Genomic DNA, 57,671 nt, shown 5'->3' with positions numbered 1-57,671 from the left:
CAGGCGCGGGCACTCGATGAAGAGCAGCGGCAGCATGTGCTCCTGCGGGAAGCCGGACACGCGGAACACGCCGCCATAAGCAAGCTCGGCATTGAAGATCGTCTTGTCGCCTTCGGTCGCCACTGCGCTCAGCGTCAGGATCACGTCAAATTCCGTTTCGGAGAGCGGATTGGCATTGACGTTGACATTGATGTTGATCGAAGGCGCCTTGTCGCGCGCCTGCAGGGAACGCGGCGCGCCGGGATTCTCAAACGAGAAATCCTTGACATACTGGGCCAGGATGTTCAGCGAGGGGGACTGTGCCGTCCCGTTGCCATTCGTTTCGCTCATCGAGATCTCTTCCCTTTTGGGTCTTCGGACTGGCCTCGTGGTCTTCGGGCCATGATGATTTGGGTCATCGCGCTCTAGCATCTCGCCCGGACGCTTACAACCCGGCCGCCCGTCCGTCGGCCGCGCCTTTCGGCAAGGCCGATTTGCTGCAGGAAGCCAGATCAGGGAAGACGGCGGGGATCGCTTTCGTTTCCCTCTGCGCCATCGTCGTGGCTGCGGTCGGTCGAAAACTCATCCGCGTCGAGATCGATCACCTGGGCCCCCTGACGGGGTTGTCTGCGCGCGCCCGGACCACGGGGTCTGCGCGTCGTCACCACGACGATGCGCTGGGCGACAAGCCGCCAGGCAAGCTCGCGCACTGGCGGAAGAAACAGGAGAAGGCCGAGGAGGTCGGTCAGGAAGCCCGGCACGATCAGAAGCAGCCCGGCAATGACGATCATTGCGGCATGCACGAGCTCGCGGCCGGCATCTTCCCCGTTTCGCGCGGCCACCGAGATCCGGCGCAACGCGTCGAGACCTTGTCTGCGCAGCAGCAGGGCGCCCAGAACGGCAGAGCCGAGCACGAGTAGCAATGTCGCGCCGACACCGATGTGGCGACCCACCAAAATAAAGGTGGCGATCTCCAGAAGCGGCAGGGCCAAGAGCGCGAGCGGCAGGAGGAGCAATCGCATGAAAGGGCCTTTCATCAGAGCCTGAGGACAGAATCGATGCCTTTTCGCGTCAATCAGCTCGCTTGAAGGCATCAAGAGCGGGCAGAACATTTGAATGATACCGCCAGCCGGACTATATGGTTCTCAACCTCCTTGGCAAACAGCGGCATCGGATTGAAATGGGCTCTATCGACTTCGTCACTTTGTTCTTCATGGTGGCCGCCGTCATCATTTTCATCCAGCTGCGCTCCGTGCTCGGCCGGCGAACGGGGAATGAGAAGCCTCCGGTCGATCCCTTTTCGCCTGCCGATACCGAGCGCCAGCCGCAGGCGACGGGCAAGGTGGTGCAGCTTCCGCGCCGGGACGGCATGCCAAACCCGACGGAGGAGCGCTACAAGGCCGTCAACGCTTTCGCCCCTGCCGACAGCGAGATCAATGCCCAGCTGCGCCGGATCGTCGATGCCGATGCGGAGTTCGATCCCAAGGAATTCGTCGCTGGCGCGCGCATGGCCTATGAAATGATCGTGGCCGCTTTTGCCGAGGGCGACCGGAAGACGTTGAAGTCGCTTCTGTCGCGTGAGGTCTACGAGGGCTTCGACGCCGCGATCAGCGAACGGGAAAAGCGCGGCGAAACGGTGAAGTCCACCCTCGTCGGCGTCGACAAGGCCGATATCGCCCAGGCCGAGATGCGCGGCAGCGAAGCCCATCTGACGCTGCGCATCGTCAGCCATTTGATTTCGGCCACCTATGACAAGGCCGGCGCCGTGATCGATGGCGATGCCGAGGCTGTTTCCGAGGTCAAGGATATCTGGACCTTTGCGCGGGACACCCGCTCGCGCGATCCGAACTGGAAGCTGATCGCCACCGAGTCGGAAGGCTGATCCCGTGGCGGGCGCCGCTGAGACATCGGGTTTCGCGCTGGAGCCTCTGTCCTTTACCGACCTGCCGGGCTGGCAAGCGGATGACCCAAGGCCCGTGTTCGCGGCGATCCGGCGCTGTCGCCGCCATATCGAAACCGTCAAGCCGCATCGCACCGGATCTTTTGGCCTGTCGAGCGCCGATCTTCTGCCAGCCTTCCGGGCGCTGGAGGCAGAGGAAGCAGGCACGGCCGAGGCCGCCCGTGCGCTGATCGAAGCGAATTTCCAACCCTTTCGCATCACGCCTGATGGCGCTGGTGAAGGCTTCGTCACCGCCTTCTACGAGCCGGTCGTGGCTGTCAGCCATCGAAAGGATGAGGTCTGGCGTTACCCCTTCTATCGCCGACCGGACGATCTGGTCGATCTTTCCGACGAAAACCGTCCCGAAGGCTTCGATCCGAGTTTCGCTTTCGCCAAAGCCACAGCGCAGGGCCTTGTCGTCCATGAGGATCGCGGCGCGATCGAGCGGGGTGCGCTGGATGGGCGCGGGCTCGAAATTGCCTATGCCCGCTCCAAGGTCGATGTGTTCTTCGCCCATGTGCAGGGCGCGGCGCGGCTTCTCTTCCCTGACAGCTCGATGCGGCGCATCACCTATGCCGCCAAGACTGGCCATCCTTTCTCGCCCATCGGCAAGCGGCTGATCGAGCGCGGTGCGATCAAGCCTGCCGATATCTCCATGCAGACGATCCGCGCCTGGCTGGAGCAGCACCCGGACCAAGCCGATGCGCTGATGTGGGAGAACCGCTCCTTCATCTTCTTTCGCGAGGCGGAGGTCGACGATCCCGATCTGGGGCCGATCGCCGCAGCCAAGGTGCCGCTGGAGCCCGGTCGATCGCTCGCGGTGGACCGGCTGATCCATACGTTCGGCACGCCGTTTTATATCGCCAGCGAGAGCCTGACACGTCTCGATCAGGGTCGACCTTTTCAAAGGCTGATGTTGGCGCTCGATACGGGCTCGGCCATCATCGGCCCGGCGCGGGGCGATATCTTTACCGGTTCCGGCGATGCGGCGGGCGATCTTGCGGGCGCTGTGCGCCATCCCGCCAGTTTCTTCGTGCTGATCCCTTCGGCCGTCGCGGCACGCTATGGCGGCGGCCATGGCTAAGGACAAGACGCTTTCGGCCGAAGACCGCATCCTCTGGGGCAAGGTGGCGCGCACCACGCGGGCGTTGCCGGGCAGGATGGAGCGCCTGGCCCTGGAGGACGAAGCGGCCGAGCCTCAGGCAGTGTCCAGGGAGGACGCTAAGGTCGGCAAGGCGGCGCAGGCGGCGCCGCCCGCGGGGGACAAGGTTGCTCTCCGCACGGCGCAGAAGATACCCCAGCCGCTCGAAAAGCCCGTTCACCGCAAGCTTTCACGCGGCCGGCTGCCGATCGAGGCGCGTCTCGATCTGCACGGCATGTTCCAAGGGGAAGCCTATGATCTTCTGCTCGGCTTTCTCACCCGAGCCCACCAGCGCGGCCTGCGTCATGTACTCGTGATCACCGGCAAGGGCACCTCCATGGGCAGCGAAGGCGCGCTGAAGCGGATGGTGCCGATGTGGTTCGCCCTGTCGGATTTTCGCCCGCTGATCTCCTCCTATGACAATGCCGCGCGGGGGCATGGCGGCGAGGGCGCGCTCTATGTGCGTCTGGCGCGCAATCCCGGCCTGTCGCATCATGACGACGACCCCTTTCGGTGAGGCGATGAAGCGTCTGCGCCGTGAGCGTGGCGTGACGCAGAAGCAGATGGCGGCAGCGATCGGCGTCTCGGGCGCCTATCTCTCCGCGCTGGAACGCGGCCAGCGCGGCGCACCGAGCTTCGACTTGATCCAGAAGATATCAGGCTATCTCCACGTCATCTGGGACGAGCAGGACGCGCTCTTCGACGTCGCCTCGATCTCCCATCCCAAGGCCACGCTCGACACCTCAGGCCTGCCGGGCGAATACACGGCCTTCGCCAATCGTCTGGCACAGGCAATCCGCTCGCTGCCGCCCGATACGATCGCGCAGATGGATGAGCTTTTGGAGAAAGCGCGCATTGCTGCTAAACAGCGTTAGGCCTGCGGCGCGTGCCTGCGCTCAGGCGGCGATTTTAACGGAAAACCACCCTTAAAAGTGCCAAAATGCCTGCTTTTCTGGGGACTTTCCCGCCTCTTCATTTGGTGAAAAGACGCAGAGTTCCTATATTGACACCTATGACATCAGGTGATTCGGCAGTGGCTCCGCACTGACGCGATTGCCCGAAAAGCGGTTCGCATCGGCCGTTGCGCGCCAAGACCGCTTATCGACATTGACCCTTCCGCCGCATGCCGTTTTCGGCCTCGAAAGCGCGCCTGATGCAGAAGCCTTGGAAAGATCTGACACCCCAATGACCAATTCCTCGTCCGCCGCCGCCAGCGCCGAATATGGCGCCGATTCCATCAAGGTTCTCAAAGGCCTTGACGCCGTGCGCAAGCGGCCCGGCATGTATATCGGCGATACCGATGACGGATCCGGCCTGCATCACATGGTCTACGAGGTGGTCGACAATGCCATCGACGAAGCGCTGGCGGGTCATGCCGACTTGGTGACCGTGACGCTGAACCCGGATGGCTCGGTAACGGTGACCGATAATGGGCGCGGCATTCCGACCGATATTCACACGGGCGAGGGCGTCTCGGCGGCCGAGGTCATCATGACCCAGCTGCATGCCGGCGGTAAGTTCGACCAGAATTCCTACAAGGTATCAGGCGGTCTGCATGGCGTCGGCGTGTCCGTCGTCAATGCTTTGTCGGTCTGGCTGAAGCTGCGCATCCGCCGCAATGGCAAGATCCATGAGATCGCCTTTACCCACGGCGTGGCCGATGCGCCGCTCGCCGTCATCGGTGAGTATGAGGGGCGTTCGGGCACGGAGGTCACCTTCCTCGCCAGCTCCGAAACCTTCACGATGACCGAATATGATTTCGGCACGCTCGAACATCGCTTGCGCGAACTGGCCTTCCTGAATTCTGGCGTGCGCATCCGGCTGACGGATCGGCGCAAGCCAGACGTCAAGGAAGAGGAGATGCTTTATGACGGAGGCCTTGAAGCCTTCGTCCGCTATCTGGACCGGGCCAAGAAGCCGCTGGTCGACAAGCCGGTCGCCATCAAGGGCGAGCGCGATGGCATCACCGTCGAAGTGGCCATGTGGTGGAACGACAGCTACCATGAAAACGTGCTCTGCTTCACGAACAACATCCCCCAGCGTGATGGCGGCACGCATATGCAGGGCTTCCGCAGCGCGCTGACGCGCCAGATCGTCTCCTATGCCGACAGCTCCGGGATCATGAAGAAGGAGAAGGTGACCTTGACGGGGGACGACTGCCGCGAAGGTCTGTCGGCCGTTCTGTCGGTCAAGGTGCCGGATCCGAAATTCTCCTCGCAGACCAAGGACAAGCTGGTCTCCTCCGAAGTCCGCCCCGTGGTTGAAAATCTCGTCAGCGAGGCGCTGTCGACCTGGCTGGAGGAACATCCTGCCGAGGCCAAGACGCTGGTCGGCAAGGTGGTGGAGGCGGCAGCCGCACGCGAGGCGGCCCGCAAGGCGCGCGAGCTGACGCGGCGCAAGGGCGCGCTCGATATTTCCTCGCTGCCCGGCAAGCTCGCCGATTGCTCGGAGCGCGATCCGGCCAAGTCCGAATTGTTCCTGGTCGAGGGTGACTCGGCCGGCGGCTCGGCCAAGCAGGGCCGCTCGCGCGAGAACCAGGCCATCCTGCCACTGCGCGGCAAGATCCTGAACGTCGAGCGGGCGCGCTTCGACAAGATGCTCTCCAGCCAGGAAATCGGGACGCTGATCACCGCGCTCGGCACGTCGATCGGCAAGGATGAGTTCAACCCCGGCAAGCTGCGCTACCACAAGATCATCATCATGACGGATGCCGACGTCGACGGCGCCCACATCCGCACCCTGCTGCTGACCTTCTTCTTCCGGCAGATGCCGGAGCTGATCGAGCGCGGCCACCTCTATATCGCCCAGCCGCCGCTCTATAAGGTGACGCGCGGCAAGTCCTCGCAATATCTAAAGGACGAAAAGGCCTTCGAGGATTATCTGATCACCGTCGGGCTCGAAGATGCGGTTCTGGAGCTTGGCAATGGCGAAGCCCGCGCCGCGCTCGATCTGCGCGAGATCATCAATGACGCCCTGCGCATGCGCGCGCTGATCGAGGGCCTGCATTCGCGCTATAACAGAGCGGTGGTCGAGCAGGCGGCGATTGCCGGCGCGCTCAATCCGGAGGTTCTGAGCGACGCCACCCGTTCCGCCGCGACTGCCGCCGATGTTGCAGCCCGTCTCGACCGGATCGCGGAGGAAACCGAACGCGGCTGGACCGGCACGGTTGCCGAGGATGGCGGATTGCGCTTCGAGCGCATGGTGCGCGGCGTCAAGGATGTCGCGACGCTTGACATGGCACTGATCGGCTCTCAGGACGCCCGCTATATCGACCAGACGAGCGCCCGGCTGAAAGAGATCTATACGCAGGTGCCTGTGCTCAAGCGCCGCGATACGACCATGGAGATTACCGGCCCGCGTGCGCTTCTTGACGCCATCTTCGCCGTTGGCCGCAAGGGCCTGTCGATGCAGCGTTACAAGGGCCTGGGCGAGATGAATGCCGAACAGCTCTGGGAAACCACACTGGATCCGACGGTGCGCTCGCTGCTTCAGGTCCGGGTGAACGACGCCACGGACGCCGATGGCCTGTTTTCCCGCCTGATGGGCGACGAGGTGGAGCCGCGCCGCGACTTCATTCAGGAAAATGCGCTGAGCGTGTCCAACCTGGACATTTGATCCGGTCACACCCTCCGAGAGGCGCTTTAAAAAAGGCCGGCTGCAGGTGAAACCCGCAGCCGGCCTTTTCGATTCAATCAGGCTCGGTCACCGAGATCGGGGGGCGGGGATCAATCGCCGATAAAGGTGCCTTCGAATGCAAGCTCGGACAGAGGCTGGCGCGGGCTTGGCGTTTCGCGGGCCTGCAAGCCTTCCGGCAGGATCGACGCGTCGCCCTTGCGGCCGATGGCAGCAGCGGCCTCGAGCCGGTAATCGTCCGAAATCTTCAAGACCTCCTTGGCTTGGTCGAAGTGAATGCCGGTCATGCCATGAGCCTGAAAGCCGAGCTTTTCGGCCTGATGCGCAATGGCCGACCAGGCCGCGCCCGTATCGAAGCTATGGCTGTAGGATGGCTTCTTTTCGCCGGACGGCGAAACGGACACCGTCTTGGATACGAAAAAGATCAGCGCAGATGCGGTCTTGGCCCAGCTCTGGTTGAACTCGTTGAGCAGCGGAAACAGCGTTTCCCAGGCCGGGGTGTCGCGACGGGCATAGACGAAGCGCCAGGGCTGCGCATTGAAGGCGGAAGGCGCCCAGCGGCCGGCTTCGAGAATGGTCAGAAGATCTTCGGCACTGATCTGCGAGGAATCGAAGGCGCGCGGCGACCAGCGGTTCAGGAATCCCGGATCGACAGGGTAGTCGGCCTGGCGGAAGTTGCTTGACGTGCTCATGGGGTCTGATCCTCAAATGACTGGAAATCGTCAGGCCATGCGGCAGCTTGGGAGGTGCTCGGCCGCGCGGCAAGGACGTTATGCGCGTGATCAATGGCCTGCGGCAAGGCCGATCGCAATCCCGGCAATGCGAGACTCTGCGTCAATGGCGTTGAAACGATTGTGTGAGATCCTCCGCATGAAACCAAGGTCCGGCCGAGTGCGGCATGGTCCGCCTGGATGGTGACGCAGCGTCGTCGCTATTGAGCGGCAGGGCGCGGTTGGCTGTGAAAGAGCGCGGGAGGATCGCCAGCGCCGACAGGCGGATGGCGTCAGGGCTTGGCAGCAGCGGAACCGGAGGCGCTTCGGTCTCGTTGCCATGGGCCGGCTTCGTGCTAATCTGCCCGTCCGTGCGTCCGCCAGGGCGCGAGAGGAGCACTCTTTGGAAGCCTGGCGAGAGGAGCCTGCATGTTCTACCAATGGTATGAAATGAATCATGCGGTCATGGCGCCTTGGCGCGCCGCCGCAGAGGCAATGCGCCTGGCCTATGCCAATCCGCTCAACCCCTTTGCCGAGACCTATGCCGGGCGCACGGCAAGCGCCAGCCTCGAAGTGTTCGAACGGGCGACCCGGCGCTATGGCAAGCCGGACTTCGGCCTTTATGAGACGCCGGTCGATGGTAAGGCGGTGCCGGTGTGCGAGAAGATCGTCTGGCGCAAGCCCTTCTGCAACCTCATCCATTTCGAACGGACCCTGCCCAAGCGTCGCGAGCGCGATCCGCGCTTGTTGATCGTTGCGCCCATGTCGGGCCATTATGCCACGCTGCTGCGCGGCACGGTCGAATCCCTTCTCCCCCATGCGGATATCTACATTACCGATTGGATCGACGCCCGCATGGTGCCCTTGGCCGAGGGCACGTTCGATCTCGACGACTATATCGATTACGTCATTGAGATGCTGCACCATCTCGGGCCCGACACCCATATGATGGCCGTCTGTCAGCCGGCCGTTCCGGTTCTGGCTGCGGTGGCGTTGATGGAAGCGGCCGAGGATCCGCTGTCGCCGGCCTCGATGACCCTGATGGGTGGCCCGATCGACACGCGCATCAACCCGACCGCCGTCAACAAACTGGCCAAGGACAAGCCGATCGAGTGGTTTCGCGACAATGTCGTTATGCCTGTGCCGTTCCCGCATCCCGGCTTCATGCGGCCGGTCTATCCCGGCTTTCTCCAGCTCTCGGGCTTCATGTCGATGAACCTCGATCGCCATATCCTGGCGCAGCGCGACTTCTTCGAGCATCTGGTCAAGAACGACGGCGATGCGGCCGAGAAGCATCGCGATTTCTACGACGAATATCTGGCTGTGATGGATCTGACGGCGGAATTCTATCTCCAGACGGTGGAGACGGTTTTCATGCGTCATGCCCTGCCCAAGGGCGAGATGATGCATCGGGAAAACCGGGTGGATCTCACCGCCATTCGCAAAGTCGCGCTTCTGACGGTCGAGGGCGAGAATGACGACATCTCCGGCCTCGGCCAAACCCAGGCGGCGCAGACGCTCTGCGTCAACATTCCCGAGACGATGCGCCAGCATTATATGCAGCCCGATGTCGGCCATTACGGCGTCTTCAACGGCTCACGCTTCCGCCGCGAGATCGTGCCGCGGATTGCTGCTTTCCAGCGGGCGCATGCGCGCGGTGGCCAGCCGGTGCGCCAGGTGATCGTTGGAGGCAAGACGGCCTGATCAATCGAAGGCGGGGCGTCACTCAGCTGGCGCTCCGCCACAATCATGCCGGAAAGAAGAAGGGCCGCGAACTGTCTTTCTGCGAAATTGTCAAGTCGGCAAAGCCACTTGTTCGATTTTAGTCCTTGCTTTCTTGTGGAGGAACGGTTGCGCCCCCACATCGAATTGCGCGTAAGGGCCCGGATCGGCAGCCCTTCTTCAACAAAGGACGCCTGAACATGAACCAATCTGCATTGATCCGTCCGGACTGGACGCCTGCGACCATTGCATTGATGGTCCTGGGCTTCATCGTCTTCTGGCCGCTGGGCCTTGCCATGCTCGCCTATATTCTGTTCGGCGAGCGGCTTGGCGCCTTCAAGCGTAATGCCAATGAGACGGTGGACCGGACCTTCAGCAACTTCCGCGGCTTTCCGGGCTTTTCCGGCCGCGCCCGCGCCGGCTTCGACACCGGCAATGTCGCCTTCGACGAATGGCGCGAAACCGAACTGACGCGTCTTGACGAAGAGCGCCGCCGCCTCAACGCGATGCGCGAGGAATTCGAGACCTATGTTCGCGAACTGCGCCGCGCCAAGGACCAGGAAGAGTTCGACCGCTTCATGCGCGAACGCAAGTTCGGCCAAGGCGGCACGGTGGAAGGCTATACCGGCTGATCGTCCGTCCTGTGGGTGAAACCGGATAAACATCGGCAAATCAGACAGGGCCGGCGCCTCGACATGGCGCCGGCCTTTCGCTGTCACTGACACCTGTCTGCTGGCAGAAGGGAGAAAGGCCGGCATCGGGAAACGGGACTGGGCGGCCAGAGCGAAACCCGCTAGACGTAACGCATGCTTCCAGCCTTTCTGAAACCGCCTGTTACCAAGGCGTCCGCACTCGAACGTGTCGTGGAGGTCGATGGCCGCAGCCTGCCATTGACCATCAACCCGTCGCTGCGGGCGACACGGTTGACGCTGCGTATCGAACCGGGCGGGCGCGCCCTGAAGCTGACGGTCCCCAAGGGGCTACCGCAGCGCGAGGTCGATGCCTTTATCGAGCGTCATCGCGGCTGGCTCACCTCCAAGCTTGCCCGCTTTTCCGGTGAGAGTGAGCTGATGGAGGGCGGTACCATTGCGCTTCGCGGCGTCGTGCATCGCATCGAATTGTCGGGCCGGCTGCGCGGCCTGCCGGAGATCGTCGTGACCGATGATGAGCCGGTCCTGCGCCTGTCCGGCGATCCTGAACATCTGCGCCGGCGCCTTGCCGAGTTCCTGAAGAAGGAGGCGCGCACGGATCTCGAACGGCTCGTCGCCATTCATGCGGGGCGTATGGGCGGCAAGGTCAAGTCGGTGACCTTGAAAGATACCCGCAGCCGCTGGGGCTCCTGCACGTCGGAAGGGGCCTTGAGCTTCTCCTGGCGCATTGTCATGGCGCCGCCGCATGTGATCGATTATCTCGCCGCCCATGAGGTCGCGCATCTGCGTGAAATGAACCATGGGCCGCAATTCTGGGCTCTGTGCGAGATGCTCTGCCCGCGCACGGCCGAAGCCCGCCATTGGCTGAAGCGCAACGGCTCAATGCTGCACGCTCTCGATTTCAGCTGATCGGAGCATTAAAAACAGCCCGACAGGCAGCGTGAATGCCGCATTTGCGTGCTTTTGTCTCGACATAGCCACGCTTTCATGCGAACTCGCGACATTATGAGCGCTGATCCGTTCGACATCAAGATTTGTGGTTTGAAGACGCGCGAGGCGGCCGAGCATGCGGTCGGGCGCGGAGCGACGCATATCGGCTTCATCTTCTTTCCCAAAAGCCCGCGCAACGTGACGCCGATGGAAGCCCGCGCGGTTGCCGACGCCGTTCGTGGCCGGGCGAAAATCGTCGCGGTCACGGTGGACGCAAGCGAGGCCCAACTGGACGCGATCATGGAAGGGCTTCGCCCTGACATGATCCAGCTGCACGGCGGCGAGAGCCCTGCCCATGTGCAGGCCGTCAAGGCGCGTTATGGCCTGCCTGTGATCAAGGCGCTGTCGATCCGCGATGCGGCCGATCTGGAGGCCGCTCTTGCCTATCAACGCATAGCCGACCGGCTGCTGTTCGACGCCAAGCCGCCCAAGGGCTCGGAGCTTCCAGGCGGCAATGGCGTTTCCTTCGACTGGCGACTTCTTGACGCGCTTGACGACGGTGTCGATTACATGCTTTCCGGAGGGCTTGATGCCGCCAATGTGGGCAGGGCAATTTCCGCCACCCATGTGCGGGCGATCGATGCCTCTTCGGGATTGGAAATTGCGCCCGGTGTCAAGGATGCCGGCCGCATCGATGCATTCTTCGACGCTGTCGCGTCGGCGCTCAAGGCCCGAGCCGTCGCACCTCATCCGCGGCAGATCTTGAATCAGGGAGCATGACGTGAACGAGACCCCCAAGCTGAATTCCTTCCGGTCCGGTCCGGACGAGGATGGCCGCTTCGGCATTTTCGGTGGCCGTTTCGTGGCCGAAACGCTGATGCCGCTGATCCTCGATCTGCAGGCCGAATGGGAAAAGGCCAAGACCGATCCGACCTTCAAGGCCGAGATGGAGACGCTCGGCAAGCATTATGTCGGCCGGCCGAGCCCGCTCTATTTTGCCGAACGGCTGACCGAGCATCTTGGCGGCGCCAAGATCTACTTCAAGCGTGAGGAGCTGAACCACACCGGCTCGCACAAGATCAACAATTGCATCGGCCAGATTCTGCTGGCCAAGCGTATGGGCAAGACCCGCATTATCGCCGAAACCGGTGCCGGCCAGCATGGCGTGGCGACCGCGACGGTCTGCGCCCGTTTTGGCCTGCCTTGCGTCGTCTACATGGGCGCGACCGATGTCGCCCGCCAGTCGCCCAACGTCTTCCGCATGAAACTGCTCGGCGCCGAGGTCAAGCCGGTGACGGCCGGCAACGGCACGCTGAAGGATGCGATGAACGAGGCGATGCGTGACTGGGTCACCAATGTCGACTCGACCTATTACCTGATCGGCACCGCCGCCGGTATGCATCCCTATCCGGAAATGGTGCGCGACTTCCAGTCGGTCATCGGCATCGAAGCGCGCGCGCAGATGCTCGAAGCCGAGGGACGGCTGCCGGATCTGGTGGTCGCTGCCGTCGGTGGCGGCTCGAACGCCATTGGCATCTTCCATCCCTTCCTGGATGATGCGAGCGTGAAGATCCTCGGCGTCGAAGCCGGCGGCAAGGGGCTGGAGGGCGACGAGCATTGCGCCTCGATCACCGCCGGCTCGCCCGGGGTCCTTCACGGCAACCGCACCTATCTGCTTCAGGATGGCGACGGCCAGATCAAGGAAGGCCACTCGATCTCGGCCGGCCTCGACTATCCCGGCATCGGGCCGGAACATGCCTGGCTCGCAGATATCGGCCGCGTCGATTACGTGCCGATCAAGGATGACGAGGCGCTGGAGGCGTTCCAGCTGCTGACGCGGCTTGAAGGCATCATTCCCGCGCTGGAGCCGAGCCATGCCCTGGCCGAGGTCATCAAGCGGGCGCCCGCCATGGGCAAGGACCAGATCATTTTGATGAATCTCTCCGGCCGTGGCGACAAGGACATTTTCACCGTGGGCAAGATTCTCGGCATGGAGCAGGCAGGCGCATGACCGCACGCATGGACAAGACATTCGCCGCTCTCCAGGCAGAAGGCCGGCCGGCGCTGGTCACCTATATCATGGGCGGCGACCCGGATTTCGAAACCTCGCTCGCCATCATGAAGGCGCTGCCTCTGGCCGGCTCCGACATCATCGAGCTCGGCATGCCCTTTTCCGATCCGATGGCCGATGGACCGGCCATTCAAATGGCTGGCCAGCGCGCGCTGAAGGGCGGCCAGACGCTTGCCACGACGCTGGAGCTCGCCCGCCGCTTTCGCGAGGACAATCCAGACACGCCGATCGTGCTGATGGGCTATTACAATCCCATCTATATCTACGGTGTCGATCGTTTCCTGAAGGATGCGGTGGAGGTCGGGCTCGATGGGCTGATCGTCGTCGACCTGCCGCCGGAGATGGATGACGAGCTTTGCCTGCCTGCGCTCGCCGCCGGCATCAGCTTCATTCGCCTGGCGACGCCGACCACGGACGACCGCCGCCTGCCGAAGGTGCTCGAAAACACTTCGGGTTTCGTTTATTATGTGTCGATGAATGGCATTACCGGTTCGGCCCTGCCGGATCCCTCGCGGATCGGTGAGGCGGTGAGGCGGATCAAGAGCCATACCAGCCTTCCGGTCTGCGTCGGCTTCGGCGTGAAGACCGAGGAACATGCAAGAGCGATCGGCGCTGCCGCCGACGGCGTGGTGGTCGGCACCGCCATCGTCAACCAGATTGCCTCCAGCCTGACGGCTGAGGGCCAAGCCACAGAGGCCACCGTGCCCGGCGTCGCGGCTTTGGTGCGCGGGCTTTCGGCCGGCACCAGAGCAGCGCGTCTTGCGGCGGCCGAATAAAAGTCCGATTTATCCTGTTGAGAGCAGCCCCTGCGGCAGGTTCTGTTTGCCTGCCGCATCGTCTTATGGAGTGCGCGCCCCATGAACTGGATCACCAACTACGTCCGCCCGAAGATCAATTCGATGCTCGGCCGGCGCGAGGTACCGGAAAATCTCTGGATCAAGTGCCCTGAAACGGGCGAGATGGTGTTCCATCGCGATCTTGAGGAAAACAAGTGGGTCATCCCCGCCTCCGGCTATCATATGAAGATGCCTGCCAAGGCGCGGCTGCGCGATCTCTTCGATGGCGGCCTTTATGAAAGCCTACCGCAGCCGAAGGTGGCGCAGGATCCGCTGCGCTTCCGCGACTCCAAGAAATATTCCGACCGGCTGAAGGATGGCCGCACCAAGACCGAGCTGGAAGACACGATCGTCGCCGGCCTCGGCACGGTCAAAGGCGTCAAGCTCGTCGCCGTCGTCCATGAATTCAACTTCATGGCGGGATCGTTGGGAATCGCCGCTGGCGAGGCGATCATCAAGGCGTTTGAACGGGCGATTGCTGAAAAATGCCCGCTGGTGATGTTCCCGGCCTCCGGCGGTGCCCGCATGCAGGAAGGCATTCTCTCGCTGATGCAGCTGCCGCGCACCACCGTGGCGGTGGAAATGCTGAAAGAGGCCGGGCTGCCCTATATCGTCGTCCTCACCAATCCAACGACCGGCGGCGTGACCGCTTCCTACGCCATGCTGGGCGATGTGCATCTGGCCGAGCCCGGCGCGCAGATCGGCTTTGCGGGCCAGCGCGTGATCGAGCAGACGATCCGCGAGAAGCTGCCGGAGGGCTTCCAGACATCCGAATATCTCTATGAGCACGGCATGGTCGATATGGTGGTCAAACGCCACGAGATTGCCGAGACGCTCGCCCGCCTCTTGAAGATCCTGATGAAGACGCCGGCCGTCTCCGAGACCGAGCAGGCTCTGGAGCTGCATGAGGACCTCTCAGCCGCGGCGGAATAAGCCGCCTGATCTTCCGGCGCTCCGGCTCACAGACAAAGGACGTTCGCCCATGACGACTGCCGGGACGCTGACGCAGGCGGCCGCTGAGATCGACCGGCTGATGACCCTGCATCCCAAGGGCTTCGACCTGTCGCTGGAGCGGATCACCCGGCTGCTTGCTCGTCTCGGCAATCCGCAGGACCGGCTGCCGCCGGTGCTTCATGTCGCTGGCACCAATGGCAAGGGCTCCTTCACCGCCTTTTCCCGCGCGCTTCTGGAAGCCGAAGGCCTCGCGGTCCATGTCCACACCTCGCCGCATTTGGTGAACTGGCATGAGCGCTACCGTCTCGGCGTCAAGGGCGGGCGCGGGCAGCTCGCCGAAGACGCGGTGCTGGCCGATGCAATCCGCCGCGTTGCCGAAGCCAATGCTGGTGAGACCATAACCGTCTTCGAAATCCTCACCGCCGTGGCCTTCCTGCTCTTTGCCGAGCATCCTGCCGATGCCGTGGTGATGGAAGTGGGGCTTGGCGGCCGCTTCGATGCGACCAATGTTATCCGCCATCCGGCGGTGACCGCGATCATGCCGATCTCGCTCGACCATCAAGCCTATCTGGGGGATCGCGTGGAGCTGATCGCCGCTGAAAAAGCCGGCATCATGAAGCGTGGTCGCCCTGCGGTGATCGGCTATCAGGAGTTCGACGGGGCCCGAGATGTGCTGGCCGATACCGCCGAGCGCCTCGGCTGCCCCACCGCTCTCTATAGCCAGGACTTCCTGGCGCATGAGGAATTCGGCCGGATGATCTATCAGGACGAAGACGGGCTGATAGATCTACCGCTGCCCCGTCTGCCCGGCCGTCACCAGCTCGCCAATGCCGCTGCCGCCATCCGCGCGGTCAAGGCTGCGGGCTTTACGCTGAGCGAACAGGGGATCGAAAAGGCGCTGCAGACGGTCGAATGGGCGGGCCGTCTCCAACGCATGCCCAAGGGGCCGCTTCTGGATCTCGCGCCTGAGGGCGCCGAAGTCTGGCTCGATGGCGGTCACAATCCCGGCGCTGGCCAAGTAATCGCCGAGACCATGGTCAGCTTCGAGGAGCGCGATCCGCGCCCGCTCGTGCTGATTATCGGCATGATCAACACCAAGGAGCCGATCGGCTATTTCCGGGCCTTCGCCGGTCTGGCGGAAAAGGTGTTCACCGTGCCGATCCCCGCCTCGGACGCCGGGCTTGATCCGGTGGCGCTCGCGGGTGACGCCGCCGACGCCGGCTGCCCGGCCGAAGCCTGCGGCTCGGTCGCCGAGGCGTTGGCCAGGGTTGCCGCCCTGTTTAAGACCGCTCCAAAGGCGCCTCGAATCCTGATCGGGGGCTCGCTCTATCTGGTCGGCTCCGTGCTTGGAGAAAACGGCACGCCGCCGCGATAGGCGTGGTTTTACCTTCCAATAGAAAAGGCGCCCCACGTGGACCGTGGAGCGCCTTTTTCCATGCAATCGCTTGAGGCAAACGATCAGGCGGTTGCCGAGCTGATCCAGGAGCTCAGCGCATTCTTCGGAGCGGCGCCGACCTTGATGTCGGCGACTTCGCCCGACTTGAACAGGGCCAGCGTCGGGATCGAGCGGACGCCATACTGTGCGGCAAGCTCCGGGTTTTCGTCGATGTTGAGCTTGGCGACCTTGACCTTGCCGGCAAGTTCCTTGGAGATCTCTTCGAGCGACGGCGCGATCATCTTGCAAGGGCCGCACCATTCGGCCCAGAAATCGACAACGACGGGCTCGGCGGAATTGAGCACTTCGGCTTGGAAGTTGGCGGTATTGACGTGAACGGTAGCCATCGGGCTCTCCTTGCGTTTGTCTTCATCGATTAAAGTGAGGCGGCGGGCTCCGCTTTTCAAGACGCTGGTCGCGCGCTTGTGCATTGTCGATCCGTCCCGCTCCACGCATCAAGCGAATTGGAGCTTGAGCAACTGTTTACGCCTCTGCGGAAAGCGCGTCGAGAGCCTCCTCGAGTACGGCATCGTCAAGTGTGAAGACGGCGGGACCTTCCGTATAAACAAGCAGGCAGCGAAAGGCATGTGCCGGATAAAGCGGCCTCAGCACTGCGCGGTAAAGCGCAAGTTGAGCGCGGTGCACAGAGTCGATATAGGCGGCTTCGCTCGGCACCATGCGGTTGGTCTTGAAGTCGGCCAGCGTGACCACGCCGTCCTCCACCGCAATGCGGTCGATCCGGCCGGAGACGGCGACGGAGCGGCTGCCAAGTGCCAGGGTGCCCATGACGGAAACTTCCGCACGGCCCTTCGGGGAAAACAGCAGCGCCAACTCCGGCAAGCGCGTCAGGCCGAGCACATCCGCGATCAGGGCCTTTTGGCGCTGCTCCGGCCAATGCGGCACGGCGCGAGCGAGGTAGCGCAGGCCCGCCGCCTCCCGCTCGTCCTCCGGCATGCCGGGCAGCACCTGCAGGAAGCGATGGAGCAGCGCGCCGCGCAGAAGCGACGGGACGGGCGCCTTGCGCGAGAAGATCGAATTGGCAAGCAGGCCCGAGCGGTCCTGATCCTCGATTACCGCGCCGGTGCCCGATGGGCTCAAGGGGCGCGGCAGGCGGGGGAAGGGCGGCAGGGGTTTCGTCAGGGCGTCCGGCAGGGGCTTGAAGACCTGTTGTTCCGCCTTCGCGGCCGGGGGCGCGGCAAGGGTCTCGCCCGGTGCTGCCGCATGCCAGCGCAGGCCCTGCCATTCCATACCGCCGGCGGCAAAAGAGGCCGGTACGGCACGGCCTGCCGGATCGGCCGAAAGGCCGGAACTAACCATGGCATGCCAGCTCTCCGGATTGGCGCGTTTGCCCTGATAGCCGCAGATCACCAGCCGGTCGGCCGCGCGCGTCATGCCGACATAGAGCAGCCGGCGATATTCCTCTTCCGCCGCCTGTTTCAGCCGCGCCATATCCGCCTCAACCAAGCTATTGGACGGGCTTCTTGGCGCGCGCCAGACCGGCAGCGCGGCCGCCTCGCCGGTGCGGGCGGCGGGGTCGCGCATCAGCCGGAAGGACGGCACATGCTGGCTGGAAAAGGCCTGCCCGCCGCCATCGACCAGGAAGACGACAGGTGCTTCCAGCCCCTTGGCGGCATGGACGGTCATGATGCGGACCTCGTCGCGCTCCTTGTCCTGCTCGCGCTTGACGGTGGGCGCCTCGGCTTCCAGGCTGGCGATGAAGGCCTGAAGGCCGGGCAGGCTGTTCTTTTCGTGGTCCAGGGCGAAGGTCAGGAATTCATCGAGCACATCGCCGACCTCGCTGCCGAGCCGGGCGAGGAACGCGGCGCGGCCGCCATCATGGGCAAGCACACGGGCGTAGAAATCATGAACGCAGAGCCGGCCAAGCATCGCCTGCCAGTTCTCCAACCGCTGCCGCGCGGCCAGCAGCTGTTTCGGCGCATCCTCCTCCAGCGCTCGCAGCGCCTCCCAGAGGCAGACGCCGACGGGGCGACGGGGCGCGAGGTCGAGCAGGTCGTCTTCGCTCAGATTGAGAAGCGGGCTTTTCAGCACGGCCGCGAGCGACAGATCATCCTCGGGAAACAGGAGGAAGCGGCCGAGCGCCACCAGATCCTGAATGGCGATGTGGCGGGTCAGTACCAGCCGGTCGGCACCGGCGACGGGAATATCGCGCCGGCCCTTCAGCGCCCGGGTCAGCGCGCCGACAAAGGCGTCGCGCTTGCGCACGAGCACGATGACGTCGCCCGGCCGCATCGGCCGCGCCACGCCCTTTTCCATCACCGTCGCCTTGCCGATTTCGGCCTCCAGTACGGCGGCGATCCGACGCGCCAGCACATTGGCAGGCGCGTCTTCCGGGGTGGCGTCGAAGGCCGCGGTCCAGTCGTCCAGCTCCGGCTCCGGCGCGGGCAGGATCGGCTCCCAAACCTCCACCAGCCCGACCTGGCCGGACCGGTTGGAGGCGTGGATGACGGGCTCGTCACGGGCGCTCAGTCCCCGGGCATGGCTCGGCTGGGCGAAGACGGCATCCACAGCCGAGAGCACATCCTCGGTCGAGCGGAAGGAGAGCTGCAGCCGGATGGCGCTGAAGGGCCGGCCACCGCCCTGCACCCGCCGCGCCGCCGCCTCGCTTTCGCCGGCGAATTGTTCCGGCCGGGCGCCCTGGAAGGAATAGATCGACTGCTTCTCGTCGCCGACGGCGAAGAGCGTGCGGTTCAGCGTGCGCGCCGAAGCGCCGGAGAAGAAGTCGCCGGTCAGCGCGCGAATGATCGTCCATTGCACCGGGCTGGTATCCTGCGCCTCATCCACCAGCACATGGTCGATGCCGCGATCGAGCTTGTAATGCACCCAAGCGGAGACGCGGTCACGGGTCAAAAGATTGGCGGCGCGCCGGATCAGATCGTCGAAATCGAGCTGGCTGCGGCTCTTCTTCAAGGCGTCATAGTCGCGGTTCAGCCGGTCGGCCAGCGTCAGCGCCGCCTCGCTCGCTTCCACCATATGCAGCCGGTTCAGCCGGTCGAGAATGGCCAGCAGATGATCGCGGGCCAGGAGAACGGCGGATTCCAGCTCCGGTGCCGCCTTGCTCATCTTGGCGGTAAAGAAGGTGCTGTCGGCCAGCGGCTTGCCGGTGGAGGCGCTGAGAAACAGGGGCTTCAGCGCCTGCAGCCGGCCCAGCGGATCCTCGATCCGGGCGGCAGCGGCCAGGCCATCGGCAAAGGCGCCGGCCTTGGCGCCGCCGGCCGATCGGGCCAGCGCGATATAGGCATCCAAACTTGCGCCGGAAAGCGTCGGAAAGGGCCAGAGATCGTTAAGGATCGTCTCGGCCGTCTCCTCGGGCCCGAGCGCGAAGCTGCGCCGCAGCGCAAGCCCCGGCCCACCTTCGGCGCGGGTGCGGGCGAGAAAGGCCTGCACCTCGGCGCGCGCGGCCACCAGTTCGGACAGCAGCTTTTCAAGGCCCGTGTCATCGGCCAGTTCCAGGACGGTGGCGAAGGCATCGGCGAGCGCCGGATCGTAGCGGCTGGCTGCGGCGTTCAGCAGCAGCCTCCGGGCATCCGCCATCAGCACCGCCGCGGCCCGGTCATCGAGAACGGAGAAGTGGCCGGCGACATTGGCCTCTAGCGGAAACTGATGCAGCAGCGCCTCGCAAAAGGCGTGGATGGTCTGGATCTTCAGCCCGCCTGGCGTTTCCAAGGCACGGGCAAACAGCCGCCGCGCCTCATCCAGCTGCTGGCGGCTGGGTGCGCCGCCCTCCAGGCTGGCGATCTCAGCGGCAAGCGTTGCCTCGTCCAGAGTCACCCAGCGCGCCAAGCGCTCGAAGACGCGGTTCGACATCTCGGCTGCCGCCGCCTTTGTATAGGTCAGGCAGAGAATGGCCGAGGGGCGGGCGCCGGAAAGCAGCAGGCGGATCACCCGCTGCGTCAGCACATGGGTCTTGCCAGAGCCGGCATTGGCCATGACCCAGGCCGAACGCGTGGGGTCGGAGGCTTCCTTCTGCTTTTCCGTCGTCCAGCTGCGCCAGCCCTCGCTCGACTGGTCGCGCGGCCCATGATCGTCATCGAGGATGCGCATCTCATCCATCGTCGCTCTCCCCGGCCTCGGCCGTCGCCCATTCGGCCACCCGGGCGAGATGGTCATATTCGCCGCCGTAATCGCGCTCTTTCTGTACGATCACGCGCGAGGCAAAGCCGCGCTTGCCCGAGAGAAGCGCCGAGAGCAGGCCGGTGAGCTGTAATACGGCCTCATCGGCCAGCTCGGCGGCGCTCTTGCGCTCTTCCGACCCGCGCGCGCTGCCCTTGTCGTTATTGACGGTGTTGACCTCGAAGCGGTCGCCCGGCTTCAGCCTGACATAGAGCAGGTCGGCCGTCTCGCGCCGGTCGACGCCCTTAAAGGCGCTGCGCTTCAACGCAGCGGCCTCCAGCGGCAATTGCGGATCCAAGAGCGCACGCGCCTCCTTAGGCGAGGGATTGGAGCCGGTCTTGTAATCGACGATGACGGCAGTGCCGTCCTTGAGAATGTCGATGCGGTCGGCAATCCCTGTCAGGCGGAGCTGGCCAACGCCGAGCGGCAGGCTGGCCGGCACTTCCAGATGCGAGCGGAGGATATCGCCATGGCGGGAAATCTCCCATTGCAGGAAGGCTTGCGCCACGCCCTGGAAGCGCGGCCGCCAGATGACGTCGATATGGGCGGGCAGGCGGGCCTGGTCGAAGGCCTCCTCCACGATCGCCGCAATGCGCCTTTGCGCCTGCGGGCTTCCCGGCTCCAGATCCTCGCGCACGAAGCGCTCGACAATGGCGTGATAAAGCGTGCCGCGCATGGCCGCACCCGGATCGGCATTGAAATCATCGAGCGGCAGTAGGCGCAGGATGCGTTTGGCATAGATGGCATAGGGGTCGCGTCTCAGCCGCGTCACCTCGCTGAAGGAATAGCGCGTCGGCTGCAAGGCCGGGTCGGGCCTTGGCTGCGGGCGCGGGGCAAGCGGCTGGGGCGGCCGCTCGTCCAGCTGGTAGCCGAAATGGATGTGATCGCGCCCACGGGCGCGCATGGCCTCGGTGCGTTCCTTGCCGATGACGGCGGAGAGACGCTGCAGCCAGCGCGAGGCGACCGTCGGCGCGCTGCCCTTGCGCAAGGAGCGGCTGAGCACCAGCCGCCGCGTGCCGAAGGCCATATGAAAATCATGCGCGAGCTGGCCGATCCGCCGTTCCGGCGGCTCCAGGCCGATGCCGGTCTTCATGGCGCGGGACAGAAAGGGATCATTGGCTGTCTGCCCTGGCCAGATGCCCTCATTCATGCCGCCAAGCACGATCAGATCGACGCTTTGCAGCCGGGCCTCCAGTGCCCCGAAGATAAAGACGCGGGGATGGCGCATGGCGCGCGGCTTGATCGCCTCCCCGGCCATCAGTGCGTCCATGACATCGCACCATTGCGCGCCTGTCGCCTCGATCTGCCCATCGGTCTCGATCACGGCGGTGAGCAGGCGTGACAGGGTTTCGCCAGCTTCGCTATCCCAGAGCTCAGCGAGGTTTCCAGCCTCATCGGCGGCCGCCGCTTCCAGCGCCTCGCCCGTCGCCCGCGCCCAGTCGGCCAGCGACGGCTCTTCATCTTCCGTCTCGGCCAGGGCCAGCAAGGGCGTTGCGGCCGCGGCGATTGCGTCGGCAAGGGCCCGGGCGTCCTCCACCGCTTCGGGAGCAAGCACCTGGCGCCATTCAGGCAGGTGGCGCTCGTCGACGACTTCGGAAAGCCTGAGGTCGAGCAAAGCGGAGAGGCTGGCCAGCCGGGTCGCCTGCGTGCCGCCGCGCAGGGCTAGTCGTTCGATCAGCCGCCCGGCGGAGAGGACATGCTCGGAGGCATGGCCGAACAGCGCGAGCGGATGCTTGATCAGCGCGGCAATCGCCACGGGATCGCCGGGTTTCAAAGCGGCATTGAGCAGAAGCCGGGTCAGTGTGCCGGCCGGTGTGGCGGAGAGTGGCGTGCCGGCCGTATCGTCCGCCTCGATGCCGAAGCGCATCAACTCAGCCGAGACACGGGCCGCCAGATCGCGATCCGGCGTGATCAGCGCCGCCTGGCACGTATCGCTCGCCTCCAGAGAAAGCCGCATGGCCACGGCGATGGCCGTCGCTTCCTCGCGCTCATTGGCGGCTTCGATCAGGGCGACATCGGCAAAGGCGGCGTCGAGCGGCGCTTTGTCTTCTTCGGCCGTGCTCTCGCCCCAAGCACTGGTCTTTTCCACCGGCAGCAGCGCGCGTGACAGCGTGCTGGCGCGGACAGCCAGATCCGGCTCGACCATGCCGAGGATCGCCACGTCCTCACGCGTGCGGTTGAGACGGGCGAGGAGACGGAAGAGGCCATATTGCGGGTGGCTGCGCGTGGCGGGATCCGAGAGCGGGCCGCTTAGCGTTCCTTCCGGCGCAACGGCCGCCCATTCCTCAGCGCTCATCACCGTATCGAGCCCCGGCAGGACGATGGCGCCCTGCGGCAGATCCTGAACGGCGGCGATCAGGCGGGCGGTGGATGGAATCGAGCCGGTGGAGCCGGCAACGATGACGGGGCCGGTGATCTTGCCGGCACGCATGCGCTCCGTTTCGAAATCGATGACGGCATTGCGATGCCGGGCCGGGGAGGAGGCGCCCAGCTCCTGCAGCCGCGCCGGCCAGAAATGCCGGGCGATATCGAGAAATTCCAGCGTCAGCCGCCACCATTCCGCAAAGCTTTCGGCATCCAGCGTCCTCAGCGCCTCCCAGTCCAGCTCTTCGGTCTCGACGGAATCGATGATCGCCGAGAGGTCACGCGCCAGCCAGATGGCGTCGGCAGGGCTCGCAGGGGCGATAAGCGGGCTGTCGCCATGAATGTCGCGCACCACCTGCGGCAGGCGGTTGCGCCAGGCAAGAATGAGCCGGGCAAGCTCGATCAGCCGGCCGGCGGAAACGATCGGCGGCGAGAGATCGAGCGTGGCAGGGCTTTCCTCATCGAAATAGCCGCTATCGTCCTCAGATTCACCGAGCGGGCGCACCACCGGCAGGATCGCGGACTGTCCACCCAGCCGATCGACGAACTCCGAGCGCAGCACGCGCGCCGCGCGGCGCGTCGGCACGAAGATGGTGACATCGGCCAGAGAGAGGGGATCGGTAGGGTCGTAGCGAAACTCCGGAACCAGGGCACCGGCACAGAGCGACTCCACCAGCGTGCCGAGGAACGGCGCGCCGGGCGGGATGGTGAAGATATTTTGCCGGGTAACAGACACCCGATTCAGGCCCTTTCCTTGCGGCTTTGAAGACATGCTCCAAAGCAGCCTCTGTTCCTGAATAGCATCTGGCGCTGCATTTGTGAGCCCGCTTCAGGCCCTTTTCCCAAGACCGGCGCAGCGGGCGATGGTGTCTTCGGCCGCGCCAATGGCGTCGGGCGTGCCCACGGTGATCCACTCGCCGTCCATCACCATGCCGAACAGGCCGCCGCTTTCGATCACCCGGTCGAAATAGAGATTGAGGTTGAAGGCCTCATCAGGCGCATCGTCAAACAGTGCCCGGCGCAAGACGAAAGCGCCGGCATAGACCACGCCCTCGCCAAGATCCTCCCGATAGCGCACCAGCCGTCCGTCATCGAGCCGCGAGAAATCATGCCGGCCATTATGCCCGGTCGTCCGCTCCAAGGGCACGACGAGCATGGCCATATCCATTCGCGTTTCATCGAAGAAGGCGGCCAGGCGGGTCAGGTTCGATGGCGCCTCGGGATCCTCGCCGACCCAGAAGAGATCGGCATTCATCACCAGAACGATCTCGTCCGTGATCAGCTTCAGCCCCTTGGCAAGGCCTCCGCCTGAGTTCATCAACCCATCGCGTTCGTCGGAAATGACGATCCTCGGCCGTGCGCGCGCCGACAGATGCGCCTCCATCCGGTCGGCGAAGTGATGGACATTGACCACAGCAGTCGTCACGCCGGCCTCGTCCAGGAGGTCGAGCACATGGTCGATCATTGGCTTGCCCGATATCGGCACCAGAGGTTTGGGCATGGTGTCGGTGAGCGGCCTCAGCCGGGTGCCCAGCCCGGCGGCGAGCACCATGGCGGAGCGGATGGCAGGCCTGGCAGCTTTTCCCGCGTCAGGATGGACCGGATCGGAAGGGGAGGGCGAAGACATCGGCCGTCTCATGCCTTTTCATCTGCAAGCGGAAGACTGGCCTTCCGGCACCAGGCGGCGAGCGGCGCAAGCGCCGGGTGGGCCAGCGCCTCGGCGAGATAGGCCATGGTGCGGGGCATATGCTGCATATAACCCGGCTTGCCGTCGCGCTCCTTCAGCCGCACCCAGATGCCCAGCAGCTTGCAATTGCGCTGGGCCGCCATGATGTGGAAGTCACGCAGGAAGCGCTCGGCATTAAATCCGACATCCGCTTGGCGGGCGGCCAGATAGGTGTCGATCATGTGCGCGCGCAGATCAGGCGCGATGGTGACCCGCGCATCCTGGGCGAGCGCCGCCAGATCATAGGCCGTTGGGCCGATCATCGCATCCTGGAAGTCGATCAGGCCGATGCGCTCGGCCTCCGCCCTGTCTTCGCGCCAGAGAATATTGGGCGAATGATAATCGCGCAGCAGCAGATGCCGTTCGCCGTCAGCGATCAGGTCGAACAGGTCGCTCCAGATCGTCTCATAGGCCGCACGCTCTTCGGCCGTTGCCGGCGCGCCGCGCAACTGCGGCAGATACCAGTCGATCAGCAGGCTGGTCTCGATCGTCAGCGCCGTCAGGTCGAAATCGGGGATCTCATGCGTGATGCCGGGCGCGACAGGCAGGACACGTGGCATCGCCGTCTGATGCAGCCGTGCGAGAAGCGCGGCGCAGGCGACGTAGCGCTCCGCAATCGGCTGGCCTTCTGAATCGCGCACGCCGTCACTGCCGAGATCTTCCAGCAGCAGAAGCCCTTGGTCGAGATCCTCGGCAATAATTTCGGGCGCCGTAAAGCCCTCATTGCGCAGCCAGCGATCCAGCGCGACAAAAGGCGCCACGTCTTCTGCCAGATGTGCAAGCTCTGGATAGGTTTTGCCGTCCCTGACAACGGGACCTTGGGGCCGGCGCGGCGCATCCATCAGGATGAGATCCGCGGCCTCTGTACGCTTGATGCGCTCATAAGCGCGAACCGACGCATCGCCTGTGAGATAGAGACGTGTGGATCCGGCAAAGCCATTTCTCTCCAAGAACGCCCTAATCGCCAGGCTGCGGGAAATCCGCGCCAGCCGATCCGCAGGGCCGGCGAAGCGCGCAAGGCGGCCCTCGCCGTCGTGGCTCAGCGTCAGGGTGATCCGGTTGGCCGGCAGTTCGGCCTCGGCCCGCTCGGGCCATTCGACCAGACAAATGCCATCGGCCAGCGCCTCCTCCAGCCCCAACTCTTCCAGCTCGCTGCCATCGCCCAGCCGGTAGAGATCGACATGGGCGACGGGGATGCGGGTGGCATAGGCCTGCACGAGGGTGAAGGTCGGGCTCGGCACCTCCAGCTCCGGCTCTTCCGCCAGCGCCCGGATCAACGCCCGCGCAAGCGTCGTCTTGCCGGCACCGAGGTCGCCCGACAGCGCCAGGCAATCGCCCGGCTTCAGCGTGCGGGCCAGATCCTCGCCCAGCTTTTCGCTGGCCCTGGCATCGCCAAGGCGGAGCTCGATCCTATCCATCATTCCGCTGCCACGATCTGGCGCATTTCGCCTGAAGGGAGGCGGCAGGTGACTTCGGTGCCTTCGGTTTCGCTGGAGCGGATGGCGACGCTGCCGCGATGCAGCGTCACGAAGCTTTCGACGATCGACAGGCCGAGCCCTGCGCCGCCATGGGCGCCATGGCTTTCGAAGCGGTTGAAGACGCTGGAGATGACCTCCTGCGGAATGCCGGGGCCATTGTCCTTGACGGCGAAGACGAAATCCATGCCCTCGCGGCGGCAGGTGAGCCGGATGGTGCTGCCTTCGGGTGCGACATTGGCGGCATTGGCGATCAGCTTGATGAAGATCTGCTTCAGCCGCTGATGATCGGCCGTGAACCGGCCAAGCTTGTCCGGCGCTTCGATGGAGAGCGTCACGCCGCTTTCCTGCAGCCTGTCGGCCATGTGCAAGGCCACCTCATCGAGGAATTCGGCCAGATCGATCTCGCTGAGGTCGAGCTCGACAATACCGGCATCGACGGTCGCGAGGTCGAGAATGTCGTTGACGATGGTCAAAAGCAGCGAGGAGGAGGTGGCGATATGATCGACATATTCGGCCTGGCGCGGGGTCAGCGTACCGAAGGCCGGGGTCTTCAGAAGATCGGCAAATCCGATGATATTGGTCAGCGGCGAGCGCAGCTCGTAGGAGACATGCTGGACGAAGTCGTTCTTCAGCGCGTCTGCCATCTGCAGCGCCTCGTTCTTCTCCTTCAGCGCCCGTTCCACCCGCACGCTGTCCGTCATGTCGACAAAGGTCAGCATGGTCTGCGCATTGGGCAGGGGAATGACGTTGAAATCGAGGATCAGCCCCGTGCGCAGCTCCAGAATGCCGCGCAGCGAAGGACGCTCGTCATCGAAGCTGGTGATCAGCTGGGCGAAGCGCTTCCAGCCATCGGCGGAATCGTAGGAGGCCGCGCAGGCCTGCTCGATCACCTTGATATGCGTGCCGGGCTTTACCTCGGCCTCGGTCACGCCCCAGAGCGCGCGAAAGGCCGGGTTGGACAGGCGGATGCGGCCATCCGGTCCGAAAACGGAAACGCCTTCGCTCAGATGATCGATGGTTTCGCCCTGAACATGGACCAGCGTGTTGTAGCGGGTTTCAAGATCGACGCGCTCGGTGAGGTTTTCGAACACCCAGGTGGCGCCGCCCTGAGGCCGGGCGGTGGCGACCACGCGCAGCGTCTGGCCGTTCGGCAGATGCCAGAGATCGGTCTGGGTGTCGATCGCCTGATAGACGGAAAGCGCCTGTTCGCGCCACTGCCGCCAGTTCAGCTGTTCCGGCAGCTTGCCGCGCTCGCGTAGGCGGTCGAGGATCTCGCCATTGTCAGGCTTGCGCATCAAGGTGGCGGTATCGAGATCCCAGAGCCGTTGGAAGGCCTGATTGTAGAATTCGAGCCGCTGGTTGCCATCGAAGATCGCCACCGGCGTGGTCAGCTGGTCGAGCGTTTCGGCATGGCTCTTCAAGGTCCGGGCGAGTTCCTCGCGCACGCCCTCGACAGCGGACACGTCGACCGCGAGGCCGGCCGAGCCTTGCGTCGTCTTGGCGTCGATCACCTCGAAGACGCGTCGATTGCCATGGACGACGGCCGAGAGCGTATCGCGGAAGGGCACGTCATAGGTGGCGCCGGCGCGGATCTTCTCGCGCGTGATGGTCGGCAGGAATTCGCGCCCCTCGGCAATGGCTTCGGCCACGGTGCGGGCTTCGACCGCATTGCGATAGGCTTCGTTGACCCAGATCAGCTTGCCATCCGTGCCGCGCTGCCAGACCGGAAGCTCCGTCGCATCGAGCAGGGCATGCAGGCCGACCAGCGCGGTGCGCAGCCGGTCGCGCTCCAGCCGCGCTTCGGCAAGCTCGGCGCGCAGATTGGACAAGGCGACGAAACGCACGAAGGCGCGCCCGCCTGACACACGGCCCTGCACTTCAACGATTTCGCCCCGCAGCGTATCGACGATCAGATCGAAGCTTTCGGCGCGCGAGCGGAGCCGGTCGATCGCCTGGTCGAGCGCAGCAGCAGAATGCGCCTTGATCCAGCGGCCAAAGGCGAGAAAGTCGCGATCTTCGACCGGCGCACCCGTCTCGGTCGGCAGAGAGCCGATGAATTCCGGCCGCTCATGCGGGCCTTCCCACACGACGATGCGCCGGTCCTTTTCCGTCAGAAGCGCCTGGAGACGGGCGACGCGCTGGTTGGCGTCGGCAATCATCGCCGTCAGATCGCGATTTTCAACCTCGGCGCGGCCGCGCTGGCGGCTGAGCCAGACGGCCGATATCGTGGCCGCGGCGCCTGCGCCGGCGAGAACGGCCAGTGTGATCACCTCGCTCGACTGCAGCAGCGCGCCACTGAAGCCGTCAGCCGCAAAAGCCTCGCCGCCACTCGTCACAAGGCAGACGCCAGCCCAAAGCCGCGCAGCCAAGGCCGTCATGCGGCTTGGTCTCCGGGTGATCTTGTCTCGTGTCATTCTTTGCCTGTCCCCGCTGCCGGACAATGCACGGGCAGGCCCGTCCATCGTCCGCATGGTGCTCAACGACGTTTCACGGTGTCCCTCCGCCAAGAGTGCCGTGAAACGTCCCGTCAAAAGAAATGAAAGCCTGGCATGCGCCCCTCTGGATGCGAACATGCGGCTTCGATTGCAAAGATTGCCGGCGTCGGATCTGCAGCCATCATGGCGCAAAATGTCCTGGCACCCGTTCGTTCCTCCTCTGCCTGTGGGCCAGAGCGCCAGCCTCCAGGCTTCACGTTCTTTGTGCCGATCGCGTGGCGGAACGAAGCTTTGCGTCGGTCTTCTTACGGCTCGGGGCTTGCGCCGAACCTGCCGAACGGATGGCGAGGCCTGACATTTGCAGCCTCCTCCGCCTCACCGTGCCGTCGTAAGGCTGCTCAAGTGTCTGACTTCGATCAGGTATTTCTCAGGTGTCCTTGACTTCGGGGCCTTGGAGAGCAGGCAAAAGAAAGGGACGCGCAGCTGGTGGCCGCGCGTCCCTCTGATCTTCGAATGTTCGGAGGCCTTGCGGCGTCCGGCCCTGGATCATGATGATGTAAGACCCGTTCGGTCTGAAATCTGAATCATGATCTACGTTAAAAAGTCAGAGCGGGATTTCAGGCGAAAACCGCTCACACTTTTCGCCGTCCCGCTTTAGTAGCGGTAATGCTCGGCCTTGAACGGGCCCTGTGCGGGCACGCCGATATAATCGGCCTGTTCCGGGCGCAGCTCGGTCAGCTTGGCGCCGAGTTTGGCCAGATGCAGGCGAGCGACCTTCTCGTCCAGGTGCTTCGGCAGAACATAGACGTCGTTCTTGTATTCGCCGGGCTTGGTGAACAGCTCGATCTGGCCGAGGACCTGGTTGGTGAAGGAGGCCGACATGACGAAGGACGGATGGCCCGTCGCATTGCCGAGGTTCAGCAGGCGGCCCTGGGAGAGCAGGATCATCCGGTTGCCGCCGGGGAATTCGACCATGTCGACCTGCGGCTTGATGTTGGTCCACTTGAGATTGCGCAGCGACGAGACCTGAATCTCATTGTCGAAATGGCCGATATTGCCGACGATCGCCATGTCCTTCATCGCCCGCATATGCTCCAGGCGGATGACGTCGCGATTGCCTGTCGTGGTGATGAAGATATCGGCCGAGGAGACGACGTCTTCCAGCTGGACGACTTCAAAGCCGTCCATGGCAGCCTGCAGCGCGCAGATCGGGTCGATTTCCGTCACCTTGACGCGGGCGCCGGCGCCCTGCAGCGAGGCGGCCGAGCCCTTGCCGACATCGCCATAGCCGCAGACGACGGCGACCTTGCCAGCCATCATCACGTCGGTGCCGCGGCGGATGCCGTCGACAAGCGATTCCTTGCAGCCATATTTGTTGTCGAACTTGGACTTGGTGACGCTGTCATTGACGTTGATCGCCGGGAAGGGCAGCAGGCCCTTCTTGGCCAGTTCATACAGGCGGTGAACGCCCGTCGTGGTTTCCTCGGTCACGCCCTTGATCGCGTCACGCTGCTTGGTGAACCAGCCCGGCGAAGCCTGAAGCCGCTTCTTGATCTGTGCGAACAGGATCTCTTCCTCTTCCGAACCGGGGTTCGACAGCACGTCTTCGCCGGCTTCGGCACGGGCGCCGAGCAGGATGTACATGGTGGCGTCGCCGCCATCATCGAGAATCATGTTGGACAGGCCGTCATCGGCCCACTGGAAGATCTTGTCCGTGTAGGTCCAATATTCTTCCAGCGTCTCGCCCTTGACGGCATAGACCGGAATGCCCGAGGCGGCGATCGCGGCCGCGGCATGGTCCTGGGTGGAGTAGATGTTGCACGAGGCCCAGCGTACCTCCGCGCCGAGCGCCACCAGCGTCTCGATCAGAACGGCCGTCTGGATCGTCATGTGCAGCGAGCCGGAGATGCGTGCGCCCTTGAGCGGCTTGGAGGCGCCGAATTCCTCGCGGCAGGCCATCAGGCCGGGCATTTCGGTTTCGGCGATGTCGAGTTCCTTGCGGCCAAACTCCGCCAAGCCGATATCGGCAACCAGATAATCGTGGGTCGTGCTCATGTCAGGGCGTCTCCAGCTGAAGCCACTGTCAGGTCGAGGCGCCGGATGGGCCTGCCCGAAAGCGGCATGAATGGCTTTGGGCGCGCGGTGCGCGCCATGGACCAGGCCGGCGGGCCTGGAAGGGCGGGATGGCAGCACGGCGCCACTCTCCCGCGCATGGCACGAGATCTAACAGGAAAAAGGTGAATGAGCAATGGACATATAAAGACGTCTTTATGTCTTTATATGGTTCATATTTCCTCGCCGAAGCGGTCGGCAACCAGGGCCTCGAGCGCGTCGAGCGCGGCTTCGGCATCCTCGCCGGTGGCGCTGACCTGAATGGTCGAGCCGGTGCTGGCGGCCAGCATCATCAGGCCCATGATCGACAGCCCACCGACGGTCATACCGTCCTTGGAGACGTGGATCTCGGCCTTGAAGGTTTCGACGGTCTGGACGAATTTCGCCGATGCGCGGGCATGAAGGCCGCGTTTGTTGACGATCGGAAGGTCGCGGGTCAGCGTCATCAAGCTTCGTTCTGTTGGTTATTTTCCGCTGAGCACACGGCTGGCAACATTGATATATTTGCGGCCCGCTTCGGAGGCCTCGATCAGCGCCTTGTCCATGGTGCTTTCGGCACGCACGCCGGCAAGCTTGATCAGCATGGGCAGGTTGACACCCGCGATCACCTCGACCGTGCCGCTCTGCATCACGGAGATCGCGAGGTTCGAAGGGGTTCCGCCGAACATGTCGGTGAGGATGATCACGCCATTGCCGGCATCGGCCGCCATCACGGCCTCCAGAATATCCTGGCGCCGCTGGTCCATATCGTCCTCAGGGCCGATGCAAACCGTTTCAATGGACTTTTGCGGACCGACGACATGCTCAAGCGCATGCCGAAACTCCTCTGCCAGCTTGCCATGCGTGACAAGCACAAGTCCGATCATGATGTCTTTGCTCCACCTGCGCGACGACCGCCTTCGAAACGAGCAGCCGCATAGCGCAATGCTGATATTTCGTCCACCGTCGGGGCGGCCATCTTGGCAAGGAAAAGGCGAAGTGCAAGTTAAAATTCCGCACCTGCGTTCCAGCTTTGCTCTCGATCCGCTCCGTTTTAATGCATTTTGTGCGCTTGGGCGGCCAGCAAAAGGCCAAGCCGAAGCGTGGGGTCCACCCCATCGCCATGGGGAAGGCGGATCAGCGGAAGGCTGATCCCGGGCGCGAGTTCGGCCCTTTCGTCCTCCGGCGCGATCCGCTCAACGCCCTCAAGCGCAACCGGCCGCACCGCGTAATCCATCACCGCCGCCGGCACATGGAAGACGGGAACGATGGCGCTGCCGCGAATTTCCGCCAGCCCCGCGATGACAGGTGGCTGCCGGGCGATGATCACGCCGCCTTCCGAGGCAATCAAAACTTGGTCATCCCCGACAAAAGCGGAAAACAGGCCGGCGCGGCGCGCCCCCTCGACCGCCGCCAACGCCAGTATGGTCTTGCCGCTGCCGGACGGCCCGATGAACAGAAGGCCCGTCGTGCCCACGACGACGGCGGTGGCGTGAATGAAGGTGCCGCTCACGCCTCGGTCTCGGCCGGCAGAACGAGGGTAAAGCGGGCGCCGACCACCCGGCCGGTGTCGTCCTTCATGTTTTCGGCCTTCAGCGTTCCCTTATGCGCCTCGGCGATCTGGCGCGATATCGACAGGCCAAGGCCGGAGTTCTGGCCGAAATCCTCGCCTTCGGGACGGTCCGTGTAGAAGCGCTCGAAGATCCGGTCGATATCTTCCGCCTGGATGCCCGGCCCATTGTCTTCCACCTGCACGATGCAGCGGTTCTTGCGGCGGGCAAGGCGCACGAGAATGCGGCCACTGTCTTCGGGCACGAAGGAGCGGGCGTTTTCGATCAGGTTGGTGACGATCTGGCCGATCCGCAGTTCATAGCCGGACACCTCATAGCGGGTACGCGGATCCTTGCGATCGACAATGAAATCGAGCTGCACCGCCTTCTTCCGGCTGCGGATCTGCCGGGAAATATCGACCAGATTGGCGAGCAGCTTTTCCAGATCGACCGTATTGGCGTCGCTGCGGGCAAGCTCCGCGTCGAGCCGCGAGGCGTCGGAAATATCGGTGATCAGCCGGTCGAGGCGGCGCACATCATGCTGGATGATGTCGAGCAGGCGCTGCTTGCTCTCCTCGCTGCGGGCCAGCGGCAGGGTCTCCACTGCGCTGCGCAGCGACGTCAACGGGTTTTTCAGCTCATGGCTGACATCGGCCGCGAAGCTCTCGATCGCGTCGATCCGGTCGTAGAGCGCGCGGGTCATATCGCGCAGCGCGATGGAAAGATTGCCGATCTCGTCCTGCCGGGAGGAGAAGTCGGGAATTTCCTGCCGTTCCTTGGCGCCGCCCCGCCTGACACGGATGGCGGCCGCCGAGAGACGGCGCAAGGGATTGGCGATGGTAGAGGAGAGAAGCACCGAGAGAATGACGTTGACCAGCGCCGCCACGCCGAAGACGCGGATGATGGCGAGGCGCTCGGCATGGACGATCTTGTCGATATCGCCGGCCTGGGTGGACAGCAGGAGAACGCCCAGCACGGCGCGGAAGCGCTGAACCGGCACGGCGACGGAAACGATCAGCTCGCCCTTTTCGGTTACCCGCACCACGGCGCCGCGCACACCGGTCAGCGCATTGACGACCTCGGGATAGATCGAGCCATTGCCGCCCGGCGGCTCCTTGTAGAGCGAGAGATTGCCGGGCTGTAAGAGCCGGTTGAACCAGCCGTTGACCCTATCGGTAAAGCTTGTCTCGTCCGGGGTGATCGAAGGCAGGTCGAAGCGCAGCACCTGGCCGCCGGTATAGAGATGGCGGGAGTCGAGCAGCAGATCGGCATCGGCATCGTAGAGCCGTGCGCGCGTGCGCGTCGGAGAAATGAGCCGGCGAAGGATAGGCGCGACCCGCTCCTGCGTGATCGGAAATTCGAGGTCCTCGTCGCGTGGCACGGGGGTGATGCTCTGGCCGGCCTGAAGTTCCAGAAGCTTCTGCGGATCGATGGTGATCGAATTGGTATCGACGGAGGCGGACGCGGCGATGGCGCCGGCAATGATCTCGCCCTGGGTCAAGAGGCTTTCGACGCGTGCATCGATCAGGCCCTCGCGGAACTGATTGAGATACATGATGCCGCCGACCAGAACGACCAGCGCCACGAGGTTGAAGAACAGGATACGGCGCGTCAGGCTGGAGAAGACCGCATTGCCGAACAGCCGCCGGATCAGCGTGAAGGGATGCGACCAGCCGGCAAAGCGCCGACGCGGGGTTTCCGCCGCCTCTTCGCCATCGCCCTGCCGGGCCGTATTCTGTGTGAGGACGTCCGTCACCCTGCCTTACCGTCTTCCGCTGTCAGCCATGCGGCATCGTGTCTGCGCGATCAGCGCGCCTCATGCCGTTTCGCGGAACCTGTAGCCCACGCCATAGAGCGTTTCGATCATGTCGAAGTCGTTGTCGACCATCTTGAACTTCTTGCGCAGCCGCTTGATGTGGCTGTCGATCGTGCGGTCATCGACATAGACCTGCTCGTCATAGGCCGCATCCATTAGCGCGTCGCGGCTCTTGACCACGCCGGGTCGCTGGGCGAGCGAATGCAGGATCAGGAATTCCGTCACCGTCAGCGTCACCGGCTCGTTCTTCCAGGTGCAGGTGTGGCGCTCTTGGTCCATGACCAGCTGGCCGCGTTCCAACGAGCGCGAAGGTGCGTCATCCTTTGCTTTCGGCGCTGAGGTGCCGCTGCCAGCATTGGCGGCGGCGGCCTCGCGATTGGCCGAACGGCGCAGGATCGCCTTGACCCGCTCGACGAGCAGCCTTTGGGAGAAGGGCTTGGTGATGAAATCGTCCGCGCCCATCTTCAGGCCGAAGAGCTCATCGATCTCCTCGTCCTTGGAGGTGAGGAAGATTACCGGCAGATCGGATTTCTGCCTGAGACGGCGAAGCAGCTCCATTCCGTCCATGCGCGGCATCTTGATGTCGAAGATCGCCAGCTGCGGCGCGCGCGCCAGCAGCCCGTCCAGCGCAGAGGCGCCATCCGTGTAGGTCTCGACCTTGTAGCCTTCCGCCTCGAGCGCGATCGAAACCGACGTGAGAATGTTTCGATCGTCGTCGACGAGTGCGATTGTCTGCATGATACGCTGCTCCATCATTCTTCTTCATGCTCCAGGTCGCGGTGGATCGTCTCCGGAGTGTGAGTCTTCTAGTATAAAGCTGGAACAAATTGTGGCGAAGCGAAATCGCCTTTTGAACGAGCAGGTCGCAATCTTTTCTTCAACCCGCTGAAAATGGGGCCGGCAAGGAGGCGATTCAACCGATTAAAAATCAAAGGATTTTCTTTAAATCGATTAAATAACTGATTTTAATAGGAAATTTTCGATAGACTCTTGCGCTTTTCAGTATCGGTCTCTATGGTCTGCGTCATCCCATCCCCGCCGCTTCAGCCGAAAGGAAAAAGCGATCATGAAGCAGACAGGTCTTTATAATCCGGCTCAGACGCTGGACACGCTCGGCTTCACGGAGCTTTCCGCAGTCGCCTACAATCTTTCGGCAGCGGAACTGTACGAAGAAGCGGTTCGTCTGGGCGAGGGGCAGGTCAGCGCACATGGCGCGCTCTGCGTGGTGACGGGCCAGCACACGGGCCGCTCCGCCAAGGACAAATTCGTCGTCCGTGATGCCAAGACCGATGGCCAGATCTGGTGGGACAACAACAAGCCGATGTCGCCCGAACATTTCGAGCGCCTGCGTCTGGACATGCTCGATCACGCCCGCGGCCGCTCGCTCTTTGTGCAGGACCTGATCGGCGGCGCCGATGCCGAAAATGCGCTGCCCTCGCGCATCGTCACCGAATATGCCTGGCACTCCCTCTTCATCCGCAATCTTCTGATCCGCCCGGACGCGGAGGCGCTGAAGAGCTTCGTGCCGAAACTGACGATCATCGACCTGCCGCACTTCAAGGCAGACCCCGAGCGCCACGGTTGCCGCACGGAAACGGTGATCGCCTGCGATCTTGAAAACGGCCTCGTTCTCATTGGCGGCACCTCCTATGGCGGCGAGATGAAGAAGTCCGTCTTCACCGCGCTCAACTATCTTCTGCCGGCCAAGGGCGTCATGCCGATGCATTGCTCGGCCAATGTCGGTCCGCAGGGCGACTCCGCTGTGTTCTTCGGCCTGTCCGGCACCGGCAAGACCACGCTCTCGGCCGATCCGAACCGCACGCTGATCGGCGATGACGAGCACGGCTGGGGCGCCGACGGCATCTTCAACTTCGAAGGTGGCTGCTATGCCAAGACCATTCGCCTTTCGGCAGAAGCCGAGCCGGAAATCTTCGCGACCACGCGCCGCTTCGGCACGGTGCTCGAAAACGTCATTCTCGATGGCGCTCGTGTGCCGGATCTCAACGATGGCCGCCTGACCGAAAACACCCGCGCCGCCTATCCGCTGGATTTCATTCCCAATGCCAGCGAAACCGGCACGGCCGGCCATCCAAAGACGATCATCATGCTGACGGCGGATGCCTTCGGCGTGATGCCGCCGATTGCCAAGCTGACGCCCGACCAGGCGATGTACCACTTCCTTTCCGGCTACACCGCCAAGGTCGCCGGCACGGAAAAAGGCGTGACAGAACCGGAAGCCACCTTCTCCACCTGCTTCGGTGCCCCCTTCATGCCGCGTCATCCCAGCGAATACGGCAATCTTCTGCGTGATCTGATCTCGCAGCATGGCGTGACCTGCTGGCTGGTGAATACCGGCTGGACCGGCGGCGCCTATGGCACCGGTCGCCGCATGCCGATCAAGGCGACGCGGGCGCTGCTGTCGGCAGCGCTGGACGGGTCTCTCAGCCATGCCGAATTCCGCACCGATGCCAATTTCGGCTTCGCCGTGCCGGTCGCGGTCGATGGCGTCGACAGCGCGATCCTCGACCCTCGCTCGACTTGGGCCGATGGCGATGCCTATGATGCTCAAGCCGGAAAGCTGGTCGACATGTTCGTCACCAACTTCGCCAAGTTCGAAAATCATGTCGATGGCGGCGTGCGCGACGCGGCACCCGGCGGGCTGAAGCTCGCTGCCGAGTAAGCCGTTTCTTATCTATGATTCACGTGAAACCCGGCTGCTCGCGGCCGGGTTTTTGCATGTGGACCGCTCCGGAACGTCAGCCTGATGCCACGGCCTTCGCTGGCGGGTTTGACTCCGGGGTGCTGCGGCGACATATCTTCAGCCAGGACCAAGGCTGACAAGGCGCGATCAGGCAAAGCAAGGCGGGCAGGGACCATGGCGAGTGCGCCGCTTTACATCAACGACCGGATCACCATCGCCGGCTGGGAGCTGACGGAGCAGTTCGTGCTGGCCGGCGGACCGGGCGGGCAGAATGTCAACAAGGTCTCCACCGCCGTTCAACTCTTCTACCCGCTCGCCACCTCGCCTGCGCTGCCGGAGCGGGTACGGGACGCGGCCATTCGCCTGGCTGGTCGCCGCCTTTCCAAAGAAGGTGTGCTGATGATCGAGGCCAGCCGCTTCCGCAGTCAGGAGCGAAACCGCGAAGATGCGCGCGAGCGCCTGAAGGAATTGATCCTCAAGGCGGCCGAACCGCCGCCGCCACCCCGGCGCAAGACGCGGCCGACCCGTGGCTCGGTTGAGCGCCGTCTGAAGGAAAAGAGCGGTCGCGGGGACGTGAAGCGTCTGCGCGGCCGGCCCGACGGAGATTAAAGCCCGGCCATATAACGATGCATCCGTTAGCGGCGAGCGCTCGGTCGCCAGAGCAGGTGCATGCTGCGCGCCAAGCCGCCTCGTCCGCTTTGCCGTTTTGCTCTGGCCCAATCATTCCGGGACTCTATCTGCCTGCAGATCCTTCGCTTCATGCGTGGCGAAGGGCTGAACCAAGGCACCGGTGTCGTTGCAGCACCGGGCGCGACAAGGGAGAGCACAATGAGCATTTTCGATTTTATCAAGGAAGCCGGCAAGAAGCTTGGCATCGGCCATGAAGACACGGCGCCCCAGCCGGAAGAGGTCAAGAAGGAGCTCGACTCTCATGATCTCGGTACTCAGGACGTGAAGGTCGATGTCCAGGGCGACAAGGTCGTGCTCAAGGGGTCCGTCAAGGATACGACCGCCTTTGAAAAAGCGATCATCGCCGTCGGCAATACGCTCGGCGTCTCCAAGGTCGAGGCCTCGGACTTGAAGGTCGAACAGGCTCCGGATGCTCCAGCCCCCGTGTTCTACACGGTGAAGAAGGGCGATACGCTCTGGAAGATCGCCGAGGAGCAATATGGAGCGGGCAAGGGCGCTCATAACAAGGAAATCTTCGAAGCCAACAAGCCGATGCTGACCCATCCTGACAAGATCTATCCGGGCCAGGTGCTGCGCATTCCCGCACTTGCGGCAAAATGATCTCCGACGGGCCTGACAAGCCGCCACGGCGGGGGGCTTCGGCCCTACCGCCGGGCGTACGATTTCTTCCCGGACATCTCGATGCGGTCGTGCAGGCGGAGCTGATCGCGGCGATCCGCGAGATTGTTCGCCAAGCTCCGTTGTTTTCGCCCGAAATGCCGCGGACTGGAAAGCCGCTGTCGGTGCGCATGACCAATTGCGGTCCGCTCGGATGGGTGACGGACAAGGTGCAAGGCTATCGCTATCAGCCGCAGCATCCGGTGACGGGCAAGGCCTGGCCACCGATCCCGCCCCCGCTTCTCGACCTTTGGCGCGACCTCGCGCCAATCGCCCCGCCCCCAGAGGCGTGCCTCGTCAATCTTTATGGCCCGGAAGCGCACATGGGCCTGCATCAGGACAAGGATGAGAGCACGTTCGACGCGCCGGTCCTTTCGGTCTCGCTGGGGGATGAGGCCCTGTTTCGTGTGGGCGGAACGATGCGCGGCGGGCCGACGACGTCCTTTCGCCTGCGCAGCGGCGACGTGCTGCTGCTCGAAGCCGAAAGCCGGCTGGCCTATCACGGCGTCGACCGGATCTATCCGGGTACAAGCACGCTTCTGCGTCAGCCAGGCCGCATCAATCTGACGCTGCGCCGGGTCACACCCTCTTAAGCCTCTACCGAACGTGAATCCGGATAAGACAGCGGATCAGAGTTTACGGAGCGCCACGGTCTCGATCAGGTGGTTGGGGCCCTTGGTCAGGATCAGGTCGGCGCGGGGCCGGGTGGGCAGGATGTTCTGGCGCAGATTGATCAGGTTGATCCGGCTCCACAATCCCTCTGCTACGGCCAGCGCCTCGTCTTCGCTGATATCGGCATAGCGTTTGAAGAACGAATTGGGATCCTTGAACGCCGTTTGGCGCAATCGCATGAAGCGATCGACATACCAGCTGTGGATCAACGTTTCGCCGGCATCGATATAGATCGAGAAGTCGAAGAAGTCGGAGACCATCGGTACGATCTTGCCATCAACCGGCAGATTGCGCGATTGCAGGACGTTGATGCCCTCGAAGATCAGAATGTCCGGCCGGTCGACCAGCTGCACCTTGTCGGTGAGCACATCATAGGTCAGATGCGAATAGGTCGGCGCTTCCACGTTCGGCTCGCCCGCTTTGATCGCGGAGAGGAAGCGCAGCAGTGCGCCGATATCGTAGCTCTCGGGAAAGCCCTTGCGCTCCATCATGTTCTCGCGCTTGAGCACGGCGTTGGGATAGAGAAACCCGTCCGTGGTCACCAGATCCACCTTGGGGCTGGACGGCCAGCGCTTGAGAAGCTCCGCCAGAATACGCGCCGTGGTCGACTTGCCGACGGCCACAGAGCCGGCGATGCCGATGACGAAAGGCGTCTTCATTTCGCCGGACATGCTGAGGAAGCGCTTGCGCTGCTTGAACAGCAGCTGCGAGCTTTCGACATGCGCCGAGAGCAGCCGCGACAGCGACAGATAGATCCGCCGCACTTCCTCCAGGTCGATCGGGTCGTTGAGCGAGCGCAGCCGCTTGACCTCGTCGGCCTTCAGCGTCAGCGGCGTATCGGCGCGAAAGCGCGACCATTCCTCGGCGGTGAAGAAGTGATAGGGGGAATAGCCGTTGCGGTCGAGATGATCCTCCGCATGGGGCGAGGGCCGCTGCGGCAGGCGACCCTCGGCCGCAATATCCTTGGCGATAACAGTCATTGCGCCGGTCGTCCTGCCTTTTCCGCCAGTCCCGATTGGCCCGTGCGGTGGGCAAGCTCGGCCATGACATCCTGCAACGGAATTCCGGCGAGCTTCAAGACAACAAGCAGGTGATAGAGAAGATCCGCGCTTTCAGCCGTGATCTCCTGCCTGTCTCCGCCAAGTGCGGCGATGACGGTTTCCACCGCCTCTTCGCCGAGCTTCTTGGCGGCGCGCGGCTGACCCTGCGCCACCAGTTTCGCCGTCCAGGATTCCGATGGCGAGGCCTTGGCTCGTTCGGCGACGATCGCCTCCAGATCGGACAGGGTGAATGCGCTCATCGATCGTCCTCTCCTTGCCGGCCAGACCGGCACTCCTCATGCGCCGGTCTCGCCTTCGTCCACGGCAGCTCGGGCCTTGGATGACCAGGCGCCCATTGATCCGGTCCCCGCGCTTGCCTGGCTGTCTCCGTTACCGCAGGCCTGCCACGCCTTCATGCGACATGCTGTAGACCAAATCTTGCATGAATGTCTTGAAAAATAGGTCAGCCAGGGCTTGCTTCACCGCATGGGGAGGAAATGCGCTTCAGCACGTCGCGCTTGAAGGCGCTATCCCCCGGACTGCCCCATCGCGACCTTCGACATCAATCGAGCCGCACCGGGATGCCATGCGCGGCCATATGCTGTTTGGCTTCATCGATCGTGTAGGTGCCGAAATGGAAGATCGATGCAGCCAGCACGGCATTGGCATGCCCGTCTCGCACACCTTCGACCATGTGATCGAGCGTGCCGACGCCGCCCGAAGCGATGATCGGCACCGGGACCCGGTCGGCGATGGCCCGGGTCAAGGCGATGTCGTAGCCGATCTTGCCGCCATCCCGGTCCATTGAGGTGACGAGCAGCTCGCCTGCACCCCGCTTGACCATGGCTTCGGCGAAATCGAGCGCGTCGATGCCCGTCGCATTGCGCCCACCATGGGTAAAGATCTCCCAGGTGTCGGGGGCGGTTTGCTTGCAGTCGAGCGAAACGACGATGCACTGGTCGCCGAACTTGTCGGCCGCCTGTGCGACGAAATCGGGGTCACGCACGGCAGCGGAATTGATCGAGACCTTGTCGGCGCCTGCGAGCAGCAGCTTGCGGATATCCGCCAGCGTGCGCACCCCGCCACCCACCGTCAGCGGCATGAAGCATTGCTCGGCGGTACGGGCCACGACATCGAAAATCGTCTCGCGGCCATCGGAGGAGGCGGTGATGTCGAGAAAGCAGAGTTCGTCCGCGCCGGCCGCATCATAGGCACGCGCTGCATCGACGGGATCGCCGGCATCGATCAGATTGACGAAGCTCACCCCTTTGACGACGCGTCCATCCTTGACATCAAGGCAAGGAATAACACGGGCTTTGAGGGTCATGCCGAAACTCCCTTTGCCGCTTTCAAAATCGCCAGCGCTTCGGCGGGGTCGATGCGGCCGTCATAAAGCGCCCGACCGGAAATCGCACCTTCGAGCCGCACGGCGTCAGGCGCGGCCAGGCGCCTGATGTCATCGAGCGAGGCGAGCCCGCCCGAGGCGATGACCGGGATGGAGACGGCATCGGCCAGTGCCAGGGTGGCCTCCCAGTTGATGCCGGTCAAAATGCCGTCGCGGTCGATGTCGGTATAGATGATCGCCGAGGCGCCGGCCCCTTCGAAGCGCCGGGCAAGCTCGAGCACGCCGAGCTCGGACGCCTCCGCCCAGCCTTCGACGGCCACCCGGCCACCCTTGGCGTCGATGCCGACGGCGACCTGGCCGGGAAAGCGGCGACAGGCTTCGATCACCAGCTCGGGATCGCGCACGGCAACGGTGCCGAGGATCACGCGCGCCAGACCCTTGGCAAGCCATGCCTCGATCTGCGCCAGCGTGCGGATGCCGCCGCCAAGCTGCACCGGATTGCGCGTGGCGCCCAGGATCGCGTCCACCGCCGCGCCATTCTTGGATTCTCCGGCAAAGGCGCCGTCGAGATCCACCACATGCAGCCATTCGAAGCCTTGCGCCTCGAAAGCACGGGCCTGATCGGCCGGATCCGGATTGTAGATCGTCGCCTGGTTCATGTCGCCGAGCTTCAGGCGCACGCATTGGCCGTCTTTGAGATCGATGGCGGGAAAAAGGATCATGGATCAGGGCTTCCAGGTCAGGAAGTTGGAGAGCAGGGCGAGGCCGAGTTTCTGGCTCTTCTCAGGATGGAACTGGGCGCCGGCCTTGTTTTCATGGGCGACGAAGGCCGTGACAGCGCCACCATAGTCCGAGGTGGCGATCACGTCGTCCGGCCGCTCGGCCGCCAGATGATAGGAATGGACGAAATAGGCATGCAGCCCGTCCGTACCTGTCTCAATGCCGGCAAAGAGCGGATGGGGGCGAGCCAGCGTCAGCGTGTTCCAGCCGATCTGCGGCACCTTGAGCGTGGCATCCTCGGGCTCCATTTTCACCACATCGCCCTTGATCCAGCCGAAGCCCTGCGTCACGCTCTTTTCCAGCCCGCGCGAGGCCATGAGCTGCATGCCGACGCAGATGCCGAGAAAGGGCTTCGCCTGTTTCTCGACGGCTTCCGCCAGCGCCTCGCGCATGCCCGGAAGACCATCGAGCCCGGCGCGACAGTCGGCATAGGCGCCGACACCCGGCAGCACGATCCGGTCGGCCGACGCCACGCGCTCGGCATCGTCCGTCAGGTCGATCTCGGCATGGTCGAGCCCGCTTTCGCGCGCGGCACGCTCGAAGGCCTTGGTGGCCGAGCGCAGATTTCCCGATCCGTAATCAATGATCGCAACCCGCATCATCGTCCTCCATAGTGATCGAACAAGGTCATGCCGGCAGCCTTGCGCGGCTGGGCTGTGAAGCCGGCCGAAAGCCGGGGCAAAGTGGCCTCACGCGGCGGCTCGACGCCGGCGAAGAAGATCTCTTCGGCCGTATCGAGATCCGGCGCTGTGATCATCGCGGCCAGTCGGTAGCCGCGTGCCTCGAGCTGCCGCGCGACGAAGGCGGCGCCCTCGAGCGCAACGAGAAGATGCAGCGCCAGACTGGCAACCGTGGCCGCCATGGCGGTGTCCTGCCAGGCCGAGGCAAACAACAGAGCGATATCGAGCACGAGCACGGCGCCGCCGGCCAGCCATTGCCGTTTTGCCATCAGCCAGAAGCCGGGAAAGACGAAGGCGAGCCGGTGAAAGCGATCGGCGATGAAACGCACGCCGGGATCATAGGACCGCCGCTCAGGCGGAATCAGGACGAGAAAGGAGACCATGCCGGGCCCTTGTTCGCTGGAGATCGAGCCGATCGGCAGAAAGGCGCGATGCTGCGGCTCTTCGATTGCATCTCTGCTGTCCGATAGGCGGTTTCAGCGCATCCGCCAAGAATATGTCATGTCTGCCAGATGCTGAACTCTGTCGTCCTGACACACGGGCAGCCGGGCCGGCGAACCGTCGGCGATCATCCCTGCCGGCACGCGCTCTCAGGCGAGCGACCCCTTGGTGGAGGGAACGCGACCGGCCTGGCGGGGGTCGATCTCGGTCGCCGTGCGCAGCACCCGCGCCACCGCCTTGAAGCAGGTTTCGGCGATATGGTGGTTGTTGGCGCCGTAGATGTTCTGGATATGCAGGGTAATGCCGGCATGCTGGGCCAGCGCCTGGAAGAATTCGCGCACCAGCTCGGTATCGAAGGTGCCGATCTTCGGCGCCGAAAAGGCGACATTCCAAACCAGGAAGGGACGGCCGGAAACATCCACCGCCGCCCGCGTCATCGTCTCGTCCATGGCAAGATCGAGCGAGGCATAGCGGGTGATCCCGCGCCGGTCGCCGAGCGCCTTGGCGATCGCCTGGCCGATGGCGATGCCGGTGTCTTCGACGGCATGATGGTCGTCGACATGAAGGTCGCCCTTGGTGTCGATGGTCATGTCGATCAGCGAATGGCGGGAAAGCTGGTCGAGCATATGATCGAAGAAGCCGACGCCGGTCTTGATCGTGGAGGCGCCCGTGCCGTCGATGTCGATCGTCACCGAAACGTCCGTCTCGTTGGTCTTGCGCGAAACGCTGGCCGTGCGGCCGCCAGTCTGCGTCATTCCGGTCTCCCTGGGTTCAGCGCTCCTTATCAGGCTGGCCGCGAAAGATAAAGCAGCCTCAAGCCCTTTGATCATGGGGCGAGGGACGCGCCGGGTTCGCACCCTTTGCAATCGCCACAGCGCCTCTTACATAGGCACAGGATCATGCGGCCTGAAGCCTTGAGCGCCAGTTTCCCTGGGCAAGTGGCGGGCCGCCTGCAAGAGCCTGTGCCGCGACCGGGCAGGCCTCAAGGATAGACGATGAGCGAACATAATCCCTATGGAACCATGCATGCGACCACCATCATCACCGTGCGCAAGGGCGGGCAGGTGGTCATGGCCGGCGACGGCCAGGTCAGCCTCGGCCAGACGGTGATGAAGGGCAATGCCCGCAAGGTCCGCCGCCTCGGAAAGGGCGAAGTGATCGCAGGCTTTGCCGGCGCCACGGCCGATGCCTTCACCCTCCTGGAGCGGCTGGAAGCCAAGCTGGAGCAATATCCCGGCCAGCTGATGCGCGCGGCCGTCGAGCTTGCCAAGGACTGGCGCACCAACAAATATCTGCGCAATCTCGAAGCGATGATGTTGGTCGCCGACAAATCGATCACGCTTGCGATCACCGGCAATGGCGACGTTCTGGAACCGGAACATGGCACCATCGCCATTGGTTCGGGCGGAAATTACGCCTATGCCGCCGCCCGCGCACTGATGGACACCGACAAGACGGCAGAAGAGATCGCGCGCCGTGCCATGGAAATCGCCGGCGATATCTGCGTCTACACCAATGGCAATATCGTCGTGGAGACCCTTGAGGCGGCTGCCTGACCGCCGACCGCGACATGCCTGCTGCAATGCCTGATCTATGTGGCTGAAGACGGGAGCGGGCCGCGACCCCCGCGCGCTTCGTCCCGCCTTCGACCTTGCTTTTTCCCGACGGCCAGCTTCCCACAGTGGCCGTCTTTCGCGCCGGGCCTTTGCCGAACAGGGAAGGCGGCCGGCACCAGAAAGAGATCCGATGACCACTTTTTCTCCCCGCGAGATCGTTTCCGAACTCGACCGCTTCATCATCGGCCAGAACGACGCCAAGCGCGCCGTGGCCATTGCGCTGCGCAACCGCTGGCGCCGCCAGCAGCTCTCCGATGAGCTGCGCGACGAGGTGATGCCCAAGAACATCCTGATGATCGGGCCGACCGGCGTCGGCAAGACCGAGATCTCGCGCCGTCTCGCCAAGCTCGCCGGCGCCCCCTTCATCAAGGTCGAAGCGACGAAATTCACCGAGGTCGGCTATGTCGGCCGCGATGTCGAGCAGATCGTGCGCGATCTGGTCGAGGTCGGCATCGGCCTGGTGCGCGAGAAGAAGCGCGCCGAGGTCAAGGCCAAGGCATATCAGAATGCCGAGGAGCGCGTGCTCGATGCGCTGGTCGGCGCGACCGCCTCGCCCGCCACGCGTGACAGCTTCCGCAAGAAGCTGCGCAATAACGAGTTGGATGACAAGGAAATCGAAGTCGAGATCGCCGATACCGCCTCGCCGGGCGGCGGCTTCGAGATCCCCGGCATGCCCGGCGCCAATATCGGCGTGCTGAACCTCTCGGAGATGTTCGGCAAGGCCATGGGCGGACGTACCAAGAAGGTCAAGACCACGGTGCGCGAAAGCTATGCCGTGCTGATCAACGACGAATCCGACAAGCTGCTCGACACCGAAGAGATCAACCGCGAGGCCGTTCGTGCCGCCGAAAATGACGGCATTGTCTTCCTGGACGAGATCGACAAGATCGCCGCGCGCGACGGTGGCATGGGTGCCGGCGTCTCGCGTGAAGGCGTACAGCGCGACCTCTTGCCGCTGGTCGAAGGCACGACGGTTGCCACCAAATATGGACCGGTGAAGACCGATCATATCCTGTTCATCGCGTCGGGCGCTTTCCATGTGTCCAAACCCTCCGATCTCTTGCCGGAGCTTCAGGGCCGCCTGCCGATCCGCGTGGAGCTGAAAGCGCTGACCAAGGAGGATTTCCGTCGCATCCTCACGGAAACGGAGGTCAGCCTGATTCGCCAGTACAAGGCGCTTCTGCAGACCGAAGGCGTGACGCTGGACTTCAACGACGATGCGCTGGATGCGCTGGCCGATGTCGCCGTGCAGCTGAACGCCAGCGTGGAAAATATCGGCGCGCGGCGGCTGCAGACGGTGATGGAGCGGGTGCTGGACGAAATCTCCTTTGCCGCGCCGGACAAATCCGGCGAGACCTTGAAGGTCGATGCCGATTATGTGCGCCGCCATGTCGGGGATCTCGCCGCCAATACGGATCTGTCGCGCTATATCCTGTAAAGGACTGATCGGCGCGGCGGCAGACGATGCCGTCGCACCTTGTCCTGACCGCACGGGCTAGCTTGTCTTAAAGCCCGTTGCTCTCGGGGGTGGAGCTTATATAAGGCAAGCCGGCTGAAGCCCTGGAGGGGCTTGATTCCGACATGTTTGCCGTGCAAGGCCCGAACCGGGCATTGTGCCGGACCCTCCGCTTGCCGGCCGCTGTCTGTTGACGAAGAAGGGAAGACTTCGCCCGTGCGCCTGCCTCGTTCCGCCGCCCTGTTTGCTGCCGCCTCGCTTGCCCTGTTCGCCTATGCCGGACCTGAGTTCAGTGGCGCCCTGATGCGGCCTGCTTTCGCCGAGGGCCTGCGCGAGGTGCCTGCCGGCAATCGCAATGCCGAGCAGCCGCCTGTCCCCGGCGCCTCCTCCAGGCGCACCAAGGCCGGCAATTCCAGCTTCGACGCGAAATACAGGAAGGTGGTGGAGCTGCTGGCCAGCGACCGGAAGCTGATCGCCAAGATCAAATCCACGGCATCCGCTTATGGCATCGCTCCGATTCACATGGTGGGCGCAATCGTCGGCGAGCACACCTACAATGTCGACGCCTATGACCGGCTTCAGTCCTATTACGTGAAGGCCGCCTCTTACGCCGGGGACAGTTTCCGCTTTGCCTATGAGGGCGAGAGCGTCGATCAGTTCGTCGACCGGCCGGAATTTGCAGCCTGCGCCTCCAAGAAAGGCTCCTACGATCTCTGGAGCTGCCGCGACGATGTCTGGAACGCCAAGTTTCGGGGCCGCACCGTCGGTGGCAAGGCCTATCCGGACAATCGTTTCAGCGCCGTGTTCTTCCAGCCCTTCTATGCCGGGCAGACTTTCGGCCTTGGCCAGATCAATCCGCTGACGGCGCTGATGCTGACCGACGACGTGGCCCGCATCTCCGGCTACCCGAAGCTGGATGAGAGCAAGGCGGGTGCGGTCTATGAGGCGATCATGGATCCGGACCAGTCGCTTGCCTATATGGCCGCCATCATCCGCCGGTCGATCCAGGCCTATCGCACGATTGCCGGCATGGATATTTCGAACAATCCTGGCCTGACGGCCACGCTCTACAATCTCGGCGATCCAGAGACCCGCGCGGCCGCGCTGGCCGCCCGCAATCGCGCCGGTACCGACCGCTGGCCGGAAGAAAACTACTATGGCTGGCTGATCAACGATCGCCTGCCCGAGCTGAACGCCCTGCTCTGACGCGCATGCGGCCCTGCCGGGATCGACGAGATCCGGCGGGGCGAGACGGGCTGCCGGCTCATCGTCCGCATGGACCCGAGGAGTGCTAAGCCCATGGATCGTCTTCCCAGACAAAATCCCGATTCCGACATGGTGCATCGAAACATCGGTGCGCTGCAGGGCGACGGCGCCTTCGAGCCACCGGCACCGGTTCCACGCGCACGGCCGCTTGGAAAACTGGAGCTGATCCGGACAGCCCTGCGCAATCCGCTCGAGCTCTGGGGCGAGGAGGCTCATCGCCTTCCCCATATCGAAACCATGTTTCTCACCCAGCGCACGCTGATCATCAACGATCCCGGCCTGATCCGCCATGTGCTGGTGGACAATGTCGCCAATTACGAGATGTCCGAGGTGCGGCGTCTCATTCTCCGGCCCATCCTGCGCGATGGCCTGCTCACGGCGGAAGGGCCCATCTGGAAGCGCTCGCGCAAGGCCGTGGCGCCGGTCTTCACGCCGCGGCACGCGCGCGGCTTCGCCCAGCAGATGCGAACCGTCAGCGAGGCCTTTGCCGCGCGCTACGAGCATGCCGCAGCAAGCGGAGGGATGGTGGAGATTGCCGGCGACATGGCCGATCTCACCTATGAGATCCTGGCCGAGACCCTGTTCTCCGGTGAAATCGCCGCCGATACCAAGGCTTTCACTGACAATGTCGAGCGGCTGTTGCACCGCATGGGCCGGGTCGATCCGCTCGATCTTCTGCTCGCCCCGCCATGGGTTCCCAGGCTGACGCGGATCGGCGGCGCGCGGCTGCTCACGAATTTTCGCGCCATCGTCGCTGAGACCATGGCGCGCCGTCGGCGGCTGATTGCCGAACAACCCGAAGCCGCGCCGCAGGACTTCCTGACGTTGCTTCTGGGGCTGGAGCGGGCCGATGGGCTTTCGGCCGACGAGATCGCCGACAATATTCTGACCTTCATCGGCGCCGGCCATGAGACCACGGCCCGCGCGCTCGCCTGGACGCTCTACCTCGTCGCCCATGCGCCGGACTGGCGGATGAAGATGGAGGGGGAGATCGACCGCGTGATCGCCGACGGCACGGATCCGGTGGATTGGCTGGAACGCATGCCGCATGTGCGCGCTGCCTTCGAGGAGGCTATGCGGCTTTATCCGCCGGCGCCCTCGATCAACCGCGCGGCGATCGAGGAGGATCGCTGGATCGCGCCTTCGGGCGAGGAGCTGGTGATCGCCAAGGGTGTGTCGGTGCTGGTCATGCCATGGACGCTGCATCGCCACGAGCTTTACTGGGAGGAACCGCGCCGCTTCCGGCCCGAGCGCTTCATGCCAGAGCAGCGCGAACGCCTGCACCGCTTCCAATATTTGCCCTTCGGCGCCGGACCGCGCATCTGCATCGGCGCCACTTTCGCGCTGCAGGAGGCGATGATCGCGCTCGGCTGCCTGATGCGCCGCTTCCGCTTCGATGTGACCCCGCAGACAAAGCCCTGGCCGGTGCAGCGGCTGACGACGCAGCCACGAGGGGGCATGCCGATGCGGGTGAGCAGGCGTTTGTCTCCCGCATGAGACAGGAGACGTGGCGAGGGCCAAGCCCAAGGATTGACAGGCCCTTGCCAATCGGGAACCTATCGCCAGATAGCTTGCTTCAGCACGCGCTATTTCAGGAGAAAAAATGAGCCGCATCGACCAGGATGGATTGCAGATCGACCGCGGGCTCCATGCCTTCCTGACAAACGAAGCGCTGCCGGGAACGGGCGTGGCGCCCGAGCGCTTCTTCGCCGCATTTGCCGAGATCGTCAGGGATCTGGCTCCGGAAAATCGGGCGCTTCTCGACAAGCGCGATGCGCTGCAGGCCCGGCTCGATGGCTGGTACCGTCAGAACGGCGCTCCCGGCGATATGGAGGCCTATCGGGCCTTCTTGAGCGAGATCGGCTATCTCCTGCCCGAAGGGCCTGACTTCGTGGTGACGACAGGCGAGGTCGATCCCGAGATCGCGACCATTGCCGGGCCGCAGCTCGTCGTGCCGGTGATGAACGCCCGCTATGCTTTGAACGCGGCCAATGCACGCTGGGGCTCGCTCTATGACGCGCTCTACGGAACCGATGCCATTCCCGAGGACGGCGGCGCCAACAAGACCGCAGGCTATAATGAAGCGCGTGGCGCCAAGGTCATTGCCTGGGTACGTGCTTTCCTGAACGACAGCGCGCCGCTGAAGGATGCGTCCTGGGAAACGGTGCGCAAGCTTTCGGTGGAAGCCGGCGCGCTCGTTATCGAGACCGAGGCAGGCCGCGCCGCGCTTGCCGATCCCGCCCAGTTCGCCGGCCATCGTGGCAGCGCCAGCGCGCCGACGCATGTTCTTTTGAAGAAAAACGGCCTGCATTTGCAGATCCTTATCGACCGCGCCAAGCCGATCGGCGCGGCGGATCCGGCCGGTATTGCCGATGTGATCCTGGAATCGGCCATCACCGCGATCATGGATTGCGAGGATTCGGTGGCTGCCGTGGATGCCGAGGACAAGACGCTGATCTATCGCAACTGGCTCGGCCTGATGCGCGGCGATCTCGCCGAGGAGGTGTCCAAGGGCGGCGAGACCTTTACCCGCCGGCTCCATCCCGATCTCTGCTTCATGGCGGCTGACGGCTCGGAACTCTGGTTGAAGGGCCGGGCCTTGATGCTGGTGCGCAATGTCGGCCACCTCATGACCAATCCGGCGATCCTCGATAGCGCAGGGCATGAGGTGCCCGAAGGGATCATGGACGCCATGATCACCGGTCTGATCGCGCTTCACGACATTGGCCCCGAAGGCCGCAAGATGAATTCCCATGCCGGCTCGGTCTATATCGTCAAGCCGAAGATGCATGGGCCGGAGGAGGTCGCCTTCGCGTCGAAGCTCTTCTCTCGCGTCGAAGCGGCCTTGGGCATGGCCGAAAACACGCTGAAAATGGGCATCATGGACGAGGAGCGCCGCACGACGGTCAACCTCAAGGAATGTATCCGCGCGGCCAGCGCCCGCGTGGTCTTTATCAATACCGGCTTCCTCGACCGCACGGGCGACGAGATCCACACTTCGATGGAAGCCGGCCCGATGATCCGCAAGGGCGATATGAAGCAGGCCGCCTGGATCGGCGCTTACGAAAACTGGAATGTCGATATCGGCCTCGCCTGCGGCCTGTCCGGCCATGCACAGATCGGCAAGGGCATGTGGGCCATGCCGGACCTGATGGCCGCCATGCTGGAGCAGAAGATCGCCCATCCCAAGGCCGGGGCAAACACCGCCTGGGTGCCGTCGCCGACGGCCGCCACGCTGCACGCCACCCATTATCACAAGGTCGATGTCGGCAAGGTGCAGGAAAGCTTGAAGACACGCCCGCGCGCCCGGCTCGACGACATCCTCTCCGTGCCCGTCGCCATCAGGCCCAACTGGACGCCGGAGGAGATCCAGCGCGAGCTCGACAACAATGCCCAGGGCATTCTCGGCTATGTCGTGCGCTGGGTCGATCAGGGCGTCGGCTGCTCCAAGGTGCCCGACATCAACAATGTCGGCCTGATGGAAGACCGCGCGACCCTCCGCATCTCCGCCCAGCACATGGCCAACTGGCTGCATCATGGCGTGGTGACGGCTGAGCAGGTGACCAAAACCATGAAGCGCATGGCCGCCGTGGTCGATGGCCAGAATGCCGGCGATCCGCTTTATCGACCGATGGCTGGGGATTTCGACGGGTCCATCGCCTTCCAGGCAGCGCTCGATCTGGTCTTCAAGGGCCGCGAGCAGCCGAACGGCTACACCGAACCTGTGCTCCACCGCCGCCGGCGGGAGCTGAAGGGAGACGCTGCCGCGTGAGACTGGCTTATGCTTGAAATCAAAAAACCCCGGAAGCGGCTGCTTCCGGGGTTTTTTGATTCACGTGAAATCGGCTGGCTTACTGCTGCACGATCACCTGCGCAGTGCGGCCAGGACGGACGCGCGAATAGAGATCGATGACGTCCTGGTTCATCATGCGGATGCAGCCCGAGGAGGCAGCGGTACCAATGGTGTTCCATTCCGGAGTGCCGTGCAGGCGGAAGAGTGTGTCCTGGCCCTGCTCGTTGAAGAGATAGAGGGCGCGGGCGCCGAGCGGGTTGCGCAGGCCGGGGCCCATGCCGTTCTCGACATACTGCGCGACGTCGGGACGGCGCACCGCCATCTCCTTCGGCGGATGCCAGGTCGGCCATTCCTGCTTCCAGGCAATGTAGGCGCGGCCTTCCCAGGCAAAGCCCTGCTTGCCGACGCCGATACCATAGCGCACGGCCTTGCCGCCGGGCAGCACGTAATAAAGGAAGCGGGTCGGCGTGTTGACGATGATGGTGCCGGGCTTCTCGTTCGTTGGATAGTCGACGATCTGGCGATGGAAGCGCTTGTCCACCTTGTTGATCGGAATAGCCGGCAGCGCATAGCCATTGTCTTCCACCGGGCCGTAGCTGTCGGAAAAGATCTCGTTAACGGCCACTGTTGCCGGCGGAGGGCTCGCATAGGCCAGAGGCGGAACCGGGCTGACAGGCGCCGTGGAGCAGCCGGCGGCCGCCAGCATTGCTGCCAGGCTGCACAGCAGAAGAGCATTGCGGGTGCGCATAGGTGTCTCTTGCAAGGATCGAGGGAGGAGTCGGATGCGAACATCCATCTGACCACGGTTATTTTCGATCACATGCCGCTTTGCAAAAGATTTGCGACCCGCTCGTGCTGCGAAGCGCGTCAATTCACCGCCACATTGTTTTTTTGCAACAAGAGGCTGTCTATGCGAAAAGACGCCATGGCGATTCTTTCTCTTCACAACGACTCTCCGCTCATCGACGGGCGGCAGTCTCGCCGCGCCATGGCCGTACGCCGCGGCGTGCAGCGGGCGCTGTTCGACATGCGCCATGCGGTGCTTCCCGAACTGACGCTTTCGAGCGGCCGACGTGCCGACCTCATCAGTCTTTCGCCGAAAGGCGAGATCTGGATCGTCGAGATCAAGACGTCGATCGAGGATTTCCGTGTCGATCGCAAATGGCCCGATTATCGGCAGCACTGCGACCGGCTGTTCTTCGCCACCCATCCCGGCGTGCCGCTGGAGATTTTTCCGGACGACTGCGGGTTGTTCCTGTCGGATGGCTACGGCGCGGAGATGATCCGCGACGCACCGGAGGAGAAACTGGCGGCGCATACCCGCAAATCGGTCTCGCTTCTCTTCGCCCGCACTGCTGCACAGCGCCTGATGCTGGCCGAATGGGCGGCAACCGACGAAAGCGTGATTTCGGCGATCACCACCGGTACCGCCGATCCGGCTGCCTATCCAGACGCTTAAGAGAACTCCCGCTTAGAGCATCGCTTCGATGCTCTAGCGTGGCGCGCGCTTTGCCAGAATGCGCTGCAGCGTGCGCCGGTGCATGTTGAGACGCCGGGCCGTTTCCGAAACATTGCGCTCGCACAGCTCATAGACACGCTGGATATGCTCCCAGCGCACCCGGTCGGCCGACATCGGATTTTCGGGCAGTTCGGCCCTGTCGCCGGCCTTCTGCAGAAGGGCTGCAACGATCTCGTCGGCATCGGCGGGCTTGGCCAGATAGTCGATCGCCCCAAGCTTCACCGCATTGACCGCCGTAGCGATATTGCCATAGCCGGTGAGCATGATGATGCGGGTATCATCGCGATGGCGGCGGATCGCCTCGATCACATCGAGCCCGTTGCCATCCGACAGCCGGAGATCGACCACCGCATATTGCGGCGGGTGGCGCGTGGCGCTGGCAATGCCCTCCGCCACGGTTTCCGCTGTGTTCACCTGAAAGCCACGGATTTCCATGGCGCGGGCCAGCCGGCGCAGAAAGGGACCGTCATCATCGACCAGCAGCAGCGAGGGATCGGGGCCGATCGCCTGGCTCTCCTCATCGGACAGCGCCGGCTGAGCGCCGTTGATACCGATGGCCTTATCGTCTTCGTCCACCATGTCCTTCACCTTAATCGTCCAGCGTCTTGTCGTCTTGCGCATCCCATCAACCGCGCTCGGCCTTTCGGCTCACCACTAAGCCGATGGCGATTGCCCGCATATGCACTTGCGCTTCGAACCTCTGTCTTCCCGGCGTTCTATCGCAAAGCGATTGCCCCGTCTTGCGTGACAGGGCTTCATCGTCAGCCGCGCGTTTCCAGCATGGCACGCGGCCAGACGATCTGCACCCGTGCGCCAGGCTGGTCCGGCCCGCCATTCTCGAACGTCAGCGTCGCGCCCGAGCGTTCCAGCAGCGTCTTGGCAATGAAGAGGCCGAGACCCAGGCCGCCGGCGCTGTCCTCGCGCTGGCGCTTGGTGACATAGGGATCGCCGATCCGGCTGAGAATATCGGGCGCAAAACCCTCGCCATCGTCCGAAATGGTCAGCGAGACCATCTCAGGCGTATGGCGCACGGTAATCACCACCTCGTCGCGGGCGAAATCCACTGCATTTTCCACGAGATTGCCGAGCCCATAGAGAATGCCGGCATTGCGATTGCCGACCGGCTCGCCCGCCCGCCCGCTTTCCTCGACCAAACGAATGCGAATGCCAAATTCGCGATGCGGTGCGATCACCTCCTCGATCATCGAGGACAGCGGCAGATGACGCATATGCGCTTCGTCCTCGGCCGACAATGTGGTGATCTGGCGCAGAATATCGCGGCAGCGCTCGCTCTGGCTGCGCAGAAGCTGCACATCCTCGCCAAAGCGCGGATCGTTGCCGAGCTCACGCACCATTTCCTTGGCGACCACGCTGATCGTGGCAAGCGGCGTGCCCAGCTCATGCGCGGCAGCGGCGGCCAGACCGTCGAGCTGGGACAGATGCTTTTCCCGCTGCAGCACCAGTTCGGTCGCCGCCAGGGCTTCGGCCAGTTCGCTGGCCTCGAGCGAGACGCGGTAGGTGTAGAAGGCGGCGAAGATGATGGTCGAGACGATTGCCACCCAGAATCCGAGGGTGAGAACCGGCGGCAGCGTCGGTGGCGTGCCGTCATACCAGGGCAGCGGAAAGGGCGAGAAGGCCAGCGCCGTCACCGCTGCAATGCCGAGCCCCGCCAGCGCAATGCTGTAGGTGCGCGGCTGTGAGGCCGAGGAGACGATCACAGGCACGCAGACGAGCAGGGTGAAGGGATTGGCGATGCCGCCGGTGATGAAAAGCAGCGCGGCCAGTTGGGCGAGATCGATGAACAGCAGCGCGAAGGCGGCGCGCGGCTGCAGCCGGTGTGCCTGCGGATAGATCAGCGGCAGCACCAGATTGGCGGTTGCCAGCAGCGCGATGAGAAGTCCCGCCGTCATCAGCGGCATGGGAAAGCGCATCCAGAAGGCCGTCACCAGCACGGCCGTCGCCTGTCCGGTCACGGCCAGCCAGCGCAGCCGCACGATCGTGGTCAGGCGCAAGGTCCGCCCGTGGTCGGGCTGGAACGGCGTCTCGGCCATCGAGCGCATGCCGGCTTTCAGCGGCGAGAGGGAAAGGGCGTCAGGTGCGGTCATGGTTTCTTTCATACGCTGCCGACGGCGTTTCTGATCACCTGAACTCTGAATCGGGCTTGGATCAAGCCTTGTCCGCCGGGGAGCGGCGTGTGGCGGGCCGGAGCCCATTGATAAGAGCGCTTTGCCCCAAGGCAACGCCCTTGGAGGTTACCACCGACATATGTCGCTAAACGCAAAGGCCAGCAGGTGGAACGATCGGGCGGGAGACAGCTTGCCGCGGTGTCCGCGCCATCAGCTGCCTCTCGGCTTGACCAGTGTCGTGGGCAGTGCGGCAGCCGGATCATCCGGCCAGGGGTGTCTCGGATAGCGCCCGCGCATCTCCGCGCGCACCTCTTTCCAGGAGCCGGCCCAAAAGCCGGGAAGGTCGCGCGTCGTCTGGATGGGGCGGTGCGCCGGCGAAAGCAGTTCAAGCAGCAAAGGCCGGCGCCCGCCACCAATGGTCGGGTGCCGTGTCAGGCCATAGAGTTCCTGAACCCGGATCGACAGCGTCGGTTCCTCTCCATCATAATGGATCGGATGGCGCTGCCCGGTCGGCGCCTCGAAATGGGTAGGCGCAAGCTCGCCGAGGCGGCGCTGGAGATCGGCAGGGATCAGCACCTGCAGCCCCTCGCTGAGAGAGCCGGGGCGGATCGAGTCCAGGCTTGTTGCTTCCCCCTGAAAGGGCACAAACCAGTCCTCCAGCCGCGCCAGCAGCGCGGCCTCGCTCATATCGGGCCAGGGTTCTCCGAGCGTGCGGAAGAGAAAGTCCAGCCGCTCGCGCAGATGCATCGCTTCCTTGGAAAAGGGCAGTTCGGCAAGACCGACATCGCGCAGGCCCTCTGCCAGAGCGGCGGCAACCGCTGGCCCCCGTGGCCTTGGCAGCGGCACTTCTTCCAGCACGGCTGCGCCGATGCGCACCACCCGCCGGGCCCGCACCGCCTTGGCCTGGCGATCGAACGCCACCTCCTCGCCCGTCGTGATCAGCTCCGGTCGATAGGCCTCGATGTCCGCACGGCTGATGGCTGCGGCCGAAAGCACGCGCTGGCCTGCCGCCTTGCCTGTGAGATCGGCGATGACAAGCATTGGCGCGCGCGCCAGCCGCTCGGTCTCGTGCAGTTCCGCACCCCGTCCGTTGGCCATGACAAAGGCTCCGATCTTGCCCCGGGCCAGCGCGATGCGATCGGGAAACGCGTCGAGAAGCAAAACGCCCGCGCCTGGTGCTTCCCCATCGCGGCGGGCGGAGGATTTGATCTGTCGCGCCATCCGCTCGGCCAGAGCCGACGCCGCTTGCGCCCGCTGGCCGCGCTCATTGCGCCAACGCGCCAGCCGCTCGTCCAGGTCGATATCGCTCCCTCCGAGACCCTGCTCCGTCAGCAGCACGGCAAGCCGGCAGGCGGCCAAGCCATAACCAGCCTCCGCAGCACCGGCCGCCATCGCCGCCAGTCTCGGTGGCAGTGCCAGCGCGCGCATTGCCCGGCCGCGCTGCGTCATCCGCCCGGTGCCGTCGAGCGCGCCGATGCGCTGCAGCAGAGCGCGCGCCTCAGCCCAATGTGCGGAAGGGGGCGGATCGAGAAAGGCGAGCGTCGTGGCGTCGTTCACGCCCCATTCGGCGAGATCCAGCACCAGCCGGGACAGATCGCTCGCCAGGATTTCCGGCGGCGTGAAGGGCGGCAGCGCCGCCGTCTGTCCCGGATGCCAAAGCCTGATCGCCACGCCGGGTTCCGTTCGCCCTGCGCGACCCGCTCGCTGATCGGCCGAGGCGCGCGACACGCGCACCGTCTCCAGCCGGGTGATGCCGGTCGAGGCTTCGAACACGGGCAGCCGCTGGAGCCCGCAATCGATGACGATGCGCACGCCGTCAATGGTGATCGAGGTCTCGGCGATCGAGGTGGCAAGAACCACCTTGCGCCGGCCATCGCGGGCCGGGCGGATGGCCGCATCCTGCTCGCTTTGCCCAAGCGCGCCATAAAGCGGCGCGATCAGGATTGCCGGATCGACACGTCCCTCGAGCCGCTCCGCCACGCGCAGAATCTCTGCCTGCCCGGGCAGAAAGGCAAGGATCGAACCCTCCAGCTTCTGCAGAGCCGAGACGATCGCGCGCGTGACCGCGTCTTCGATGCGCTCGTCAGGCCGGCGATCCTGATGGATGATCTCGACCGGGAAGCTGCGGCCATGGCTCTCGATCACGGGCGGATGATCCAGCAGCGCCGCCACGCCGGCCACATCCAGAGTCGCCGACATCACGAGAATGCGCAGATCCGGCCGCAGTGCCGCCCGGCAGTCGAGCGCCAGGGCAAGACCGAGATCGGCGTCGAGCGACCGTTCGTGAAATTCGTCGAAGAGAACGGCGGCCACGCCCTTGAGCTCTGGATCGTCCAGGATCATCCGGGCAAAAACGCCTTCCGTTACCACCTCGATTCGAGTCTCCGCCGAGATACGGCTGTCGAGCCGCATGCGCGTGCCGATCGTGGCTCCCACGGTCTCCCCCAGCAGAGACGCCATCCGCGCCGCCGCCGCCCGCGCAGCCAGCCGGCGTGGTTCGAGCAGAAGAATGCGCCCCTCGTCGCCACGCCACGGCGCGTCAAGCAGGGTCAGCGGCACCAATGTGGTCTTCCCGGCGCCAGGGGGAGCGCTGAGAACGGCAAGCCCCGTCTCAGCCAAGGCAGCCGCCACATCTGGAAGAACAGCCGAAACGGGAAGCTCCGGCAAATTCCGAAGCGCCAGGCTCCATTCCTGATGTCCCGCCATTCATCATGTCCCTTATGCTCATTGCGCTCGCCCGCACAGGCCTCGCTCTCCCGGTCATGGGAGAACTTGAAACCAAGCCAGCCGTCAACCGCCTTCCATTTATGACATACCGGCAGGGTGGGGCGCGGACAGAGCATATCCTCGACTAGGTTCGAACGCTGCGTCGTGTTCGGTCCCACTGAGTGTCCTTCCTCCACATTTTCTCCAATTTTTCTCCTTGCTGCTCCCATTTGTGCGCCTGTTTGGCGTCTGCTTTGGGGTGTTTGCGGGGAGGCTTGGTTGGGTACGGGCCTGTGTGCGCCATTTTTCCTGCTGCCATTTCAGCGGGTTACGCTCATCCGTCATGTTTCCTTCATTTTGAGGATTGACGTTTTTGGGTGTGTGGCCGTATAAGGCGCTCATCGAACGAGGGGTTGCGGCGCTTCTGGCGCTGGTTTTCTTCGTTTTTGTGTTTGGCCGGTTTTTTGGCTGAATGTTTTCCGACAGGATCTGCCGGATGGCGGCGTTTCTGCCTTGTTGGCCCTTGTGGCTGGTGGGGTTGATTTGGTGTCGTTTTGGGTTGGTTTTGTGTGGGTTTGAGGGCTGCTTTGCT

50 protein-coding genes (1 of these 50 running past the window's edge) are annotated in these 57,671 nt (G+C 63.8%); 23 read left to right on the top strand and 27 right to left on the bottom strand.

Going from position 1 to position 57,671, the window contains the following annotated elements:
• Window positions 1–330, bottom strand: the 5' portion of a protein-coding gene (gene secB, locus BMX61_RS00250; RefSeq protein ID WP_075627432.1) for a protein-export chaperone SecB. It extends 153 nt beyond the left edge of the window; the window shows 330 of its 483 coding nt (coding positions 1–330); the start codon lies at window positions 328–330; the stop codon falls past the left edge of the window.
• 161 nt (window positions 331–491) lie between these two features.
• Complete coding sequence (locus BMX61_RS00245) at window positions 492–1,001, bottom strand: FxsA family protein (protein ID WP_075627509.1); 510 nt, start codon at window positions 999–1,001, stop codon at window positions 492–494.
• Window positions 1,002–1,159: 158 nt separating this feature from the next.
• Here BMX61_RS00245 and BMX61_RS00240 point away from each other — a divergent pair, with 158 nt between their 5' ends.
• The 5 genes from BMX61_RS00240 (at window position 1,160) to gyrB (ending at window position 6,674) form a co-directional block, all read left to right on the top strand.
• A complete protein-coding gene (locus BMX61_RS00240; protein ID WP_075627510.1) occupies window positions 1,160–1,861 on the top strand; it encodes a Tim44/TimA family putative adaptor protein in 702 nt (233 codons plus the stop codon).
• 4 nt (window positions 1,862–1,865) lie between these two features.
• Window positions 1,866–3,002, top strand: a complete 1,137-nt coding sequence (gene mltA / locus BMX61_RS00235) for a murein transglycosylase A (RefSeq protein WP_075627433.1) — start codon at window positions 1,866–1,868, stop codon at window positions 3,000–3,002.
• Window positions 2,995–3,576, top strand: coding sequence for a Smr/MutS family protein (locus tag BMX61_RS00230; RefSeq protein WP_075627511.1), 582 nt, complete (start codon window positions 2,995–2,997; stop codon window positions 3,574–3,576). The genes mltA and BMX61_RS00230 overlap by 8 nt, the downstream gene beginning before the upstream one ends.
• Window positions 3,554–3,934, top strand: coding sequence for a helix-turn-helix domain-containing protein (locus BMX61_RS00225; protein ID WP_075627434.1), 381 nt, complete (start codon window positions 3,554–3,556; stop codon window positions 3,932–3,934). Before BMX61_RS00230 ends, BMX61_RS00225 begins: the two co-directional genes overlap by 23 nt.
• Before the next feature lie 310 nt (window positions 3,935–4,244).
• A complete protein-coding gene (gyrB, locus tag BMX61_RS00220) occupies window positions 4,245–6,674 on the top strand; it encodes a DNA topoisomerase (ATP-hydrolyzing) subunit B (protein WP_075627435.1) in 2,430 nt (809 codons plus the stop codon).
• Between the two features lie 110 nt (window positions 6,675–6,784).
• Here gyrB and BMX61_RS00215 read toward each other — a convergent pair whose 3' ends face one another.
• Window positions 6,785–7,384, bottom strand: a complete 600-nt coding sequence (locus tag BMX61_RS00215; RefSeq protein WP_075627436.1) for a nitroreductase family protein — start codon at window positions 7,382–7,384, stop codon at window positions 6,785–6,787.
• Window positions 7,385–7,831: 447 nt separating this feature from the next.
• Here BMX61_RS00215 and phaZ point away from each other — a divergent pair, with 447 nt between their 5' ends.
• The 8 genes from phaZ to BMX61_RS00170 all read left to right on the top strand — a co-directional run bounded on the left by phaZ (window position 7,832) and on the right by BMX61_RS00170 (window position 15,940).
• Window positions 7,832–9,106, top strand: a complete 1,275-nt coding sequence (gene phaZ, locus BMX61_RS00205) for a polyhydroxyalkanoate depolymerase (protein ID WP_075627438.1) — start codon at window positions 7,832–7,834, stop codon at window positions 9,104–9,106.
• A gap of 218 nt (window positions 9,107–9,324) precedes the next feature.
• Entirely contained in the window at window positions 9,325–9,756 is a 432-nt protein-coding gene (locus tag BMX61_RS00200) for a DUF2852 domain-containing protein (protein ID WP_075627439.1), read from the top strand.
• Between the two features lie 174 nt (window positions 9,757–9,930).
• On the top strand, window positions 9,931–10,683 hold the full coding sequence (locus BMX61_RS00195) for a M48 family metallopeptidase (protein ID WP_075627440.1): 753 nt from the start codon (window positions 9,931–9,933) through the stop codon (window positions 10,681–10,683).
• A gap of 96 nt (window positions 10,684–10,779) precedes the next feature.
• The gene (locus BMX61_RS00190; RefSeq protein ID WP_075627441.1) at window positions 10,780–11,484 is read left to right on the top strand and encodes a phosphoribosylanthranilate isomerase; all 705 of its coding nucleotides are present in this window, start codon (window positions 10,780–10,782) and stop codon (window positions 11,482–11,484) included.
• Between the two features lies 1 nt (window position 11,485).
• Window positions 11,486–12,715 (top strand): tryptophan synthase subunit beta, encoded by a 1,230-nt coding sequence (gene trpB / locus BMX61_RS00185; RefSeq protein WP_075627442.1) that lies wholly within the window; start codon window positions 11,486–11,488, stop codon window positions 12,713–12,715.
• Entirely contained in the window at window positions 12,712–13,551 is an 840-nt protein-coding gene (trpA, locus tag BMX61_RS00180; protein ID WP_075627443.1) for a tryptophan synthase subunit alpha, read from the top strand. Before trpB ends, trpA begins: the two co-directional genes overlap by 4 nt.
• An 81-nt stretch (window positions 13,552–13,632) precedes the next feature.
• The gene (accD, locus tag BMX61_RS00175) at window positions 13,633–14,544 is read left to right on the top strand and encodes an acetyl-CoA carboxylase, carboxyltransferase subunit beta (RefSeq protein ID WP_075627444.1); all 912 of its coding nucleotides are present in this window, start codon (window positions 13,633–13,635) and stop codon (window positions 14,542–14,544) included.
• A gap of 49 nt (window positions 14,545–14,593) precedes the next feature.
• Window positions 14,594–15,940 carry a bifunctional folylpolyglutamate synthase/dihydrofolate synthase gene (locus tag BMX61_RS00170; protein ID WP_075627445.1) on the top strand — a complete coding sequence of 449 codons (1,347 nt, stop codon included), beginning with the start codon at window positions 14,594–14,596 and terminating at the stop codon, window positions 15,938–15,940.
• Between the two features lie 83 nt (window positions 15,941–16,023).
• Here the strand turns inward: BMX61_RS00170 and trxA are convergent, their stop codons facing one another.
• The 12 genes from trxA to BMX61_RS00110 all read right to left on the bottom strand — a co-directional run bounded on the left by trxA (window position 16,024) and on the right by BMX61_RS00110 (window position 34,329).
• Window positions 16,024–16,347, bottom strand: coding sequence for a thioredoxin (gene trxA / locus BMX61_RS00165; protein ID WP_075627512.1), 324 nt, complete (start codon window positions 16,345–16,347; stop codon window positions 16,024–16,026).
• Between the two features lie 136 nt (window positions 16,348–16,483).
• Window positions 16,484–20,056: a double-strand break repair helicase AddA gene (gene addA / locus BMX61_RS00160; RefSeq protein ID WP_407703725.1), complete on the bottom strand. Its 3,573-nt coding sequence runs from the start codon at window positions 20,054–20,056 to the stop codon at window positions 16,484–16,486.
• 7 nt (window positions 20,057–20,063) lie between these two features.
• Window positions 20,064–23,231, bottom strand: a complete 3,168-nt coding sequence (gene addB, locus BMX61_RS00155; RefSeq protein ID WP_234794561.1) for a double-strand break repair protein AddB — start codon at window positions 23,229–23,231, stop codon at window positions 20,064–20,066.
• Window positions 23,232–23,324: 93 nt separating this feature from the next.
• Window positions 23,325–24,047: a nucleotidyltransferase family protein gene (locus BMX61_RS00150; protein ID WP_075627514.1), complete on the bottom strand. Its 723-nt coding sequence runs from the start codon at window positions 24,045–24,047 to the stop codon at window positions 23,325–23,327.
• Window positions 24,048–24,130: 83 nt separating this feature from the next.
• Window positions 24,131–25,639 (bottom strand): tRNA (adenosine(37)-N6)-threonylcarbamoyltransferase complex ATPase subunit type 1 TsaE, encoded by a 1,509-nt coding sequence (gene tsaE / locus BMX61_RS00145; RefSeq protein ID WP_075627447.1) that lies wholly within the window; start codon window positions 25,637–25,639, stop codon window positions 24,131–24,133.
• Entirely contained in the window at window positions 25,639–28,113 is a 2,475-nt protein-coding gene (locus tag BMX61_RS00140; protein WP_075627448.1) for an ATP-binding protein, read from the bottom strand. The genes tsaE and BMX61_RS00140 overlap by 1 nt, the downstream gene beginning before the upstream one ends.
• 675 nt (window positions 28,114–28,788) lie before the next feature.
• A complete protein-coding gene (ahcY, locus tag BMX61_RS00135) occupies window positions 28,789–30,189 on the bottom strand; it encodes an adenosylhomocysteinase (protein WP_075627449.1) in 1,401 nt (466 codons plus the stop codon).
• A gap of 230 nt (window positions 30,190–30,419) precedes the next feature.
• Window positions 30,420–30,692: an HPr family phosphocarrier protein gene (locus BMX61_RS00130; protein WP_075627450.1), complete on the bottom strand. Its 273-nt coding sequence runs from the start codon at window positions 30,690–30,692 to the stop codon at window positions 30,420–30,422.
• An 18-nt stretch (window positions 30,693–30,710) separates the two neighbouring features.
• Complete coding sequence (locus tag BMX61_RS00125; RefSeq protein ID WP_075627451.1) at window positions 30,711–31,112, bottom strand: PTS sugar transporter subunit IIA; 402 nt, start codon at window positions 31,110–31,112, stop codon at window positions 30,711–30,713.
• A gap of 167 nt (window positions 31,113–31,279) precedes the next feature.
• On the bottom strand, window positions 31,280–31,738 hold the full coding sequence (locus tag BMX61_RS00120) for an HPr kinase/phosphorylase (RefSeq protein ID WP_075627452.1): 459 nt from the start codon (window positions 31,736–31,738) through the stop codon (window positions 31,280–31,282).
• Window positions 31,735–33,429 (bottom strand): sensor histidine kinase, encoded by a 1,695-nt coding sequence (locus BMX61_RS00115; protein WP_234794564.1) that lies wholly within the window; start codon window positions 33,427–33,429, stop codon window positions 31,735–31,737. The genes BMX61_RS00120 and BMX61_RS00115 overlap by 4 nt, the downstream gene beginning before the upstream one ends.
• Before the next feature lie 162 nt (window positions 33,430–33,591).
• On the bottom strand, window positions 33,592–34,329 hold the full coding sequence (locus tag BMX61_RS00110; protein ID WP_092742205.1) for a response regulator transcription factor: 738 nt from the start codon (window positions 34,327–34,329) through the stop codon (window positions 33,592–33,594).
• Between the two features lie 328 nt (window positions 34,330–34,657).
• Here BMX61_RS00110 and BMX61_RS00105 point away from each other — a divergent pair, with 328 nt between their 5' ends.
• From BMX61_RS00105 to BMX61_RS00090, 4 genes are all read left to right on the top strand, one after another.
• On the top strand, window positions 34,658–36,271 hold the full coding sequence (locus BMX61_RS00105) for a phosphoenolpyruvate carboxykinase (protein ID WP_075627455.1): 1,614 nt from the start codon (window positions 34,658–34,660) through the stop codon (window positions 36,269–36,271).
• Between the two features lie 195 nt (window positions 36,272–36,466).
• Window positions 36,467–36,901, top strand: a complete 435-nt coding sequence (gene arfB / locus BMX61_RS00100) for an alternative ribosome rescue aminoacyl-tRNA hydrolase ArfB (RefSeq protein ID WP_075627456.1) — start codon at window positions 36,467–36,469, stop codon at window positions 36,899–36,901.
• 219 nt (window positions 36,902–37,120) lie between these two features.
• On the top strand, window positions 37,121–37,582 hold the full coding sequence (gene lysM, locus BMX61_RS00095) for a peptidoglycan-binding protein LysM (RefSeq protein WP_075627457.1): 462 nt from the start codon (window positions 37,121–37,123) through the stop codon (window positions 37,580–37,582).
• Entirely contained in the window at window positions 37,579–38,232 is a 654-nt protein-coding gene (locus BMX61_RS00090) for an alpha-ketoglutarate-dependent dioxygenase AlkB family protein (protein ID WP_075627458.1), read from the top strand. Before lysM ends, BMX61_RS00090 begins: the two co-directional genes overlap by 4 nt.
• A gap of 36 nt (window positions 38,233–38,268) precedes the next feature.
• Here BMX61_RS00090 and coaA read toward each other — a convergent pair whose 3' ends face one another.
• The 7 genes from coaA to hisB form a co-directional block, all read right to left on the bottom strand.
• Entirely contained in the window at window positions 38,269–39,291 is a 1,023-nt protein-coding gene (coaA, locus tag BMX61_RS00085; RefSeq protein ID WP_083639413.1) for a type I pantothenate kinase, read from the bottom strand.
• A complete protein-coding gene (locus BMX61_RS00080; RefSeq protein WP_075627459.1) occupies window positions 39,288–39,611 on the bottom strand; it encodes a phosphoribosyl-ATP diphosphatase in 324 nt (107 codons plus the stop codon). The genes coaA and BMX61_RS00080 overlap by 4 nt, the downstream gene beginning before the upstream one ends.
• A gap of 302 nt (window positions 39,612–39,913) precedes the next feature.
• The gene (hisF, locus tag BMX61_RS00075; protein ID WP_075627460.1) at window positions 39,914–40,678 is read right to left on the bottom strand and encodes an imidazole glycerol phosphate synthase subunit HisF; all 765 of its coding nucleotides are present in this window, start codon (window positions 40,676–40,678) and stop codon (window positions 39,914–39,916) included.
• On the bottom strand, window positions 40,675–41,418 hold the full coding sequence (gene hisA / locus BMX61_RS00070; RefSeq protein WP_075627461.1) for a 1-(5-phosphoribosyl)-5-[(5-phosphoribosylamino)methylideneamino]imidazole-4-carboxamide isomerase: 744 nt from the start codon (window positions 41,416–41,418) through the stop codon (window positions 40,675–40,677). The genes hisF and hisA overlap by 4 nt, the downstream gene beginning before the upstream one ends.
• 3 nt (window positions 41,419–41,421) lie before the next feature.
• On the bottom strand, window positions 41,422–42,075 hold the full coding sequence (hisH, locus tag BMX61_RS00065) for an imidazole glycerol phosphate synthase subunit HisH (protein WP_075627462.1): 654 nt from the start codon (window positions 42,073–42,075) through the stop codon (window positions 41,422–41,424).
• Entirely contained in the window at window positions 42,075–42,539 is a 465-nt protein-coding gene (locus BMX61_RS00060) for a DUF2628 domain-containing protein (RefSeq protein WP_075627463.1), read from the bottom strand. The genes hisH and BMX61_RS00060 overlap by 1 nt, the downstream gene beginning before the upstream one ends.
• Window positions 42,540–42,746: 207 nt before the next feature.
• Window positions 42,747–43,352 carry an imidazoleglycerol-phosphate dehydratase HisB gene (gene hisB, locus BMX61_RS00055; protein WP_075627464.1) on the bottom strand — a complete coding sequence of 202 codons (606 nt, stop codon included), beginning with the start codon at window positions 43,350–43,352 and terminating at the stop codon, window positions 42,747–42,749.
• A 240-nt stretch (window positions 43,353–43,592) separates the two neighbouring features.
• On the opposite strand from hisB, the gene hslV reads away from it, so the two are divergent.
• The 5 genes from hslV to BMX61_RS00030 all read left to right on the top strand — a co-directional run bounded on the left by hslV (window position 43,593) and on the right by BMX61_RS00030 (window position 50,707).
• Complete coding sequence (gene hslV, locus BMX61_RS00050) at window positions 43,593–44,153, top strand: ATP-dependent protease subunit HslV (protein WP_075627465.1); 561 nt, start codon at window positions 43,593–43,595, stop codon at window positions 44,151–44,153.
• A 190-nt stretch (window positions 44,154–44,343) separates the two neighbouring features.
• Window positions 44,344–45,651, top strand: a complete 1,308-nt coding sequence (gene hslU / locus BMX61_RS00045; RefSeq protein ID WP_075627466.1) for an ATP-dependent protease ATPase subunit HslU — start codon at window positions 44,344–44,346, stop codon at window positions 45,649–45,651.
• Window positions 45,652–45,972: 321 nt separating this feature from the next.
• Window positions 45,973–46,875: a DUF1402 family protein gene (locus tag BMX61_RS00040; protein ID WP_075627516.1), complete on the top strand. Its 903-nt coding sequence runs from the start codon at window positions 45,973–45,975 to the stop codon at window positions 46,873–46,875.
• A 129-nt stretch (window positions 46,876–47,004) separates the two neighbouring features.
• Complete coding sequence (locus BMX61_RS00035) at window positions 47,005–48,432, top strand: cytochrome P450 (RefSeq protein WP_075627517.1); 1,428 nt, start codon at window positions 47,005–47,007, stop codon at window positions 48,430–48,432.
• A 106-nt stretch (window positions 48,433–48,538) separates the two neighbouring features.
• Window positions 48,539–50,707, top strand: coding sequence for a malate synthase G (locus BMX61_RS00030; RefSeq protein ID WP_075627467.1), 2,169 nt, complete (start codon window positions 48,539–48,541; stop codon window positions 50,705–50,707).
• A gap of 79 nt (window positions 50,708–50,786) precedes the next feature.
• Here the strand turns inward: BMX61_RS00030 and BMX61_RS00025 are convergent, their stop codons facing one another.
• Window positions 50,787–51,476 (bottom strand): L,D-transpeptidase, encoded by a 690-nt coding sequence (locus BMX61_RS00025; protein ID WP_075627468.1) that lies wholly within the window; start codon window positions 51,474–51,476, stop codon window positions 50,787–50,789.
• Between the two features lie 177 nt (window positions 51,477–51,653).
• Between BMX61_RS00025 and BMX61_RS00020 the strand changes: the two genes are divergently transcribed.
• Entirely contained in the window at window positions 51,654–52,187 is a 534-nt protein-coding gene (locus BMX61_RS00020; RefSeq protein WP_083639414.1) for an MmcB family DNA repair protein, read from the top strand.
• A gap of 33 nt (window positions 52,188–52,220) precedes the next feature.
• Here BMX61_RS00020 and BMX61_RS00015 read toward each other — a convergent pair whose 3' ends face one another.
• From BMX61_RS00015 to BMX61_RS24870, 4 genes are all read right to left on the bottom strand, one after another.
• Entirely contained in the window at window positions 52,221–52,826 is a 606-nt protein-coding gene (locus BMX61_RS00015; RefSeq protein ID WP_075627469.1) for an ActR/PrrA/RegA family redox response regulator transcription factor, read from the bottom strand.
• 182 nt (window positions 52,827–53,008) lie between these two features.
• Window positions 53,009–54,298 (bottom strand): ActS/PrrB/RegB family redox-sensitive histidine kinase, encoded by a 1,290-nt coding sequence (locus BMX61_RS00010; RefSeq protein WP_092742202.1) that lies wholly within the window; start codon window positions 54,296–54,298, stop codon window positions 53,009–53,011.
• 285 nt (window positions 54,299–54,583) lie between these two features.
• Window positions 54,584–57,079, bottom strand: coding sequence for an ATP-dependent helicase HrpB (hrpB, locus tag BMX61_RS00005; RefSeq protein WP_075627470.1), 2,496 nt, complete (start codon window positions 57,077–57,079; stop codon window positions 54,584–54,586).
• Window positions 57,080–57,431: 352 nt separating this feature from the next.
• Window positions 57,432–57,671: hypothetical protein (locus tag BMX61_RS24870; RefSeq protein WP_210186262.1), on the bottom strand; the 240-nt coding region annotated here is incomplete at its 5' end.

This window comes from Xaviernesmea oryzae (genome assembly GCF_900109605.1).
In the GTDB taxonomy this organism is placed as follows: Bacteria; Pseudomonadota; Alphaproteobacteria; order Rhizobiales; family Rhizobiaceae; genus Xaviernesmea; species Xaviernesmea oryzae.
The sequence above is the reverse complement of the archived record's forward strand: the minus strand, read 5'-3'. Positions and strand labels throughout refer to the sequence as shown.

Excerpts from the sequence above, each read along its gene's own strand:
- BMX61_RS00245 (WP_075627509.1), bottom strand. The coding sequence starts at position 1,001 with ATGCGATTGCTCCTCCTGCCGCTCGCGCTCTTGGCCCTGCCGCTTCTG.
- BMX61_RS00240 (WP_075627510.1), top strand. The coding sequence starts at position 1,160 with ATGGGCTCTATCGACTTCGTCACTTTGTTCTTCATGGTGGCCGCCGTC.
- BMX61_RS00230 (WP_075627511.1), top strand. The coding sequence starts at position 2,995 with ATGGCTAAGGACAAGACGCTTTCGGCCGAAGACCGCATCCTCTGGGGC.
- BMX61_RS00225 (WP_075627434.1), top strand. The coding sequence starts at position 3,554 with ATGACGACGACCCCTTTCGGTGAGGCGATGAAGCGTCTGCGCCGTGAG.
- gyrB (WP_075627435.1), top strand. The coding sequence starts at position 4,245 with ATGACCAATTCCTCGTCCGCCGCCGCCAGCGCCGAATATGGCGCCGAT.
- BMX61_RS00215 (WP_075627436.1), bottom strand. The coding sequence starts at position 7,384 with ATGAGCACGTCAAGCAACTTCCGCCAGGCCGACTACCCTGTCGATCCG.
- phaZ (WP_075627438.1), top strand. The coding sequence starts at position 7,832 with ATGTTCTACCAATGGTATGAAATGAATCATGCGGTCATGGCGCCTTGG.
- BMX61_RS00200 (WP_075627439.1), top strand. The coding sequence starts at position 9,325 with ATGAACCAATCTGCATTGATCCGTCCGGACTGGACGCCTGCGACCATT.
- BMX61_RS00195 (WP_075627440.1), top strand. The coding sequence starts at position 9,931 with ATGCTTCCAGCCTTTCTGAAACCGCCTGTTACCAAGGCGTCCGCACTC.
- BMX61_RS00190 (WP_075627441.1), top strand. The coding sequence starts at position 10,780 with ATGAGCGCTGATCCGTTCGACATCAAGATTTGTGGTTTGAAGACGCGC.
- trpA (WP_075627443.1), top strand. The coding sequence starts at position 12,712 with ATGACCGCACGCATGGACAAGACATTCGCCGCTCTCCAGGCAGAAGGC.
- accD (WP_075627444.1), top strand. The coding sequence starts at position 13,633 with ATGAACTGGATCACCAACTACGTCCGCCCGAAGATCAATTCGATGCTC.
- BMX61_RS00170 (WP_075627445.1), top strand. The coding sequence starts at position 14,594 with ATGACGACTGCCGGGACGCTGACGCAGGCGGCCGCTGAGATCGACCGG.
- trxA (WP_075627512.1), bottom strand. The coding sequence starts at position 16,347 with ATGGCTACCGTTCACGTCAATACCGCCAACTTCCAAGCCGAAGTGCTC.
- BMX61_RS00150 (WP_075627514.1), bottom strand. The coding sequence starts at position 24,047 with ATGGTGCTCGCCGCCGGGCTGGGCACCCGGCTGAGGCCGCTCACCGAC.
- tsaE (WP_075627447.1), bottom strand. The coding sequence starts at position 25,639 with ATGGATAGGATCGAGCTCCGCCTTGGCGATGCCAGGGCCAGCGAAAAG.
- BMX61_RS00140 (WP_075627448.1), bottom strand. The coding sequence starts at position 28,113 with ATGACACGAGACAAGATCACCCGGAGACCAAGCCGCATGACGGCCTTG.
- ahcY (WP_075627449.1), bottom strand. The coding sequence starts at position 30,189 with ATGAGCACGACCCACGATTATCTGGTTGCCGATATCGGCTTGGCGGAG.
- BMX61_RS00130 (WP_075627450.1), bottom strand. The coding sequence starts at position 30,692 with ATGACGCTGACCCGCGACCTTCCGATCGTCAACAAACGCGGCCTTCAT.
- BMX61_RS00125 (WP_075627451.1), bottom strand. The coding sequence starts at position 31,112 with ATGATCGGACTTGTGCTTGTCACGCATGGCAAGCTGGCAGAGGAGTTT.
- BMX61_RS00110 (WP_092742205.1), bottom strand. The coding sequence starts at position 34,329 with ATGCAGACAATCGCACTCGTCGACGACGATCGAAACATTCTCACGTCG.
- BMX61_RS00105 (WP_075627455.1), top strand. The coding sequence starts at position 34,658 with ATGAAGCAGACAGGTCTTTATAATCCGGCTCAGACGCTGGACACGCTC.
- arfB (WP_075627456.1), top strand. The coding sequence starts at position 36,467 with ATGGCGAGTGCGCCGCTTTACATCAACGACCGGATCACCATCGCCGGC.
- lysM (WP_075627457.1), top strand. The coding sequence starts at position 37,121 with ATGAGCATTTTCGATTTTATCAAGGAAGCCGGCAAGAAGCTTGGCATC.
- BMX61_RS00090 (WP_075627458.1), top strand. The coding sequence starts at position 37,579 with ATGATCTCCGACGGGCCTGACAAGCCGCCACGGCGGGGGGCTTCGGCC.
- coaA (WP_083639413.1), bottom strand. The coding sequence starts at position 39,291 with ATGACTGTTATCGCCAAGGATATTGCGGCCGAGGGTCGCCTGCCGCAG.
- BMX61_RS00080 (WP_075627459.1), bottom strand. The coding sequence starts at position 39,611 with ATGAGCGCATTCACCCTGTCCGATCTGGAGGCGATCGTCGCCGAACGA.
- hisF (WP_075627460.1), bottom strand. The coding sequence starts at position 40,678 with ATGACCCTCAAAGCCCGTGTTATTCCTTGCCTTGATGTCAAGGATGGA.
- hisA (WP_075627461.1), bottom strand. The coding sequence starts at position 41,418 with ATGATCCTTTTTCCCGCCATCGATCTCAAAGACGGCCAATGCGTGCGC.
- hisH (WP_075627462.1), bottom strand. The coding sequence starts at position 42,075 with ATGCGGGTTGCGATCATTGATTACGGATCGGGAAATCTGCGCTCGGCC.
- BMX61_RS00060 (WP_075627463.1), bottom strand. The coding sequence starts at position 42,539 with ATGGTCTCCTTTCTCGTCCTGATTCCGCCTGAGCGGCGGTCCTATGAT.
- hisB (WP_075627464.1), bottom strand. The coding sequence starts at position 43,352 with ATGACGCAGACTGGCGGCCGCACGGCCAGCGTTTCGCGCAAGACCAAC.
- hslV (WP_075627465.1), top strand. The coding sequence starts at position 43,593 with ATGAGCGAACATAATCCCTATGGAACCATGCATGCGACCACCATCATC.
- hslU (WP_075627466.1), top strand. The coding sequence starts at position 44,344 with ATGACCACTTTTTCTCCCCGCGAGATCGTTTCCGAACTCGACCGCTTC.
- BMX61_RS00040 (WP_075627516.1), top strand. The coding sequence starts at position 45,973 with ATGCGGCCTGCTTTCGCCGAGGGCCTGCGCGAGGTGCCTGCCGGCAAT.
- BMX61_RS00035 (WP_075627517.1), top strand. The coding sequence starts at position 47,005 with ATGGTGCATCGAAACATCGGTGCGCTGCAGGGCGACGGCGCCTTCGAG.
- BMX61_RS00030 (WP_075627467.1), top strand. The coding sequence starts at position 48,539 with ATGAGCCGCATCGACCAGGATGGATTGCAGATCGACCGCGGGCTCCAT.
- BMX61_RS00025 (WP_075627468.1), bottom strand. The coding sequence starts at position 51,476 with ATGCGCACCCGCAATGCTCTTCTGCTGTGCAGCCTGGCAGCAATGCTG.
- BMX61_RS00020 (WP_083639414.1), top strand. The coding sequence starts at position 51,654 with ATGGCGATTCTTTCTCTTCACAACGACTCTCCGCTCATCGACGGGCGG.
- BMX61_RS00015 (WP_075627469.1), bottom strand. The coding sequence starts at position 52,826 with ATGGTGGACGAAGACGATAAGGCCATCGGTATCAACGGCGCTCAGCCG.
- BMX61_RS00010 (WP_092742202.1), bottom strand. The coding sequence starts at position 54,298 with ATGGCCGAGACGCCGTTCCAGCCCGACCACGGGCGGACCTTGCGCCTG.
- hrpB (WP_075627470.1), bottom strand. The coding sequence starts at position 57,079 with ATGGCGGGACATCAGGAATGGAGCCTGGCGCTTCGGAATTTGCCGGAG.